This window comes from Vibrio sp. ED002, from assembly GCF_023277445.1.
Lineage (GTDB): Bacteria > Pseudomonadota > Gammaproteobacteria > Enterobacterales > Vibrionaceae > Vibrio > Vibrio jasicida.
Genome location: NZ_CP080238.1, coordinates 1,095,759 through 1,153,429 on the forward strand (window position 1 = coordinate 1,095,759; position 57,671 = coordinate 1,153,429).

Consider the following 57,671-nt stretch of genomic DNA (forward strand, 5'->3'; position numbering starts at 1 on the left):
AAAAAAGCGTCGTATTGATAAAAGTGAAACGCAAAGCGAAAGGGTCTGCTGTTGAATTGGTAACGAGCATATCCGATCTATTTTAATTGTCATACAATATATCTAAAAATATGTGATATTCATCAAATGGTGCTCGTTAAAGCATTCCACTTAACGATTAATAACGCCGAAACATCAGTCACAACAAGGATTACCACAGCGATATAAATCAATAAGTTAGCTAAATTCGCGTGATTTCACTCTCCCTTTTTGCCACAAAAACTACACCCAAACTTAATATTGTATTACTTTATAGAGAGTTTAAGAAAACAACACACTTCATCTGAGGGTGGTAAAGAAATGACTACACAACCGATTTTGTTGACTGAAGCAGAAGTCGAACTACTAAGAAAGGAAGTCGGAAAGCCGAGCTTAATGGGTAAATCCATTGAAGCGAATCGCAAGGAACTTGAAGCCTTTATGCGTCTGCCTCTAGACGTACCAGGTCACGGCGAAGCGGGTGGCTACGAGCACAACCGCCACAAACAAAACTATACCTACATGAATTTAGCGGGTCGTTTGTTCTTGATCACTCAAGAACAAAAGTACGCGCAGTTCGTTAAAGATCTTCTCGCTATTTACGCAGAGAAGTACCTCACTTTTGATTTCCACGTACAGAAAAACACTAACCCAACAGGTCGTCTTTTCCACCAGATCCTTAATGAACACTGTTGGTTAATGTTTACTAGCCTTGCTTACTCTTGCGTGGCATCAGTGATGACAGAAGAAGAGCGCACAGCTGTTGTTGAGCGCATTTTCGAACCAATGCTAGACATGTTCACAGTGAAATACGCGCACGATTTCGACCGTATTCACAACCACGGTATCTGGGCAGTTGCGGCTGTTGGTATCTGTGGTCTAGCCATTGGCAAACCTGAATATCTAGAGATGTCGGTATACGGTCAAGATCGTGATGATACCGGTGGCTTCCTAGCGCAAATCTCACAGTTGTTCGCCCCTTCTGGTTACTACATGGAAGGTCCGTACTACCATCGTTATGCGATTCGTCCAACTTGTGTATTTGCAGAAGTAGTACACCGTCACATGCCTGAAGTAGACATCTACAACTACAAAAACAAAGTGATTGGCAACACAGTACAAGCGATGCTGGCAACGGCTTACCCGAATGGTGAGTTCCCCGCACTAAACGATGCATCTCGTACCATGAGCATTACCGACATGGGTGTTCAAGTTGCAGTGAGTGTTTACAGCAAGCACTACGGCTTGGATGACAACATCCTTGGCATGGCGAAGATTCAAAACGCCGTTTGGATGCACCCTTGTGGTCTTGAGCTTTCTCAAGCTTACGATAAAGCTATCGCAGACCGTGAAATCGGTATGCCTTTCTGGCCAAGCGTGGAACTTAACGAAGGCCCAACTGGTAATAACGGAGCACAAGGCTTTATCCGTATGCAGGATAAAACCGGTGATGTGTCACAGCTTGTGATGAACTACGGTCAACACGGCATGGGACATGGTAACTTCGATACGCTTGGCATTACTTTCTTTAACCGTGGTCAAGAAGTGCTGCGTGAATACGGCTTCTGTCGCTGGGTAAACGTAGAGCCTAAATTCGGCGGTCGTTACCTAGACGAAAACAAATCGTACGCACGTCAAACTATCGCGCACAACGCGGTAACGATTGATGAGCAATGTCAGAATGGTTTCGATGTAGACCGCGCTGATTCGGTGCATGGTTTGCCTCACTTCTTCAAAGTAGTAGGCACTGAAATCAACGGTATGAGTGCGTTTGCGAACGACCATTACCCGAATACAGACATGCAGCGCAGTGTGTTCATGCTTAGCCTAGACGAGCTTGAAGCACCGCTACTGCTAGACCTTTACCGCATTGAAGGTGAAGGCGAGCATCAGTACGACTACTCTCATCAATACGATGGTCAAATCGTACGTACTAACTTCGATTACCAAAGCTTTGGTGAACTGAACACCCTTGGCGATGACTTCGGTTACCAGCACCTTTGGAAAGTAGCAAGCGGCAAAACGCAAGATACGGCGTTGGTTAGCTGGCTACAAAACAACACCTACTACACTTGGTTAGGCACTAGCAGCAGCGCGAAACAAAACGGTGATAATGAAGTGATCTTCACTCGCACTGGCGCCAATGACCCAAGCTTTAACCTACGTAGCGAACCAGCATTCATTCTGCGCAGCAAGGGCGAATCGACGCTATTTGCTTCTGTGCTAGAAACACACGGCTACTTCAACGAAGAGTTTGAGCAGTCGGTGAATGCACGTGGTCAGGTGAAAGATATCCGCGTCGTGGGCTACAACGCCGTTGGCAGCATCGTAGAAATCACGACTGAAAAATCACTGGTTACTGTGATGATCAGCAATGTTCTAGGCGCTGACGACCAAACCCCACACCAAGTAGAATTGAACGGTAAAACCTACAGCTGGAATGGCTTCTACTCTCTAGAAGTGAACGCATTCGGGCAGGAGAAATAATAATGAGCTACCAAACCCAGTCTTACCAACCGCTATTAATGAACTTTGAAGAAGCGGCAGAACTAAGCAAAGCACTTGGCACGGATAGCCTATTAGGAAATGCACTAGCACGTGACATCAAACAAACTGACGCTTACATGGCTGAGGTCGGTATTGAAGTTCCAGGTCACGGCGAAGGCGGCGGTTACGAGCATAACCGTCACAAGCAAAACTACATCCACATTGATCTAGCGGGTCGCCTATTCCTTATCACTGGCGAGCAGAAGTACCGCGATTACATCGTGGACATGCTAACGGCTTACGCGAAGGTTTACCCGACGCTAGAGAGCAACACCAGCCGTGACTCTAACCCTCCGGGTAAGATCTTCCACCAAACTCTGAACGAGAACATGTGGATGCTATACGCGTCTTGTGCGTACAGCTGCATTTACCACACGTTGGAAGAAGAGCAAAAAACACTGATTGAAAACGATCTGTTCAAACAAATGATTGAGCTGTTCGTAGTCACTTACGGTCACGACTTTGACATCGTACACAACCACGGTCTGTGGGCTGTAGCAGCAGTAGGTATCTGTGGTTACGCAATTAACGACCAAGAAGCGGTAGACAAAGCGCTTTACGGCTTGAAACTGGATAAAGTTAGCGGCGGCTTCCTAGCTCAGTTAGACCAACTGTTCTCGCCAGATGGCTACTACATGGAAGGTCCTTACTACCACCGTTTCTCGCTGCGTCCAATCTACCTATTCGCAGAAGCGATTGAACGTCGTCAGCCTGAGCTTGGTATTTACGAGTTCAACGACTCGGTAATCAAGACCACGTCTTACGCAGTATTTAAGACGGCATTCCCAGATGGTACTTTGCCAGCATTGAACGATTCATCGAAGACGATTTCGATCAACGATGAAGGCGTAATCATGGCCACGTCTGTGTGTTACCACCGTTACGAACAAACTGAAACGCTACTCGGCATGGCTGACCACCAGCAAGACGTTTGGGTTCATATCTCAGGCAAGACATTGTCTGACGCAGTTGCAACAACAGACAACATCAAACCGTTCAACTGGGGTAGCCTATTCGTAACAGACGGCCCAGAAGGCGAAAAAGGCGGCGTAAGCATTCTTCGTCACCGTGACGAGCAAGACGACGACACCATGGCGCTTATCTGGTTTGGTCAGCACGGCAGCGATCACCAGTACCACTCTGCACTAGACCACGGTCACTACGATGGTCTGCACCTGAGTGTGTTTAACCGCGGTCATGAAGTGCTGCACGATTACGGCTTTGGTCGCTGGGTAAACGTTGAGCCTAAATTTGGCGGTCGTTACATCCCAGAGAACAAGTCTTACTGTAAGCAGACAGTCGCGCACAACACAGTAACGGTTGACCAAAAGACACAAAACAACTTCGACACAGCACTAGCAGAAACCAAGTTCGGTTCTAAGCACTTCTTCAAAGCTGATGATGAAAAACTGCAAGGCATGAGCGGTCGTATTTCTGGTTACTACAACGGTGTAGACATGCAGCGCAGCATCATTCTTGCTGAATTGCCAGAATTCGAGAAACCACTTGTGATTGATGTTTACCGCATCGAAGCAGATCAAGAGCACCAATACGATCTGCCAGTGCACTACTCCGGTCAAATCATCCGTACGGATTTTGAATACGATGTAGAAAGCACGCTGCGTCCAATGGGCGAGGACAACGGTTACCAACACCTATGGAATGTAGGTTCAGGCCAAGTTCAAAGCAGCTCGCTTGTAAGCTGGTTGCACGACAACAGCTACTATTCGCTAATCACAAGCGCAACGAACGGCGGCAAAGTGTTCTTCACTCGCACGGGCGCAAATGATCCAGACTTCAACTTGAAGAGCGAACCAGCACTGATCCTACGTCAATCTGGTCAGAACCACGTGTTTGCCTCTGTGTTAGAAACGCACGGTTACTTCAACGAGTCTATCGAAGCATCAGTTGGCGCTCGTGGACTAGTAGAGTCAGTAACCGTCGTTGGCAACAACGAAGTGGGTACCGTGATTCGCCTGCAAACTACAACAAGCAACGCTTACCACTTCGCTATCTGCAACCTAGACGAAGACAAACAGAACGCGACACATCGCGTTGAGTTCGACGGTGTGACTTACACTTGGGAAGGCGCATTCGCACAAATTTAATCTTTAGATAGGGTCTGTTTATCTTTCGTGGTTAAATTTTGTTCGAGATAAAAGCGTTTTAATCGCGGCGAGTCGATTGAAGCCTAGTGGTTCTAAGTAAAATTGACTCAACAAAGAGTAAAACGCTTTTAGCCGAACCCTTTGGGTAGCGTTTGTAGGTGCTTTCTACTGCGTTATCGGCTTATCAGGTAGAACAACTACATATCAAAGCCTCTGCTTTGTATAAAACACCTACAAACTGCTGCAAAAATCATCACGAAAGGTCAACAGACCCTGGTCACTAAAAATTAATGTAAAAATCGGGAACTAATTCAAAGCCGGACGTCATGTTCGGCTTTTTTTCGTTTACTTCCATCAACAGCCCCCTCTTCGTTTTATCAATACCAATCAAATCGTTTGTACATGTTTTGTTGGAGGCATAAAAAATCCCTAACCATTGGAATCCAATGATTAGGGACGTTAAAGCGACATCTTACTTGCCGTTTAACTTCAGTACAGAGAAGGTCGCGCTACTGTAATCGCCGTTTTTCTTATCCGTCTCGAAATCTCCCGTTCCTTCACAGCCTGTCGCCCAGAAGTTATCACCTGTTTTCACGCTGCATTGTCCGTAAGCGCCTGCTTTAAAGTAGAACCATTCGCTCGCATAGCCTTTGGCGAAATCTTTCTTATCCACTTTTCCATAAGCGTCGACGTTATTGCTCAAGTCGAGTTCATACTTCACGGTTGGGTGGCCTTCGGCTTCGAATGCAAGCTGCATAATGTTGCCTTCGACTTTAACGCTGTAACTGAACTCTTCGCCAAGTGCGATGCCTTTATCTCCCGGCTCGGCGTTGTTTTCCCATGTATTACCCCATACTGGATAAGCGATGTCTGTGCGATCAGGGTCCGCTTTCGCTAGGTTGCGTTCGTACGTCCAGAACACCGATCCCATCTTATGGTTAGGCCATTTCTTGTAGAAGATTTTTAGTGGTTCATTGCCGTGTCCAAACCCTGTGTTCGCCTCTAACTGAGCCGGATCTTTGCCTGCATGAATCTGCCCTACCACGACGGAATACGCTGGGTATTTTTCTGGATTCTTAGAGCGCGTAGCAACGTGGTTTACTTTTAACGTCGCTTCTAATGTTCCTCCTACTGCGCTGAATGATTCCGCTTGAGGGTGCGCGGCAATCGCCCAGTTGTTTTCTGGTGCTTTCACACTGATATCGACATCAGTGCCTCGCCCCATTTGACGGAGCTCAGAACGCGCGTTTGTAGAACCCTTTGTTGTCACGGCCATGTTCGGCACTTCAAAGACCATATTGTCGTTTTCATCTAAGAAGAAAAATTGGTGATGTGAGTAACTGAGCATCGCCACGCCTTCGATTTCATCCGCTCGACCGTTGTTGTCTTTGTCCATTGGCAAGGTGATCTTCCAGTTCATCATATCGAACTTATCCGCAGGCACTGGATGAGGTGTCTGATTATGGGCCAAAGCGGTCATTGGTAACGTAGTCAGTAAGGCGGCAGCGAGGAGATTCTTGTTCAGTCTTTTGCTATTACACATGGATTTGGATTTCCTTATTTATGTATTATTGTCGTACATATTAATTATTAATCCAGAGATTAAACCGAACGGAAATTCGGGTGTGTAAAATCGCTCACAGTTTGATCACTTCAAGTTCTACTTGGATCAAACTTTAAGAAAAAGTGATAGATAAAAGCAGGTTATTTAAACCAAACACTCAGCAGTAAACTATAGCGGCAAAAAAGCCCTCATCATTGAGGGCTCTTTACTAGACGAAAAATCAAAATAAAAACGACAAATTAATCATACATAAGCTTCTCAGCTTTCTTAAGATCAAACTCGTTGAGTGATTTACGCGCCAAGTGCCTAAATGGCAGTGCTTTCACTATTTCTTCAAATGGCATAACGGCGAACGCCCAAAAGAAAGAGAGATCCCAATGCAGAATGACTAATGCACACAATGGGATGGACACTATCCACTGGCCAGTGAAGTTGATCTTGAAGACTTCTGTGGTCTTGCCCAACGCACGCAACACATGGCCGTGTACCGTATTATAGCCACGAACAATCGGCAGAAAGACGTATAACGGTGCGATGGAAGCAAGGGCAACGTAGGTACTTGGGTCTAGGTCTGGGTATAAATCCGGTAGGACAAAACTTAAGGCTAAGAAGAACGCCGCCGAGACAAATGAGATCATCACAGCCATATCGATGCTGATATCAACATTCTTACGCAGTTCATCCATTTGTCGTGAACCAATCGCTTGGCTGATCGTGATCGCCGACGAGTGTGCCCACGCAGTGATGAACTGAGTCCCTGCTTTGATCCAAGGCATCACGATGGTCATCGCTACGTAGGCGTTCAATGTAAGCTGTGAATACAACAACATGTAGATAGTCGCGCCGGTTTGCAACATCGTCACGTTTGCTGCAACGGGGAAAATCTCTTTAAAGTGATTCAGCGTGTTGGCTTTCAGTGAGGCATCTAGGTTCTTAATTGACAAGACGATGGAATCATCCCATCGAATACACAGGGTCAAGTACAGCAATCGAATGGTGATGGCGATTAAGCTGCCCGCTGCCGCGCCTTGCACACCAATACCCTCAAAACCAGCAAAGCCATGAATCAACACGTACGACATTGCCATGTTGACTGGCAGCTCAATCAAGTAACCTTTGAACGGCACTTTGGTTCGGCCAAGGGCATTAAACAAGGCGATCATGACTTGGGTAATCGCGTTGAAGATGATGATGAACTTGGCGACAGCGAGGTAACGTTCGGTCTCTGCATAAAGAGCAACATTGTCGGTTAACTTACTGATCAACGCTTTGTCGAAGGCGGTAATCAGTGTCCAAAACACAACCGCGACCAAAACGTTGATAATTAAGCCCGCCCAGAAGCCTTTGTTCAAGGATGGGTGTTGCCCAGATCCAACTGCACGACTAAGTACCAACTGTGAGCCGTTCGCCAATGCCATTTGGATACCTAAAACAAAGGAAACAATGGTGGTGGCAATACCCATGGCGGCAAGGGAAACTTCACCGAGTGGTGAGACAAGGAAGGTGTCGATCATTAACATCGACTGCATTAATAATGCGTTCAAGGCCAACGGCCAAGCAAGGGACAGATTTTTTCTTATATAGGGTTGGGAAGACATGGTAGACCTTTCGGGGTTGTCATAAGCGCAACTAGCAAAGACGCAATTGCCGCTAAACGTTGGCCTTGCCCTATCCTTTCACCGTTAGAGCAAAGCCAAATACACGTTGATTCATCAACCGTTGACGACCTGAGCCAGTTTTTGGTTTTCGTCGTTAAGCAATGTATGCGACGAGATACGAGCTTGGTCTCCATTCCCCGCCATAATCGCATCGTAAATCGCGCGATGCTCTTCAATACAGAATCGACCGCCTTCAGCTGAATGATCGATAAACTGCTTGAAGATGGTCGATAAAATATTGCTAAACGGAATGTAGAATTGATTGCCTGTTGCAAGGAATATTGTCTGGTGAAACAGGTGGTCGTTGACCGTCCAGTCGTCATAATCGAAACGATTGGCTGCCATGGTCATACGCTGAAAAATAACCGACAACTCTTTGCGTTGCTCTGCTGTTGCGTTATTCGCCGCTAAGGCACAAGCCTCTGGTTCAATCGCTTTACGCAGCCCCAAAAACTGAGCCAAAAACGGCTCGGTATCTTCTAAATCTTGAATCCATTCCAAGAGTTGAGGGTCGAGAAAATGCCAATAGTTACGCGCACGAATGGTAGTTCCCACCTTCGGCTTTGACTCGATTAACCCTTTTGCCGAGAGCAGTTTGGTTGACTCGCGTAATGCTGTGCGACTCACGCCAAACGCGTCACAGAGATCCATCTCATTGGGTAGCTTTTCATTTTGGTTTAGCTCACCTGACAGTATTTTGCGGGCGATCTGTCTGGCAACTTGCACATGGATCTTGCGGTGTGAATCCTCCACAAGAGAAAACTTTGCCATTTGACGCTCCTTATAATTATGCTTCCAGTGCCGTAGCACTTGATAAATGATCAAAAAAAGCCAGACGAAGCTGGCTTTTTGAGGTCAGTGTATTCGTCTGAAACGAAATAAGTCAGCGCTTATGGCGCCATTTGTCCGCCGTTTACATCCAGCACTTGGCCAGTGATGTAACCAGAACATGCGTGTGAAGCGAAGAAAGCAAACGTTGGTGCTACTTCTTCGATTCGACCGAAGCGACCCATAGGGATACCGCTTGCGATTGCAGCTTTCAACTCGTCAGACTTACCATCGTGGAATGCTGTATCGATAGTGCCTGGAGAAACGATGTTGAAACGGATGTTGTCTTTAGTGAACTCTTTCACCCAGTTACGGTGAATGTCGTGCAACCACGCTTTTGATGCTGCGTAGATACCAGCACCAACACCGCCGCCTTCACGAGCTGCGATAGAGCCAGTGCTGATCACACATGCTGTCTCACCAGATTCCGCTGCGGATGCACGAAGGTGCGGGATGGAATATTTGGTTGTCATCAACGCCGAGCGAGCGTTCAGATCCATAACGCGGTTGTAGAACTCATCATCGATGTTTTCTAGGTTTTCACGACCGCCAAGACCACCAGCGTTGTTGATTAGCACGTCCATGCCACCGAAATGATCGGTAAATTCCTTAACCAGTTTTTCGCAGTCTGCGGTCACCATAAGGTTCGCTTGGAAAAACTTAACATCGCCACCAAGTGCGGTTAGCTCAGTCACTGCTGCATCTGCGTCAGGACCGGTTTGATGACTGTTAATGCCGATTTTAGCGCCGTATTTTGCGAACACGCGTGCCGCCGCTAGGCCCATACCTGACGTAGAACCAGTGATAAGTACGCGCTTACCTTTCAAATCGTTAAACATGACGGTTTACCTATGTTAGTTATTCGTGCCTTCGAAATAAATCATACAATAAGATCTTTCGGTCGCAAGCGTATTTGCGCCCAATTGAGCGAGATCCGGCAAAATTCGTCAGTTTTGCGTTGCATTTGTGGTTTGGGTCACAGCAAGTAGGATTTTACAGCTATTATTTGTATGAATAATTTAACAACTTGATAGCGATAAAAACGATATTGAAGAAGCGCTCAAGTCAACGCAATCATTGATTGTGTCTAGTGAAAACACGCGTTATGTGAACCCTCTTATATTACGTTCACATCTGCTTGGTAGGTAGGGGCAAGAGTGCTATAGTGCGGCTTAAATAATACATATTTAATAAGAAGTGAAGATTATGTCCGGCGAATTTCATTCTATCTCAGGCTCTAAGCGAAGCCTTCATGTGCAAGTAGCACGTGAAATCGCACGTGGTATTTTGTCTGGTAAGCTTCCTCAGGGCTCTATCCTACCTGGCGAAATGGTTCTTTGTGAGCAATTTGGCATCAGCCGTACTGCATTGCGTGAAGCAGTGAAATTGCTAACGTCGAAAGGCCTACTTGAGTCGCGTCCTAAAGTTGGTACTCGCGTCATCAACCGCGCTTACTGGAACTTCTTAGATCCTCAGCTGATTGAATGGATGGACGGTCTTGCAGATACTGACCAGTTCTGTGGTCAATTCCTTGGTTTACGCCGTGCGATCGAGCCAGAAGCATGCGCCTTAGCTGCGATCCATGCTACTGCGGAACAACGCATTGAATTATCTGAAACTTTCCAGAAGATGGTCGACGTTGCAGAAGCGGAAGAGTTTGATCAAGCAAAATGGATGGAAGTTGACACTCGTTTCCATAGCCTGATTTTCAACGCAACGGGTAACGACTTCTACCTACCATTCGGTAATATCCTGACGACAATGTTCGTTAACTTCATTGCGCACTCTTCGGAAGAAGGCAGCACTTGTATCAAAGAACACCGTCAGATTTACGATGCAATCATGGCAGGCAATGCTGACAAAGCGCGCCAAGCATCAGCGAATCACTTGTTAGACTCTAAGCACCGCTTAGCGCCAGTAAAATAAGTTCAGCGACAAACCATTGAAAGCACGCGTCCTTCGCGTGCTTTTTTGTCTCTACTCCCCTCTTGCTTTAGCCAGAATCCTATCAATCCTCACAAAAAACTTCTTATTCAGTGATACTTTGATTAAATTTAGATATATAATAATACAAATTAAATTTATTAAAGTGCTGTGTTATGACTGAATCTTTGCTGCCAAACATCCTGCAATTTATTGGGCAAGTCGACCCATTCGACAAGATCCCAAAACCCGCTTTACGTGAACTCGCATCGCACGTGCAGATTACTTACCTTGGCAAAGGTGAAGTCATTGACCAATGCGTGACAGGCCAAGAGAAGTCGCTCTACATCATACGAACTGGCTCCATGGAGCAAAGAAAGTCCGATGGTGTGCTACGTGCAAAACTAGGGCCAGAAGACATCTTCGGCTTCACTTTTCTTGGCAGTCAAATCGACAGCACGAAAGGCTACCGTGCGATCGCGATTGAGAACTCACTGGTTTATGTGATTCCCAACTCGGCCCTTAAAAAGCTGTTCGAAACCCACCCTGAATGTGCGGAGCACTTTGCTTCTCAGGCACAAGTTCGTTTGAAATCCGCGCTGGATGTGGTGTGGTCAAACAAAGAGAAAGGCTTGTTCATTCGCCGCGTTGGCGAGGTTGCCAGCGGCCGCGTTGCTGTGGTGACTGCCGACCAGTCGATTCAAACCGTTGCAAACGAGATGCTGACCAAATGCTCGCCATGCGCCGTGGTTTACGAGAACGACAAAATCGTCGGTTTGATTACTGACCGCGATATGACCAAGCGCGTTATCGCTCAAGGGGTAAGCACTGACCGCCCTATTTCTGAAGTGATGACACACGATCCGCAAACCATCAAACCGGATGATCTCGTCTTACACGCCGCATCGATGATGATGCAGCACAATATTCGCAACCTGCCATTAGTGGAAAATAACAAGGTCGTCGGCGTGCTTACTACGACACATCTTGTGCAAAACCACCGTGTGCAAGCCATCTTCTTGATCGAGAAAATCAAATACGCAGGCAGCGTAAAATCTCTGTCGAGCTTTACTCCAGAGCGCCAAGCGATCTTTGAAGCGCTAGTTGATGGGCACGTCTCACCAGAAGTCATCGGTAAAGTGATGACAATGATCATGGACGCTTACACGCGCCGTTTGATTCAAATCGCGATTGATAAGCTTGGTCCTCCGCCATGTAAGTTCTCATGGATTGTGGCAGGCTCTCACGCTCGTAACGAAGTCCACATGTTGTCGGATCAAGACAGCGCGATTGTCCTTGCTGACCACGCGACGGAGAACGACAGAATTTACTTCAAGCACCTTGCAATGATCGTCAGTAACGGTCTTGCAAGCTGTGATTACCCTTTGTGTCCTGGCAAATTTATGGCGGCAACGCCAAAGTGGTGCCAAACACTGAGTGTCTGGAAGAAGTACTACAAGAAATGGGTGGCCAACCCAGAGTACGAGCGCTTGCTAAACATCAGCGTGTTCTTGGAAATTCGTACCCTTTACGGCAATAAAGATTACGAGAGCATCTTACGAGATGAACTGCATACCAACATTCGCAGCAATCGTGAGTTTCTCTCCATGCTTGTGAACGATGCGGTGAACACCAACCCACCGTTGGGCATCTTCAACAGTTTGGTTTTGGAGAAGTCGGGTGAGAACAAGAAGACGCTCGATGTGAAGAAATACGCCATCAATCTGATCATTGATTTGGCGCGCATTTACGGTTTGGCGGTTGAGTGTGATTTAACGGCAACCGACGAGCGTTTCAAAGCCGCGAATGAAGCGGGCGTATTAAGTGAAGACGCGTACAAGAACATCCTTAATGCGTACCAGTTCATCTTATCGTTCCGTTTTGGTCATCAGTTAGAAGCACTGAAACGCGGTGAAGAGCCAAATAACCACATCGACCCAAATACGTTCGGTAGCTTTGAACGCCAACACCTGAAAGACGCCTTCCGTATTATTGCCGACTTGCAAGAAGCGGCGAAAGTGCGCTTTGGGAGCCGTTAATGAAACGAATCTTAGAACACTTTCATCCTTGCTCGCGCCTGAATCGAAAGCGCGAGCAATACGTGAAACAGACAACCATGCCAGAGCACATCAAAGCGCTGGTTCAAACGCCACGTCTGGAAGCGGCGCAATTCGCACAAGACGCCAATTACATTGTGCTGGATTTGGAGACAACCGGCTTAGACAGTGAAGAAGATTTGATTTTGTCGATCGGTTGGGTAGACATTGCGAATGGCAAAGTGGATCTGGCCACCAGCCAGCACATGTACATCAATAGTGATTCGCAAATCAAACCAGAAACCGCGGTGATCAACCATATTACGCCGCAAATGCTGTCCGAAGGCGTTTCTATCCATGATGCCATGCGAGCGTTTTTCCACGCCGCTAAAGGCAAGATCTTGGTCGCTCACGCTTGTGTGGTCGAAACCCAGTTCATCAATCAATATCTACAGCGGGTGTTTAAACTCAGCGAACCGCCTTTGGTTTGGCTCGACACCATGTGCATTGAAAAGCATCTACAGAAAGCGATTAATCCTCGTGACGAAATTGATGTCACTCTCTCTGGCACTCGCGCTCGTTATGGCCTGCCAGAATACAATGGGCACAATGCGTTAGCGGATGCGGTTGCGACTGCAGAGCTGTTGTTGGCACAAAAAACTCGCATTACTCCTCAAGGAAAAACCACCATCGGTACCCTTTATCGATTGAGTCTCTAACTCTCTATACATTCCAATATGAAAAAATCTGATGTCTCTAGCGCCATCTTCCTTTTGGTGGCGGCGAACTTGGTTGCGTCTCTTTCTGACGTTTCCCTCAAAATGCTCAATGGCGAAGTGCCCACTTTTCAATACGTCTTTATTCGCCAATTAATCAGTCTGGTGTTGCTTTTACCTCTTTGGGTTCGTTTGGATAAACGAGAGCGTCAAATGGGATGCGATTGGATCACCTTCTGCCGTGCGCAATTGATTCTGATAGGCGGTGCCAGCGCTATGGTAGCAATCACGCATCTGCCATTGGCGACAGCGAATGCGATTTTCTATGTGGGCCCATTATTGGTGCTGCCGCTCTCGGTTATCTTCCTCAAAGAAAAGCCCTCCAAAGGAAAGATTTTCGGCACCTTGATTGGCTTTGGTGGCGTCTTAATTGTGCTTCGCCCTGAACATTTCCATTGGGCGGCGATCATTGCTCTAGGCAGCGCGCTTGCCATCGGTGTGGGCAACATCCTTATTCGCCGTATGCCTCAAGACCAGCCTTTGGTGTGCACCTTGTTTTGGACAACGTTAATGACATTACCGGTCGCTTTATTGCTCGCCTACCCTCAATGGCAAGCCATTACATGGCAACATCTGATGTGGATTATGGCAATTAACTTGTTTGTGCTTGCCTACCATGCCTTGGTGGTCAAAGCGTTTAAGCGTGCTCCTGCAAGCCAGATTGCACTAGCTGAGTACTCCGGACTGGCGTTCGTGACATTGTTTGGTGTGATGTGGTTTGATGAAATACCTGACCTGTTTACCGCGCTCGGTATCGTCCTGATTGTACTGCCGATGATGCCGCTCAATTGGCAGCGTTTACTGGGTAACAAGCGCCGAGTAGAGACTGCACAAGAAGTGTCTTAATCACTTTAAGCAATAAGATAAATACTTAAGAGGAGCACAGCGCTCCTCTTTTCTTTAGTGTGTTATCGCTATCTCGCTAATGTCTATACCGATGACCATTTGCTCGTTAGTAATAGAGCTTCATGGTTTCGAGTTTGTATGGTGGGTGAAGATAAGCCTCAAGTTCACTACGACGATTGTCGAGTCGCTCTAACAGCTTGTAGGCAATAAAATAATGGTTAATGTTGCTCACGTAGCGTATCGGCTCTAGTCCAATGTATTGTCGAGTCACCACTTCCACATTGCCGAACCAAACATTGGGATCATACCCTTTTTCTTTGGCGATTCTTCTCATCTTCCTCATGTTACCCGGCCCCGCATTGTAGGCTGCAAGACAGAAATAAATGATGTCGTTGTCGCTGATGTTGTCATCGTTAAAGAAGTATTTCCTTAGGTAGTTCATGTATTTCACGCCAGCATGAATGTTTGGCTCTTCTTCATAAATGTTCGAGATATTTACCGCTCTATCCCGCGCGGTTGTGGGCAAGATTTGCATAATCCCAACCGCCCCCATATGAGAGATCACATTCTGGTTCAAACCTGACTCTTGAAAGCCTTGGGCCAACATCAACAGATGGTTAAACTGATACTCTTGTGAATAGAGATAGAAGATATCCAACAACTCTCTAGAACGAACTGCGTTGTCTCGGTTAAGGAACTTTCTCAACCATTTGTCGTTTTCTAGATACCTTTCATTGACCACATTGCCGAACAAAGTTCCTATGCGCACTTCCTTGATGAACTTGTTCACCGCCTCTTCTAACTGTGGCGAATCTTGTCGTATTCCCCAGCCAATCTGTGCATTTTCTCTGATGGTGATTTGATTATGGAATGCCACGCCGGGAAAGATATTCCCCCACATCCCCGTCTTGTGTCGGTCGAGTACGGTGATATCGATAATGCCCGCACTGACCATTTCTAAGACCTCATAATCTTGCATGATCTCATCAAGAAACAAGATATTAATCAGCGGTTTGTTTTGTATCGTGAAGTAATTATTTACCTTAGTTAAGCTCTTATGATAACTCGAGCTTTCTCTCACCCAAACATCCAGCCCACTTAAATCATCCACGGTTTTAATGTCCGAGTATCTGCTGTTGGTAACAATGATTTCTGAGACGTTTTCTCGTACCGGATCGCTAAACGCAATCTGCTCTTTGCGCTCATTGGTAATGGTTAGATTCGCAACTATGACGTCACCATAACCTGCGATCAGTTTGGGGATGAGTTCGTTTCTTGCGACCGGAATAACCTGAATGTTGAGCGCCTTTTTGTTCTTCCTTAAATAGCGTTCAAACTCATAAATAAGCTCAGAGATAATGCCTTTCGGCTTACCATTTTGGATGTAGTAAAAACCCAGATCAGCAGACACCAAAATACGAACGGCTTTCTTTTCCTTAAGGGTCTCTAAGTCCCCCACGTAGGGGTCAGACTTTAAAGGAGACAGTTCCAATGCGGCACTGGTATGAGAGAAAGACCAAAGACACAGGACGATGCAAAGTATTTTACCCACCATGAGCTTATCCGTTCGCCAAATCATTAATGATAATTTTAGCAATAAAAACTCAAGGGCATGTCTTAGGTCTGAGCCTGACCTTGTTCGAGAAATAAAAATAGCCCGCTTCGGGGGCGGGCTATTGGAAAGAATCTTAATTTATTTGTGGCTTAGATTAGAAGCTGTACGTCACACCAACACGGCTACGTAGCTGACGAGATGAGCTGTCATCACAAGAGCTGTTACATTGAACGTTACCGAATTCTACGTATGGACGCCAATCCCAACCTTTCTCTTTGTAGCCTAGTTTAAAGTTGTAGTCCCATTCGTACTTACCGTCGCGGTTACCTAGCTTCCACTCATCGCTGAAGAAATCTTCTTTGTAGTTTGCTTCAAAACCAAATTGCCAAGCGTTCCAGTTGTAATCGATGTTACCTGTGATTTTACTCGCGTTTAGAGAGTCGTGTTGTTTGCCGTCTAGACCTGTTGATGTTTTACCAGATGCGTAGTTGCGGAACTCGTGACGGTAGCGAAGCTTGGTTGTGATACCAGAATCGAATTTGTATTGAACACGAACTTGTGGTTTGTACGTTACGGCTTCGTCACCAAAGGTAATTGGCATCGATGTGGTTACACGCCAGTTGTTATCAAATTTGAAGTGGTAACCGTATTCGAATTCGCTATCACCACGTTGAAGCTCGCTTAAGTTACCAGTGTGCTTCATTTCAACGCCGTAGTAATGGTTACCTGTGCTGCCACCAATTTTGATACGGCCTGCCCACTGCTCTGAATCGTGTTTGTATTCTTCACGGAAGTCTAGTGACGCGGCTGAAATGCTACCTGCAAAAAGGGTTGTCGCGATCGCTAAAGCAATTTGTTTTTTAGATGTCATAGTAATGTTCCACTGTAAATAAATTGTATTTCAAAGTGGCGACGCGCATACACGCCGCCCTTTTTAGGGTTTTATTGTTTTGGGTAAAGCAATTCGATATCGCGCTGAGCCCAAACTTCTGCCAAGTTCTTCTTCACTGTGAAGCGGCTAAAGTCAGTTTCGCTTGCCAGTTTCACCCACTCAGGTTTCTCCATCGCCACACCTGCTTTTAGATAAATCGGTGTCATGCGCTCTACGCGGCGTGGATTGTCTTTCGCGGTGTATGGCCAGTCAGACGCAGGATCTTGATAAGTCGCCATTAGCTGAATACCTTGCGCTAATGAGCCACCTTTCTTGTTTTGGTAGTGCCATAGGTCGATGCCCACTTTGTCACCGATTTGAGCGATGCCGACCAATGGATCTAAACTGAAGTAGTGGTAGTGGTAAGCGCGAGTACGTTCGATTTCATGAGGCTGAGAGCCATCTTTTTCGAACTGAGTGTCTACGCGCATCTTGCCTTTTTGAACCATCTGTTTTGCTAAAGGTTCATTACCTAAGAAGTAAGCAATACTCGCGACTTGGAAGTCATACCAAGTGCCATGGTTGTTTGCCGCAGCAGCTTCGCCTTTCGGACCACCTGATAGGTCATCAATGATCAACCAATCTAGGTATTCGCCGTACCATTGTGTAATTTGCTGTTCGTCTTTTTCCGTCCAAGCAGGAGAAAGCGAAAGGATGGCGATTGAGTCCAGCATGCGATCGGCCAGAGTACGCGTATCAATAATGCCGCCACGACGACCTTCTGCACGACCAGGAACACCCTGACCGTAATTCACATTCGGGTTCATCTTAGTTTCATCATTCATGAACCAAGTACGAACGTATTCGATCCCTTGTTTTGCGTATTTCTCGTCTTGGCTGAAGTAATAAGCCAATGCCAATGCGCGAACAGAACGAGTGAAGTGACCAATACGCTTAGAGTCTGTTTCAGCTGTTTTCGATGCTGGGTTGGTTTTGCCATCGTGACGAACCCAAGGAAGGCCATCTTCTTTCGATTCATCTGGCCACCAGTACGGGCTGATGCTCATGTAATCGTTTTTGCTACCGCTTGGTGGCGTCATGCCTTTCGCCGTTACCGTGAACGGGCCATCTTTCATCGCCAATTCTGCTTCTTCAATCAAACGGTCGTACGCGTCTTTCATTGAATCGCTCGCTTTATCTGACTGTAAAACAGCGCGGTTTTGTTCAAGCGTTGCTTCATCAAGGAACACAAAGTCTGCAGCGAGAGTGTTAGCACTGAAAAGAATGGCGCTGAGGCAGGTTGCTAGATGTAGAGGTCGTAGGGGTTTCATTATTATCGGCCTTATATCTTGAGTTAAAATACTACAAATATAGTACCTATCCGATGTTGAGCGTTCTGTGAATTAGATCTAATTGTATGATTTATACGCGTTATCAAACTTTATTAAAACCACTAAAGTTCACATTAACTTATTGATATTAAATATATTACCTCTCTTTCTTGCTTATTAATTGTCTTAATATTTAGGCTAAAAATGTGCTCTACCGCATATTTTTGCACCAAATGAGTTCATTTTTATTTGTCATACAATATAATCATTTCAAGTTTTTGAGACACAGAACATCAAATTGCTATTGACGCGCACTTTTTCGCTCTGTCCTTTTCTATATAGAGTCCAATAACAGGTTAAGCATCGCTTGGTTATAGAGATGAAATGAGGAAGGCCGAGGCTATATAAGCAGAGGTCACTTATGTCAGGCTGAGACATAAGTGGATAGAAGAATTAAGTAAGTACAAGAAATAGCAATAGAAGCAAAGTACAGCGAACAAGATGGATGCGACCAGTGAAACTTTCGACATTGAAGAATACTGTTTTGTCATCCCTACTCGCTGTTGCTCAAGTCTTGATGGTTCTAAGCAGCTTGTTGTTGCTTCCAACGGTTGTAGTTCTCATTGGACTTAAATGGCTGTAGCGGTTTGTCTTTTGTAACAGACACTTATAGAAACAAATCAACAAGCTGGTTTCGCTATCAACAGATAGCAAGGAAAACGCTTAATTGGTTATGAATAGTTTATTTTTAGGAGCCGTTAATTAATTGGGAAGTCTTTAATACCAATCGGCATAGGTAAAACGCCGAGATCGAGCAGACGAGGATGTTTTGTGTCGATTGGTATAGTTGCTCCCATATCATAACAACACTTTACAGAGCCTAGCTTTGTTGAACTTTGCAATGATTGTCGAAGATCTTACAGCGTAACGTGCTTAGCAGCGATGAGAGATATACCCCTCGAGTATCTTTCAGCTACATCCAGAACCTCGTTTCACTGTTCTATTGCAATCCAACAGAGCCCTTGGCTCAGACGGTATCAATACCGTTTTTCGCCCACGCATTACAGGCATGTCGTGGGCGTTTTTTATCTGCAATAGTCATACAAATCTGACAATAGTTCACACCTTCTTACTCCGTTATAGCCCTTATTATCTAAGGCTATAAACGCTATTGAACCGATCGAGTGCACGCCAAAGTCATTGATAATTTGTCGTGATATTGACTTGGTGCACCCTTCCCTTTTTGAGTGCAATGTCAATATCCGATCACGATCACTTGTATGATTATTGAAATGACCCATTCCGGATCATTCGTCACGCTTTTGAGTTATTGTACTACAAATAAGAAGACTGATAGTTAGTATTGCCTCAAGACATTAAATAACGATCAAAAGGTCTAAAGATGGAACTCAATACCCTTATTGTAGGCATCTACTTTCTATTCTTAATTGCAATAGGTTGGATGTTCAGAACGTTTACCAATACGACTAGTGACTATTTCCGAGGCGGCGGCAACATGCTTTGGTGGATGGTTGGTGCAACGGCCTTCATGACGCAGTTCTCTGCATGGACGTTTACTGGTGCTGCTGGTAAAGCTTATAACGATGGTTTCGCGGTTGCGGTTATCTTTCTAGCAAACGCATTCGGTTACTTCATGAACTTTGCGTATTTCGCACCAAAGTTCCGCCAGCTACGTGTAGTAACGGTAATTGAAGCGATTCGTATGCGTTTCGGCACCACGAACGAACAAGTCTTTACTTGGTCTTCAATGCCAAACAGTGTGGTATCTGCTGGTGTTTGGTTGAATGCACTGGCGATCATCGCTTCTGGTATTTTCGGCTTTGATATGACAGCAACCATCTGGATTACCGGTTTGGTGGTACTGATGATGTCAGTGACGGGTGGCTCTTGGGCGGTTATCGCGTCTGACTTCATGCAGATGGTCATCATCATGGCGGTAACGGTAACTTGTGCAGTTGTTGCGATCGTTCAAGGCGGCGGCATTACTGAAGTCATCAATAACTTCCCTGTCGCAGAAGGCGGTTCTTTCGTCTCTGGTAACAACCTGAACTACCTAAGCATCTTTAGCATTTGGGCGTTCTTCATCTTTGTTAAGCAGTTCTCTATTACTAACAACATGTTGAACTCTTACCGCTACCTTGCAGCAAAAGACTCGAAAAACGCGAAGAAAGCAGCATTGCTAGCGTGTGTTCTAATGCTAGGCGGTGTATTCATTTGGTTCATGCCTTCTTGGTACATTGCGGGTCAAGGCGTAGACCTATCAGCCGCTTACCCAGATGCAGGTAGCAAAGCAGGCGACTTCGCTTACCTTTACTTCGTACAAGAATACATGCCAGCAGGTATGGTTGGCCTTCTCGTAGCAGCAATGTTTGCCGCGACCATGTCTTCAATGGACTCAGGTCTAAACCGCAACTCTGGTATCTTCGTTAAGAACTTCTACGAACCAGTAGTTCGCCGTGGCCAAGCATCAGAGAAAGAGCTAGTAACAGTATCGAAAATTACGTCAACGGTATTTGGTATTGCCATCATCCTGGTTGCGCAGTTCATCAACTCACTAAAAGGTCTGAGCCTGTTCGACACCATGATGTACGTAGGTGCCTTGATCGGCTTCCCAATGACAATCCCTGCATTCCTTGGCTTCTTTATTAAGAAGACGCCTGACTGGGCTGGTTGGGGCACGCTAATTGTCGGTGGTCTTGTCTCTTACGTTGTTGGTTTCGTTATCACTGCTGACATGGTTTCTTCAGCATTCGGTCTTGAGCAGCTTACTGGTCGTGAATGGTCAGACGTTAAAGTCGCGATTGGTCTAGTTGGCCACATTACGCTAACGGGTGGCTTCTTTGTTCTATCAACGCTGTTCTACAAGCCTCTAAGTGAGAAACGTCAGGCAGACGTAGATAAGTTCTTCGACAACCTATCAACACCACTTGTTGCTGAATCTGCAGAACAGAAAGTTCTTGATAACAAGCAACGTCAAATGCTTGGCAAACTCATCGCTGTCGCTGGTGTAGGCGTAATGCTGATGGCGCTACTGCCAAACCCAATGTGGGGACGCTTAGTCTTCATCTTGTGTGGTGCCATTGTTGGTGGCGTTGGTCTGCTACTTGTTAAAGCAGTCGACGACAACGGTACTCAAACCCAACAAGCGGTAACCGAAAGCTAAATCTACCTTATGAAGCGGTTGTACTCAGCCGCTTCATTCTTCCCTTATCACTCAGGTCTATTTGTTTACTTTTTTGTTAAGTCCGTTGCGGTTGAGACATTAAATAACCAGCGAATTTAACAAAGAAATAATCATACAAAATAAGCAAAATGTATAACCAAAGTTTCTTGTTGATACGATAAGCGAATGTAATTAACGGGGTTCAATACTGACAAAGCTCATCATAAGTTATTGAATAATCGATTTTAAGTTCACAACAATCAGTTCTTGCAGATAGAAGCAGAAGAATGTACTGGGTCAATCCGATTTACAGTATTAATCACTTCATCACATAATTGAATTATTGTAGTACAAATAAATAATCGAACGGATAATATATCTGGCAGAAATCAATGACTATGAGAAGGTCGAAAAATGGAACTCAATACCCTGATTGTTGGCATCTATTTCCTATTCCTCATTGCGATAGGCTGGATGTTTAGAACCTTTACAAGCACCACCAGTGACTACTTCCGCGGAGGCGGCAACATGCTGTGGTGGATGGTAGGCGCAACGGCGTTTATGACCCAGTTCAGTGCTTGGACATTTACTGGTGCGGCCGGTAAAGCGTACACCGATGGCTTCGCTGTAGCGACTATCTTCTTAGCGAATGCGTTCGGTTACTTGATGAACTACCTGTACTTCGCACCGAAATTCCGCCAGCTGCGCGTTATCACGCCGATTGATGCGATTCGCATGCGCTTTGGTCGCTTTAACGAGCAAGTATTCACTTGGTCTGGCATGCCAAGCAGCGTGATTTCTGCGGGTATCTGGTTGAATGGTTTGGCGATCATCGCATCGGGCATTTTCGGCTTCGATATGACAACCACCATTTGGATCACGGGTTTAGTGGTACTGATGATGTCCGTAACGGGCGGCTCTTGGGCGGTTATCGCATCTGACTTTATGCAGATGGTCATCATCATGGCAGTAACAGTGACGTGTGCGGTGGTTGCGGTAGTAAAAGGCGGCGGTATTACAGAAATCATTGCGAACTTCCCTGTTCAAGAAAATGGGTCTTTCGTAACGGGTAACAACCTGAACTACCTCAGTATTTTTGGTATCTGGGCAGTGTTCATTTTCTTAAAGCAGTTCTCTATCAACAACAACATGTTGAACTGTCACCGTTACCTAGCGGCAAAAGACTCTAAGAACGCGAAGAAAGCGGCACTGCTTGCGTGTGTACTAATGACAGTGGGCGTATTTATTTGGTTTACCCCTTCTTGGTTCATTGCAAGCCAAGGTGTTGACCTATCGGCGCACTACCCAGAAGCAGGCTCAAAAGCGGGTGATTTTGCTTACTTGTACTTTGTTGAGAAATACATGCCAGCGGGCATGGTTGGTCTGCTGATTTCAGCGATGTTTGCAGCGACGATGTCGTCAATGGACTCGGGTTTGAACCGTAATTCAGGCATCTTCGTGATGAACTTCTACTTGCCGATTCTGCGCCCGAACGCGACAGAAAAAGAGCTGATGATCGTATCGAAAATCACCTCTACCTTCTTCGGCATCGCGATCATCTTGATTGCTCTGTTCATCAACTCGCTAAAAGGTCTGAGCCTGTTCGACACCATGATGTACGTTGGCGCGTTGATTGGCTTCCCAATGACGATTCCTGCGTTCTGTGGCTTCTTCATCAAGAGAACACCGGACTGGGCTGGCTGGGGCACATTGGTGGTAGGTGGCATCGTGTCTTACACGGTTGGTTTTGTCATCACACCGGAAATGATTCAAAACTGGTTTGATCTTCAGCCTCTAACAGGCCGTGAATGGTCAGATCTAAAAGTTGCGGTTGGTTTGATTGGTCACTTGGTGTTTACCGCAGGCTTCTTTGCTCTGTCGACACTGTTCTACAAACCGCTTGAAGAGAAACGCCAACAAGACGTTGACCGCTTCTTCAATAACTTAGCAACACCGTTGGTTTCTGACTCAACGGAACAGAAAAAACTGGATAACAAACAACGCCAAATGTTGGGTTCGTTGATTGCCGTATCTGGTGTGGGTGTGATGGCGATGTTCTTACTGCCTAACCCATTCTGGGGACGCATGATTTTCGTGTTCTGTGGTGTGATTGTTCTTGGCGTCGGCGTGGCGCTGATGAGAGCAGTCGATGGCAACGCAGAGCGCGCTTCTGAGGGGGCTCCGATAACGGAGAACTCATAACGAGAAACAAGCGGTTGAGTATTCAACCGCTTTTTGTGCTTCTACAAAGAGATACATTATGAAAAAAACAATGCTTGCTGGCGTGGTTGCCGCGTCCATTTCTGCCCTAACCCTAGTAGGTTGTAACACTTCACCTTCTCAAACGACGGAAGCTGCGGCTCCCGCTGTTGTTGAAACCGCTGTGAATGACATCACTCGCGATTACTTGCTTGCTACGGATCGCTTAAACACAGTGGATGGCAGCGCACTTGAAGCGCAATCAGCAGACGCTGTGCAAGCATTGAAACAACAAATGGAGAATGCCGGAGACGGTACAACAATTACGATTCCTGCGGGTAAATACGCGGATCTTGATATCGTCACGGTAAAAGCCAACGACATTACCATCAAGGCGGAGCAAGCTGGCAGCGTTTGGCTAACGGGTTTGGCTCAGCTTCGCCTTGAAGGTAACAACATCACTGTCGACGGTTTGGTGTTTACCGAAGGCGGCCCAGCTGAACGTTTTGGCGGCGTGCGTATGATGGGTAACAACAACACTTTGCAAAACTCTACGTTCTACTACTTCAACCACGCTTACGAATACCAACCGGACGAACGTCGCTCTGAATACCCGAAATACTTGTGGGTTTCGCTTTGGGGTAAAGATGGAAAAGTGATCAACAACCGTTTTGAAGGTAAGCAAAAGCGCGGCACGTTAATTGGCGTACAAAAAGACGACACACCAGATAACCACCTTATTGCTAACAACATTTTCTTGGACCAAAAACCAAACCAGTTCAATGAATTCGACATCAAAGAAGCGATTCGCTACAACGGCAACAGCTGGGAAGCGATTCGAATTGGTGACTCTAAATCGTCTCAATGGGCATCAAACTCTAAGTTCACCAACAACCTGATGATTGATATGGATGGTGAGCGTGAGCTGATTTCGATTAAGTCAGGCGGCAATGAAATCTCTGGCAACACCATCTTTGAAAGTGCCTCTCTGATTTCTCTTCGTCACGGTAAAGCGAACGTGGTGAAAGACAACGTGATTCTAGGTAACGAAAAACTGCTGACTGGCGGTATGCGTATTTACGATGAAGACCACGTGATTGAGAACAACTACATCACTGGCACGCGCGGTCGTGATGGCAAGATTGAAGGTAATGCGGATCTGCGTGGCGGCATCGTGATCAACACCGGCATCATTGATGTAGCAAACGGCGAGAAGCTAGACCAAGCAGTAAAAGGCAAAGAGCTCAACAAACAATGGACACCAAAGAACATCACCATTCGTAACAACACCCTTGTAGATACGGAATGGGGCATTGTCTACGGCAACCAAACGCACCGTGTTAGCCTGTTCAACAACAGTGAAGTGAAGAACATTTTCGCTGGCGTGGACGTTCATTTCGATAGCAACGTGGTTGATAACCACCAGCAAGAGCAATTCGTCAGCGTACGCGCGACAGAAGAGTTGCCGCTGGTGAATCCTACCTACAACAACGAAGTTTACGTCGGCACGGTGACTAACGCAGAGCAAATCGCTTCTTACTCGGTAGAGTTACCAAAAAGCGAACAAGTGAAAAGCTTTACTCAATACCAAGGCGTTGGTGCAGATACGAGCAAGCTATCTGTAGTAACGGCGGAAACAGCCGGTCCTGATTACCTCCTTTCAAACGCTCAAAAGTAATTCTGCTTTAGAGTTTGCTTCCAGTCTGGTGATACAAGCCAGACTGGTTTTCCTCTCCTTTCACCAGTAACCCCACAATAACTGAAGAAAATTTCACCACCCTACTGTCTCCCAAGATTGAGTTGTGGTTTAATTGTATGACAATTATAAAACTATTTTCTTTTGCTGCGGATACACTCATGGATGCTGTTTTACATCAGTTGCAATTCTCGTTGTCGATCACAGGCCCCATCTGCTTAATGCTGGTATTGGGCGTTATCTTCAAACGTATTGGGCTTATCAACGACAACTTTATCGAAGTCGGTTCTAAACTGGTGTTTCAGGTCACGCTACCTGCGATGTTGTTCTTGAGTATCGTCGTCTCCGAGCATGATTTCTCCGCGGCTAGCGGCTTCGTCAATTACGGCATTGTTGCCAGCATCGCGTTTTTCATCTTCACTTTTATCTCTGTCAAACTGTTCTTCAAATCTTCACCCGACCAAGGCGTTTTAATCCAAGGTGGCTTTCGCGCTAATACGGGGATCATCGGTATTGCGTATGTGGCGAATGCTTACGGTTCACAAGGTGTGGCGCTGGCCGCGCTTTATGTTGCGGTGACCACCTTTATCTATAACGTGCAAGCGGTGATTTGTTTGTCTCCAAAAGGTGCAACGTCTGGGTCTCAAGCCGCCAAAATGATGGTGAGAACCTTAACGCGCAACCCACTGATCATCGCGATCGTCTCTGGCATGGTGTTTTACCTTTTGTCGATTCCGGTTCCGGATGTGGCGATTGATGCCGGTAACTATCTATCGAAGATGACGCTTCCCCTAGCCCTCTTGTGTACCGGAGGCTCTCTCGATTTAAGTTTGATGAAGAAAGAGAAAGGGCCGTCTTGGTTTGCTAGCAGCTACAAACTGATCGTCGCCCCTATCGTGATTACCACAGGTGCGTATTTAGTCGGCTTTAGAGGGATTGAGCTTGGCATTCTGTTCTTTATGAACGCCTCTCCTGTGGCGGCAGCAAGTTATGTGATGGCACGTTCGATGGGAGGAAACTCCGTCTTAGCAGCGAACATCATTGCTTTAACGACCGTGCTCTCTACAATCACTTGCACATTGGGTATCGTCATTCTTAAGAGTTACAACCTAATTTAATCGGGACATAACCCCAAGTAGGGGAGATCGGCATACGCTTCCCAGCAATTAACCGATATAATGCGCTAAAAAATAAGGATTTCTATAATGAAACTCATCGCATTATGTTTGGGCGTGTGTTTAAGTGTGGTCAGCCTAACGGCGAATGCAGCTTCAACGACTTATGTTCGCTATCAACACCTCGGGAAAATCAGTTACGGCAAGTTAGTAGAAGACTCAATCTACCCTCTTAAGGGGGATATTTTCTCCGACTCATCACTCTCACCTCGCCAAGTTTCCGTTAATGATGTCAGTCTTCTGCTTCCGACTAAGCCAGAAAAAGTGTTCATCGTTCAAGCGGAAAAACAAGCAGATAAGGCGAAGAAAAGTGATTATCAGTTTTTCTTTAAACTGCCTTCAGCGTTAATTTCTACCGGCGCTCCAATCCAAGTACCATCTGATGCCGATAACATCGAGTATTCAAGCTCCCTCGTGGTCGTGATAGGAAAGCAAAGTAAGAACATCGATACCAAGCAAGCGTCAGCCGCTATATTTGGACTCACCGTTGGGGGCGATCTTACGGAAACAAACTGGCTGCAGCATGATGCCCATTCGCTAAGAGCAAAAAGCGCAGACGGTTTTGCCCCAATTGCGAATGAGATCGTTCGCGGACTCGATTTCACCCAGATTCATGTTTCTTCGCAAATCAACGGTAAAGCCATTAACAATGACGCCTTTGCTGAAATGACCTATTCTCCAGCAGAAATCGTGAGTGAACTCAGTCAGTATTTCACACTCAAACCGGGCGATTTAATTTACATCGACTTACCAACTCACACAGTTGAAGTGAAAGATAACGATGTCATTTCTGTTTCACTCAATGGCATCATTAAAGTTGAAAACAAAATTATGTTTTAACCAATACAAAAAAGCCGAACAGCAGTCACTGTTCGGCTTTTTATTTTGCGCGACATGAATCCTCTTACTGATTCGGCACGCCATTAAGAAACTCTTGAAAGCTCGGCGCTCGTACGCGGCTCAGTACCGTCCTCATGTCTTCCATCAAGCTGTCATCAGACCAATCGACACGAATATCGATCGGCGCATGAGTATAACTTTCTATACGAAGAGAGGCAGAATAGGTACCGCGCTTATCCCCTCCCGCTTCCAATGCGGCTTCTAGTGCAGAAATAAGCACTTCCGCTAGCGTTGCCTCATAGCTATCACGATATTGCGGTTTGCCCCCAGCTCTCACTTGCTCGGCATTGATCACAGTCTGAGCTAGGAACGAATCTGCAAACGCCTCAATAACCGCATCACTTTCAAGCATGTTTCCGGCAACTGCCAAATCTTGAAGTGCTAGAGAGCCGACGTACGCGATGTTCTCTTCGCCGTTTATAAACGCGGTATGGCCATGTTTGTCCATTACCATACATTGGCGCTTGGCGAATTCCGCATCACCTTCTTTCAAACGGTCAATCACCTCATGACAAGACAGTCCTTGAGATAACCATCGCTTGGCATTGTCTGCATACCAAGGATTGGTAAACAAACCTTGAGTTGCACAGGCGCCAACTCCACGCCAACTGTGGTTCACATAACCACCAACGGCAACACCGCCAGTGGCTGTAATGGAAGCCGATAATCCCGTTTCAGGATTAACATGAATAAGTGAAATCGTCATAGATTCTCGATATAAAAAGACGTTAGTAGCCGACCATTTGTCCAATAAACAGCGCCAACCAACACAAGGCGTAAACAAATACCATGAATGGCATAATTGCCTTTAGCCACTGCTCGTAAGACACGCGACCAAGCGCCAACATCGCTAGCGTACCACCAGAAGTCGGTACGATAAGGTTGGTCAGACCGTCACCCACTTGGAATGCGGTAATCATCAGCTGGCGGCTCATGCCAGTAAGGTCAGCCACAGGAATTAGGATCGGCATGGTCACCATTGCCTGACCAGAACCCGATGGTACGAATAGGTTGATCACACCTTGCACCACACTCGCAACAATCGCAGAGATAGCAATCGGCATATCTTGAATAAGTGAGCTTAGCGCGTTAACGATGGTGTCGATGATTTGTGCTTGGTCGAGAATGATTTGAATCGATGCCGCAACACCAATCACCAATGCACCTGCAGTTACGCCCGATGCACCTTCCATCATCTGCTTCACGATGCCATTCGCACTTAAACCGTTCACCGCACCGATCACAATTGCCATTAATAAGAACAGACCTGCGATCTCGTTGATGTACCAACCGTTAGCAAATACGCCGTAAAGCATCACACCAAGACCAGCTAGGAATACGCCTAGCGTCAGTTTGTCTTTCTTCTCTAGGTGGTATTCCGATAAATCTTTGCTTAAGCCTTCTGCTGAATCTGGCTCTTTAAACTCCATCTTCGCCACACGAGTACAGATGTAGTAAGACAGCAATGCAAGAGAGGAAATTACCATCGCTGCACGCAACCAAGCGCCCGAGAAAGTAGGCAGTTCAGCAATACCTTGAGCCACACCTACGGTATAAGGGTTGATTGGTGACAGTGCAAAGCCTACACCGATACCGCCCACTGCCATTACCGTACCGACAAGGCTGGAGTAACCAACCGCAGCAGAAATCAGAACCGCAACCGGAACGAGTGCGATGTTGTTCTCAAAGCCTACCGCCACGCCAAAGAAACCGTAGATAAAGGTGCCGATTGTGATGATCAGATTACGGTTCTTCACGCCAACTTTGTTTACCGCCACACCAATCGCGTTCTCAAGCGCACCAGTACGTTGCAAGATGTGGAACAAACCACCAGCAATAAATACGATGAACAAGTAAGGTGCCGCGCTGATCAAACCTTTCGGAATCGCGACAAAAATGTCAAAGAAATGCACCGCAGGCACATCACTCAGATAAGCAAATGAATTAGGGACAACGGTAGTACGACCGTCCACCACAACACGTGAGAACTCCCCGGCAGGCACAACAAAAGTCAGTAGATACGTTGCCACCAAAATCATAAAGATCAGGACCATTGGGTCCGGCATACTCTTGTACCAAGCCTTCTTCTCTGTTGTCTCCATCTTTTTTGTCATATCCATAACAAAATCTCTCCTTAGTATAGGAATGAAAACCCATTGGTATGAGCCTTCACGTTCACAAGCTAAAACCAAGTCTTGGTTTTGAAAGTAAAAAAGAGGATGAATCCCCACCCTCTCTTGTGTTATTTCGCTTTTATTGGTGTTTCATCAGCATGCAGAAATGGTTCAGAACCTCGACTGCTGCTACGAGGTCTTGTTGTAAAATCGCTTCATCAGGATGATGGCTAACCCCGCCCGTACAACGCATAAACAACATCGCAATATCCGTCAGCTCACACACAGCCAGACCATCATGACCCGCGCCACTGAATAGATGTTTGGTGTCAATATTGGATAGTGCGATCGCTTGAGTAAGTGCCGAAGAAAGTGAATCAGAACAGGTGACAGCAGCTTGCTCATAAGTTTGTTCGTGGTGATACGCGAGGTTGTATTGCGCCATCAAGGTTTGAATGTTCTCCAGCATTTCTTTTCGTGCGGCAATGCGAGAGGCATCATTTGGAGAGCGCAGTTCGATAGTGATGTCCGTCTGCTGAGGAATCACATTCACACCATTTGGGAAGTTGGCGATTTTACCTACGACGCCCACTAGGTCGTCTTCACGTTTGCACAGTTGGTCAAACATATGAATGACCTGAGCTGCCCCAACTAGCGCATCTTGACGCATGTCCATTGGCACGGTGCCTGCGTGTCCGGCTTTGCCAACAATCGACAAAGTATGACGCTCAATCCCAGTGATGGCAGTAACCACACCGACCGGCAAGTTCGCTTGTTCAAGCTGTGGCCCTTGCTCAATATGCAGTTCCACAAAGCCCAACACCTTTTCTTTGTCGTAAGCGTCTTTTTCGATCTGATCTGGATGACAACCAAACGACGTTAACGCTTCACGCATGGTCACACCGTGGGCATCTCGCGCATCCAGCACACTTGGGTCAAACGTCCCAGATATCGCTTTTGAGCCAAGTAGTGTCGATTGGAATCGAGTTCCCTCTTCATCGCTAAAGGCAATCACATCAATATTGAATGGGAATTCGAATTTCTGTTGATGAAAATAGTGAATCAACGCAACTGGTAGAATCACACCCAAGATGCCATCGTATTTACCACCATTTGGCACCGTGTCTTGGTGAGAGCCAAAAATCAGCGTCTGGGCATTTGGATTTGGGCTGTGATAGCGACCAATAAGATTTGCAGCATTGTCCATGCGCACTTCCATACCAGACAGCAGCATCCACTCACGTAGTTTTTCATTCGCTTTTGCGTGCTCTTCACTGGCACATAAGCGAGTAACACCTTCGCTATCTGGGTCTTGGGTTTGGCTGCATTGAGCAATATCTTCCAACCACTCCCACGCTAGGCTGGCAGTTTCTACAAATTTTTCCATCTTGAATCGCTCTTTTTCTAACCATGTTCATTTTTAATTTATCATGATAAATATCAAATGAAAGACATTTATCATGATAAATAGACTTTTTTGTGAGAGTGATTCGATCGATAATCGGATGGTTTCATAACTAAAACCGTGTTCGTTTTTCAGAAAATGAAAGGCAGAAAACAGGTGACATCCTTTGAATTTCCTTCAGAATTCAATAGGGTCTGTTAACCTTTCGTGCTGATTTTTGCAGCGAATTGTTGGGTGTTTATACAAGGCAAAGACTTTGATGTGTAGTTAGCCTACATGAGAAGTCGATAACGAAGTAGAAATGGCCAACAAACGCTGCCCAAAGGGTTCGGGCTAGGCGCCCCCATCCGAACAAAATTTAACTACGAAAGATAAACAGACCCTAGATACCGCGAGAAAAACCAGCGAGGATAATGTGGCAAGCAGCGCAAAAGGACGTAGAACTCAACAATTAGCCGAATCGATCAAAGCATGGATTGTCGATCAAGCTTTACAACCCGGCGATCGTCTGCCGAGTGAAATCGAAGTCATGGAAACCTTTGATGCGTCAAAAAGCACAGTACGTGAAAGCATGCGTATCTTAGAGGCTCAAGGTATTCTCTCGACCAAGACTGGACCAAAAGGCGGTGTGTTTGTTAGCGAAATGAGTGAGAACAAAGCTCAGGCACTACTGAGTAACTACCTGTTCTTTAAAGACGTTTCAGTTTCTGATCTGTACCAGATCCGCTTATCTCTGGAGCCAGAGATCGCAGCATCATTGGCGGGCACATTGACCGATGAGCAACTTGCTCGTCTCGATCAACAGATCGATAAGTACCAGACGCCACCGGAAGATGTGTATCAAGAGCGCGAACACCACATTGCATCGATTGAGTTTCACAGCCTCTTAGCGAGCTATTCTGGCAACGAGCTGCTGAAGTTTGTGGTTCGCTTTACTGCGCAAATGCTTACCGAGCTGACGATTTATCGCAAACTGTATGAACCGGGCAACCACAAGCTGTGGCAAACGGGTGTGCAAAGCCAACGTGCACTGGTGGAAGCATTGCGTAAAAGTGACGCATCAAAAGCCAAGCAAGTGATGGAACAACACATGCTGACCGCGCATCAATTGATGAAAAAGCAAGAAGCTGAAGTGGCGAACCGTTTTCTCACAGAAAGCTAATTGGTTCACCATCGTTTGAAACGCAGAATTAAGGGTGATTGGCTAAGGTCATTTTACGCACCAAACGGAAGAATTCGTCGGATTCCTCTTCCGTCAAACAAGAGAAGAAATCTTGCTTGAGGTTGGTCATGATGCGGTGCACTTTGCGTACCGCTTCTACGCCTTCTTTGGTGAGTGTCAGAATCTTTAATCTCTGATTGGTTTCGCTCTTTGAAACTTTAACAAAACCTCGTTTCTCTAAGTTATCCACCATGCGTTTTGCGACGCTTCGTTCTGTCAGAACCGCATCCGCCAACTCTTGCTGGCTCATCGGTTGAAACTCTTCTAACGCCGCCAAGGCACTCGCCATTTCCAACGTCATTAAGTCCTGACGCGATAGCTCTGCTTGAGCACGATTGCGGAAGGTTCGGTTCATCACGCTGCACACAAACATCGGGCTTTGATCCAACACGGATATCGGAGAAATCTTCTGATCTTTCATACTTGCCTATTCTACTTTCGGCTTTGTTTTCATTTGGATATTCTGGTGTTTGCCTCAAACCCAAACTATCCAATTGAATCCAAAAATAAAGGACGCCGAAGCGCCCTTTTCTTGTACTTATTAGCAATAGTATAACTTAGTCTTTAGCGCTAAGTCCTACTCTTGGCTTGCCGTTGGCTGTGAAGTAGATTCCACTTGCTCTTTTTGTGCTTCTTTTCTTGCGCGGCGGTCGAACAAACGCTCAACCACAACAAAGAACACAGGCACGAAGAAGATACCAAGCAAAGTCGCACTTACCATACCGCCAAGTACGCCCGTACCTACCGCGTTCTGACCCGCAGAGCCTACGCCCGCACTGATCGCTAGTGGCACTACACCAAGACCAAACGCAAGCGAGGTCATGATGATAGGACGAAGACGAACACGTACCGCGTGCAGCGTTGCTTCAATCAAGCCTGCGCCTTTCTCGTAGTATTCCTTCGCAAATTCCACAATAAGAATCGCGTTCTTCGTTGCCAAACCAACAGTGGTCAATAAGCTTACTTGGAAGAATACGTCGTTATCCATACCGCGAGTCATGACCGCGAGTACCGCACCTAGTACACCTAGAGGTACAACAAGCACAACCGCGAATGGTACTGACCAGCTCTCATAAAGTGCTGCTAGTACAAGGAAGACAACCAGAATCGACAGCGCGTAAAGCATTGGTGCTTGGTTACCAGACAGACGTTCCTCGTAAGAGATGCCGTTCCAGTTCACCGTAAAGCCAGGAGGCAGTTTTTCTACCATGGCTTCGATTTCTGCCATCGCTTCACCAGTACTTACGCCCGGAGCCGCACCGCCTTGGATGTTCATCGCAGGTAGACCGTTAAAGCGTTGCAATAGCGGAGAACCGTAAGTCCACTCACCCGTTGCAAATGCCGAGAATGGCACCATCTCGCCTTGTGAGTTACGCACGTACCATGAGTCGAAGTCTTTCGGTTGCATACGGTGTTCTGCGTCACTCTGCACCATTACCTTCTTCACGCGTCCGCGATCGATGTAATCGTTGATGTATGCACCACCCCATGCCGAAGCTAGGATTTGGTTTACATCATTAATGCTCACATCCAGCGCACGCAATTTCACGTGGTCGACATGAACTTGGTACATCGGCGCATCTGCTTGACCATTTGGACGCACACCCACCAGTTTCGGGTTTTGTGCTGCCATACCTAGGATTTGGTATTGAGCCGCTACAAGCGCATCATGACCGTTACCAGTTGAGTCTTGTAGGTAGAAGTCGAAACCAGTCGCGTTACCCAACTCTTGAATCGCTGGTGGCGCAAACGCAAACACCATTGCTTCTTTAATCGTTGAGAAGTAACCCATCGCACGACCTGTCAGCGAAGCCGCATCCGAACCCGGCGCTTCACGCTCTGACCAATCTTTCAGACCGATAAACGCCATGCCCATGTTCTGACCTTGACCCGCGAAGCTGAAGCCCGCTACCGAGAACACTGACGCGACGTTGTCTTTCTCTTCTTCTAGGAAGTAGTTACGGACTTTTTCTAGCGTCTTTTCTGTCTGCTCTTGAGTCGAGTTCGGTGGCAAGATTGCCATAGAGAACACAGTACCTTGGTCTTCATCCGGTAGGAAAGACGTTGGTAGGTTCATGAACAACCAACCTGCGCCCGCACTCATTGCCGCGAATACCAACAGCATACGACCAGTGCGTTTTAGCATTTTCGCTACGCCCGCTTCGTAACCCGCCGTTGCTGCATCAAACTTACGGTTGAACCAGCCAAAGAAGCCTTTCTTATCCGAAAATTCCGCATCGCCTTTTTTCAGCAAGCTCGCACAAAGTGCCGGAGTAAGAATGATCGCCACCAATACCGAGAGCGTCATTGCCGCTACGATAGTGATAGAGAACTGACGGTAGATAACACCAGTTGAGCCAGACATGAACGCCATCGGTACGAATACCGCAGACAGCGTCAGGCCAACACCAACTAGCGCGCCAGTGATCTGCCCCATTGACTTCTTCGTAGCTTCTTTTGGATCGAGACCGTCTTCGTGCATTACACGTTCCACGTTCTCAACCACAACGATCGCATCGTCCACCAGCAAGCCGATTGCCAGAACCATCGCAAACATGGTTAAGGTGTTGACACTAAAGCCCGTCGCGTACAAGACGGCAAACGTACCTAGCAATACAACAGGTACCGCAATCGTTGGGATGATCGTTGCACGGAAGTTCTGCAAGAACAGGTACATGATCAAAAATACCAACACGATCGCTTCAAGCAGTGTCTTGATTACTTCTTTGATCGACGCATCAACGAATGGCGTTGTTTCAAACGGGTAAGCGATCTTCAATCCATCTGGGAAAGTCGCACTTAGCTGACCAAGACGTTCTTTTACTGCTTCTGCCGTTTCTAGCGCGTTCGCACCAGTACCGAGAGAGATACCTAGACCTGCTGCTGGGAAGCCGTTGTACTGACCTTTGATATCGTAGCTTTCTGCACCGCGCTCAACACGCGCTACGTCTTTCAGGTAAACGTTCGAACCGTTCGCTTCTGATTTCAGAATGATGTTTCTGAATTCAGCCACGCTGGTTAGACGGCTTGCTGAAGAAATCGTCGCGTTAAGCAACTGACCAGACTGAGCAGGTGCTGCACCTAACTGACCAGAAGAAACCTGTGCGTTCTGCTCACGAATCGCGTTCGCAACGTCGATTGCCGTTAGGTTGAACTGAGTCAGTTTGAATGGGTCTAGCCAAACGCGCATTGCGTATTGAGAACCAAACGCTTGCACTTGACCTACACCCGTAACACGGCTGATCGGATCTTGAATATTGGTAACAACAAAATCGCCAATGTCGTTTTCTGTGAATTCAGGGTCTTCAGAGTAAACCGCCACAACCATCAAAAATGAGGTGTTAGATTTGTTTACGATGATACCTTGGCTTTGTACTTCCATCGGAAGCGACGTCATCGCCAATTGCAGTTTGTTCTGCACCTGAACTTGCGCGATATCTGGATCCGCTTCGCTATCAAACGTCAGCGTAATGGTCGCGTTACCAAACGCATCACTGCTTGAGTTTAGGTAGCGTAGGTAGTCCAGACCCGTCATGTTTTGCTCGATAACCTGAGTCACTGAGTCTTCTACGGTTTTCGCAGAAGCACCAGGGTAACGGGCATTGATTGAGATCGTGGTCGGTGAAATCGTCGGGTATTGAGAAACCGGCAAGTTGAACAGGGACATTACGCCCGCCAACATAGTCAGAATCGCAAGTACCCAAGCAAATACCGGACGATCGATAAAGAATCGTGCCATGATTATGCCTGCTCACCTGATTGAATGGTCACTGGGTTACCCGGTTGGATCATCTGTAGGCCTGTTGTGATGACTTTATCACCCACTTTCAGACCGTCAGTGATGCGCCATTGATTACCAATAGACTCAGCCGTTGTTACCGGAGTGATTGTTACTTTGTTGTCTTCACCTACCGTCATTACTGAGGCTTTACCCGTTGCATCACGCGTTACTGTATTTTGGGGGATAAGAATCGCAACAGGGTCGACACCAACCGTTACCGTCGCACGCACGAACATACCCGGTAGCAACAAGCCATCTGGGTTCGCAAATTCTGCACGTAGCGTTACGCTGCCGGTACTTTCGTCTACGTTCACTTCAGTAAACTTCATTGCACCTTTGTGCGCGTATGTCGAACCATCTTCGAGCGTCAGCGTGACTTGAGCTGTCTCATCTTTTTGCAAGTGACCTTGTGACATCGCTGCTTTCAAACGGAGTAGTTGAGCAGAAGATTGCACGATATCAACATTGATTGGGTCTAACTGTTGGATAGTCGTTAGCGTCGCCGCTTGGTTTGCCGTTACCAGCGCACCCGCCGTTACGTTAGACTTGCTGATCACACCGCTAATTGGCGCCTTTACTTGTGCGTAAGACAAATTGATCTTCGCCGTGTTGATCTTCGCTTTCGCGACTAACACTTGCGCTTTCGCTTCTTTATAAGCCGCTTCTGCTTCGTCTAATGCTTGTTGGCTGATCGACTTTTTAGTGATCAATGCACGGTAACGACGCACTGTTGAGTACGTTGATTCTTCCGATGCTTGCGCACGGATCAGTTCCGCCTCTGCACTCAATAAATCAGCTTGGAAAGTAGAATCATCAATCTGGTATAGCGATTGACCCTTCTCTACCACGCCACCCTCAACAAAATTTCGCTCAGAAATAATACCCGTTACCTGTGGGCGAACTTCTGCTTCTTTAAACGCTCGGCTGCGGCCTGGCAGTTCTACTGTTAGCGCTTGGCGAACAGGTTCTACCGTCAATACCGTCACTTCTGGTGTCGGCGCTGGACCACCTTGCGCTTGTCCTTCTTGGCTCTGTTCACACCCGACCAATAATAGGCTCGACGCAATCAAGAGCGATAGCGTGGTTCTACGTGTCATGAAAATTCTCTCTTCCTAACTAAAACAACGTGACTCAATAAAAAGTCAGCAAATATTAGTCGGGATGATAATTATTCAATGTTGTACATACAACAAAATTTAACGTTCTTTACGATAGACAAAAATGTTTATTCGAAAGCTGTCGTTGATCTCTCAATTTGAGTGCTTTTTTATTGGAAAAATAAAATTTCTGTGAGCAATCGAAATCGGATTTTTCTTAATAAAAACAGTAAAAAAGAGTAGACAAAACCAGAGAATTCGTGACAAAGCAAACCAATTAGTAAGTGATCTTGCTATCGCGGATAAAAACAAAGCTTATTAAATATCGTGAGAATAAATGAAAAAACAAGAATTTACACTCGCTTAACATTGCATCATTAATTGAACATTTAAAGCTCGCTTTGATTAAATAAATTGCAAATATAAGCGTTGATTTCCGTATTTATTACCCTATAATTCGCTCCCCCTAAACAACCTGACATACGAAATAAGTTGGTTATGAACAATAATAACTCTTTAGTATTAGGGAATTACCTTTGGGACAGGACGACTCACTATTTACAGCCATCCCCTTTGAATGGCAAAGCAGAAGAACAAGAAGCGGTTAAGCTGACCAATAAACAAAAAGCGTTGTTAAATTGCCTTGTTGATGCGTATCCAAACACGATCAGCAATAAAGAGATTATTCAGCAGGTTTGGGGCTATGAACACATCTCACAAGAGAGTTTGCCTCAACTGATTAATCGCACTCGACGAACGTTGGAAGATAACGAAAAGACCATTCTGGTTAATACCCCTGGAGTTGGCTATTCCCTCAATTTTAAATTTGCTCCAGAAGAGCCAGTTTTAAAGCCAATAACCAAACCAGAAGAGTGTGCTCTCAAGTCAGCCAGCAAGCAAAACGCAAAACTATGGCATGCGCTTTTTATAGTCATGCTGTTAGTGACGCTGTTTAATCTTTATGAAACGACGAAAGCACTGTATTACAAGCACGACTTTGAACAAGTGCTAAAAGCCAAAGCTTACCCAGAATTAAAACGTTCCGATGACGGAAAAACGGTAGTGACAATTAACAACCATGAATGCATTTATCACAAAGATCAGCTTTTACTTCAATGCCCATAAATTCAAAGTATTGATAGCATTGGTTGTGTTCAACGGCATTCTCTTGTTCACGGCACACCAGTCAAAAGTTCAATTGTTTGGCAAAGTAGAAGCGATGCAATACAGGTGGACGACCTATACCAAGCTCTATAAGGGCTACCTTGAGAGCCGTCTTCATTACTCTGCTATTGATGCCGCAGAAACAAAGTTTCAGGCAATGGACTATAAATACGAATATTCAAAGTCTAAGGGAAACGAGTACATTGTATTGGGTTATGAACAGCCAGTGACTGTACGTCACAGTCGCGTTTTCTATCTGGATAATCAATGCAGTCTGGTTTTCTTTGGTAAGGCAGAACGAACCTTAAAAAATATGACATTCCGCTGCTTATACTGATGCTTATCACTTCTAAAGAAACTTATAAAAAGGCACCTTTGATCATCAAAGGTGCCTTTTTCATTTCGGGTAGCGCGAGATTGGCGTAACGTTGTTTTATACGCGGAACTGGCTCACTTGCTTGTCTAACTGTCGTGTCTGTTCAGACAGCATAGACAATGACTGTTGCGCTTGGCTCACTACATCCACAATCGACGTACTGCTGTCTGCGATACCTTGAACGTTGCTGTTCACTTCATCACTCACTGAGCTTTGTTGGCCTGCCGCGGTAGCAATGTGCGTATTCATTTCGTTCATACGTGCGATCGCGTTTAGGATTTCAGCCAAGGATTCTGTCGCCAAGCCTGCCGATTGAATGGTGTCTTCGCTGCTGGTTTTGCTGCCCTGCATCACTTCCACTGCTTGAGATGCACCCGCTTGAAGCTTCTCGATCATGGTTTGGATCTCGCCGGTGCTCTTTTGCGTGCGGCTTGCTAGGGAACGAACTTCATCTGCAACCACAGCGAAACCACGACCTTGTTCACCGGCACGCGCTGCTTCAATCGCCGCGTTCAATGCCAACAAGTTAGTCTGCTCTGCAATACCACGGATAACATCCAATACCGAAGCAATATTGCTCACATCGCTATCCAAGGTGTTGATGACTTGGCTTGCGCTTTCAATCTCACCCGCAAGGTCGCGAATAGCACCCACGGTTTGTTCAAGAATGATATTTGTATTTGCGAGCTCTTCATTGGCCGTTTGACTCGCCAATGCTGCCTCTGTCGCACTGTCGCTAACATTACGACTGGTCACTTGCATCTCGTGTACCGCTGCAGCAACGGCTTCACTGTCACGCTGTTGGCCAACGGTTGAATCTGCGATGGTCGAAGTCAGTGAGTTTAGGTTGTTCATCTCTTGGCGCAATGTATTAGCGCTTTCCACCACTTGTGACACCGTCGCTTGGATCTTAGTCACGAATTGGTTAAAGCCACCAGCCAATTGACCGATTTCATCCTGAGAATGGACGTTAATACGCTGACTTAGATCGCCTTCGCCAGAAGCAATTTGCGCCATCGCATCTTTGATATTGTTGATTGGCTTCACCACGGTTCTAAGCAGCAATACCATCATGGCCAGTGCAGCGATAATCACGATCGCGATGCCCGCCTCTAGGATGAACTCTGCGCGCAAACCTGCTGCATTGATGTCCGATTTCAGTGCCTTTTGTTTGACTTCAATAGCATCTTTAACCACGTTTAACTGCTTGCGAACGGCAACAAACTGAGTATCAAATAACCCTTTGTGCTCGCTGTAGTAACTTGGCCATTGTGTTTGTGGGCTGTTAATCATCTCTTCATAGCTATCGAGCCATTTTTGACCCAATGACACAAGCTTATTAATTTCTATTGTTTGATGGGCAGGCAGAAGACCAGCTTGAGTCAGTTCGAGCGCTTTCTGCATGCGTGGCAAGGCTTTGTAAGCATTGTCTTTATATTCAAAAAGGTGATGGTCGATCTCTTGCGGTGTTTCTGCCAATGCTAGGGCTTGAATAGCAGAAGTCGCTTGATAAAGATCGCGGTAAGCATCTTCTATCGTAAATAGGTTTGGAATGATTTGCTCATTAAGTGTGTCGCTTAGCTCCGTTTGTTTCCACATGGTGAGAACATTTAATACCGAGCTAACGGTCAGTAATGCAATCATCAAAGATAGAGGGAGAACTATCTTTTGCTTGATAGACAGGTTGCTGAACATGAATAGATACCTTTTGTTATTTTGTTCAAATCGCGCCCAATTATAACAAAGAGACAGCACAAGTAATTTCATATACAGTGCAACGTATTATAATAATTTTTATCTTTACGACTAATATTTTAGATTCAACAAATAACTGATTTATTGGACGATTTTTCTAGGAAGCAAGGTCACATAACTTCAATCGGTACAGTTCGATATACCTTGGTTAGATTGGAACATTTCCATCATGGGTTCGATTTGAACGTTACCCCATACAACAAAGCCAAAGCACAATAAGGGGAACAACAGATGAATAAGGGATTTAAGCGTGCCAAGTTTGCCACGTTGAATCTCAGTGGGTCTGAATACCTTGACGCCTTCTGGTGGGAACTGACCTTCGATCAAACCACGTACGCCAAGTGGCAACATCAATACCGCAGCAAGTAAAAACACGGACAGTGGCATCCAAAAGAACAGTATGTGAACCAAAAGTTCTAAGCCTGACATACCGAACATTTGATAACATTCCGGCGCTTCGACGACTGCTTGCAGAAAAGGCTCTCCCTTAAGCTTAAACAGCACACCAGCTAGAAGACCAAATACGCCAGCGATCGCGACTCTGATGATCTTTTCTTTTTTGCTGTACTGCGGCGCGTATTCCTTCATGCCCTTTCCTATCATGATAAAAACCGAGAAAGTCAGCTTAAGAATGGCACGCCAGAGCGCAAATGTGCGCGTGGCTTTTGGGACGCACAATGGCGAATAATGAAACAGAAAGAAAACAGCCTCAATATCGCTATTGAGGCTGTTAGAAAGTTCATGAGTCCGGTTTAATCGTCAAACAACAAGTTGATTGCAATTGCCATCAAAACTAAACCTGAGATTGGCAGCAAGACACCTAATGGTGAGCGCTCGATGTAAGGCAGATTCTCTGCAATCAATAAGCCCCACTCAGGTTCTGGCGGCTTAACGCCAAGTCCGATAAAACTCAGAGAAGTCAGGCTGAGCGTAATGTATGGCAAACGTAGAAACGCGTGACGAATCAATGGCGGCAGTACGTAAGGCAACAAGTAGTAACGGAGTACTTGCCACTGACTGGTTCCCCAAATGGGCGCAAGATGCGTGTAAGGCTGCGCTTTGGCTTCCATCAACAAGCTCGCACAGTGCGCTGCTAATGGTGCCCACGACACCATAACAATCGCAATCAAGGCACTATTTGGATTCATCCCCGTTAGACCAGCAATCAGCAGACCCGCCACAATGTATGGCACACCTTTGGTGATCTCAATTAAGCCTTGGCTATAACGAGTCACGAAGCCGAGCAGCAAACCAATCACCAAACTTAGGAACGTTGCGATGATGCCCATTTTGATTGTCGACATCATACCGCCGCCAACACGAGCAAGCAGATCTCGACCAACGGCGTCGGCACCAAACGGGGCAGCTAAGCTTGGCGATTCAAGGCGGGTAAATTGGATGGAGTAAGGATCGCGCATTAACGCCCATCCCGCACAACCAATCAGCAAGGCAAAGATTGTGGAACTGACGATGCGTTTGGTGGTGCTTTGGGTAAAACGGAACGTGCTGTGACTGCTGATCAGCTTGCCACTTGTGACACTGTGCCCGAGTAACCAGCGTTGCAATAAGATGCTCGCACCGCTGATCAACATCGAGAACACCAGCAACACCAACAAGCCACCTTGCAGCATCGGCAGATCTTGTGACTTCGCTGCGCCTAAGATTAGTCGTCCAATACCCGGAATAGAGAACACCTGTTCCACAGCAACCGCGCCGCCGGTCAAACCAATCACCGTCATTGCGATTTGAGGGATCAAGTTACTAACGGCACGCCACAAGGCAAAGCGTAAGATTTGAAACTTACTGACGTTCGCCGATAGCCAAGTGATCACCCAAGGCTCATCTAATACACGCTTGAGGCTGTCATTGAGCAAGCGCCCGAACAAGCCAGCAGCAGGTAATGCCATTGCCAAACTCGGTAGCCAGAGGTTTTGCACGCCTTGCCAGCCATAAGGCGGGAACCAGCCCAACCAAATGGAAAACACCATGATCAGCAGTGAAGCAATCACGTATTCAGGCAATGAAACCAACACCGAACTGAGCGTGTCATGATATTTGTCTAAACGATTCTGTTGCCAACGACGCACAGTGTAAAGCACGCTCGCCATGCACATTACAAATGCCATGCCTAGCGCTGTAAGCATCAGTAATAGTGACGTTTTTGCAGTTTGTTGAACGCTCTCCATCACGGATGCACCGCTCACCCAAGAGACACCTAAGTCACCTTGCATGACAAGCGTCAACCAATCCCACAATCGCTCAGCAGCACTTCGGTCAAGTTGAAGATCTACTCGAATTGCTTGCAGAGCTTCTGCCGTCAGCAATTGTTGAGCACCCGCACGAGCACGGAGGATTGATTGGCTTGGATCGATACCTGCAATATCCGGCATCAACCCCACCAGCACAACCACTACCCCGAGTGACAGGAAGCGCGACAAAAACCGCGTAAACCATTCAGGCATACAAGCGCTCAAACGAGAGCGCATGTTGGCAACAGACGACATCGAGTTAGTTTACCTCAGTAAACTGGTCGATCAGGCGACGCTCGCGTGGGTCACGTTGTGCATTCTTCACGCGGTCACTCTCACCTTGGATTACTCGCTCGTGCAGCAGTGGAATCACAGCGTATTGCTCAAGGATTTTGCTTTCTGCTTCGATGATCGCTTGTTGGCGTTTCTCACCCAAAGGTTGACGATCAGCGTGTTTCAATGCTGCGTCCACTTCTTCAGAGCAGAACTGACCTAGGTTGTAAGAACCTTTACAGCTAAAGTCACTTTGCATGTACGCCACTGGGTCACCAGAATCCAGCACTGTTGCACGTGACAACAAGAACGCATCGAACTTACCTGCTAGTGCATCGTTTTCGATTTGTGCGTATTCACGAACGTCTAGCTCAACCACAAAGCCTGCCGCTTCAAGTTGTTGCTTTAGTAGCACCGCCACTTCTGGCAGCTCAGCACGGTCGGTAAATGTACCAATGGTGATCTTCTCACCATTCGCGTGGCGCATTTCCATGGTTTCCATACGAGGGTTCGCATCACGAATTGGTCCCGCCCATGCCAATGCAGGACCTAACAGGCCTTTCGCTGAATCGGCGTGGTTCTCGTAAACCGTTTTGATGATTTGCTCATGGTTAACCGCTTGAGCCGCTGCTTTACGCAAACCAAACTGGCTAAACACATCTGATTTATTGTTTAGGTAAAGCGTGTTGGTACGTGGCATGGCGACTTCGTGCAGCTGTGAAGATTCCATCATCGCGATTTGCGAAACAGGAACGGCTTCCACTACATCCGCCTCACCGGTACGTAGTGCAGCAGCACGAGCAAAACCGTTTGGTACGTATTCAGCAAAGATACTGTCTACTTTTGCTTTTTCGCCCCAATAACCGTCAAAACGCTTCAGTTTCGCGCTAGTTGTACCGTTGATTTCTGTCAGAACGAATGGACCGGTACCCGCATTGATTGGCACAACGCGACCGTTGTCTTGATATGCAGCACCAGAAAGGATCGCTAGCTGTGGGCTAGATAGACGGCTTGGCAACAATGGATCGTTAAAGGTCGTTTTGATTTCAACAGTGAAGTCGTCCAATGCGCGAACTTGCCATTCGATACCGTCCAAGATGCGTGGTTTAGGTGCGGCATCTAATGCTTTTTGCAGAGAGTTCACGACCGCGTTGGCATCAAGCTCAGAACCATCGTGGAATTTCACGCCCTTACGTACCGTAAATTGCCACGTCATCGGGTCAACTTGTTCCCATTCCGTTGCCAGCATAGGCTCTGCTACCGACTGATCGTTAAGGTTCACCAGCGTTTCTGCCGTGCTCCAACGTGACAGTTTGAACGCGTCATCTGAAAGTGGCGACAAACCTGTGCGTGGTGGTTGCATCATGGCAACGCGAATTTCCGTTGCTTGCGGTGCAGCTGCTTTTTCTGCTTCTGGCTTGCTTTCGCCAGAGTCAAAACAACCCGTCAGCAGTGCGCTTAAAGCCAGCGACAAAGCTAACTTGGGAGTACTAAGGTGCATAAGAAACCTCTCCAATGGTTTTTGTGAATTCATTACTTTTGTGTTGAGCGCTCATCAAGGCTCTCGTGATCAAGTGTGATGGGTTGTTTGTCACGTTCTGTGCTGTGCCGTGCTCGACAACGCGTCCTTTGTCTAACACTAGGATTTCATCGCATAGGGTTTGTGCCGCATCGAGGTCATGTGTCACCAAAATCAGGCGCATCTGACGACTCTTTTGAATGCCTGCCAACAAGTCGAGAATCTGTTTACGACTGACGGGGTCTAAGCTGCTGGTTGGCTCATCGGCAACCAACACACAAGGCTCGACAATCAAAGCTCTAGCAATAGCCACACGTTGCGCTTGCCCAACCGATAACTGCTGCGGGTTACGATCCAACAATGTGAGATCCAAACCGACATCCGCCAAGACCTTTTCCACCTTCTCGTTAAGCTCTTGCGTTAAGCCAATATTGCTTAGCGGCTCCAGTAAGATCTGGCGAACGGTGTAGTACGGATTCAAGCTCGATTGCGGCTCTTGCGGAATCAATTGAATGTGCTGACACAACTCTTGGCGCTGCTTAGCCGAGCTACGCGATAGCGGATAGCCACAAACATACACTTCACCAGATGTGGGTTTACGAAGACCAAACAGAAGTTCAATCAAGGTCGATTTACCCGCGCCAGAAGGACCAACAATCGCAATGTTCTTTGTGTCGATGGAAAGATCCAATTGTTCGAGCGCTTTAAACGGTTTGCCCCCTAACCAACTTGGTTTGGAGTAATAGTGAACACTGGCTTGCTCAAAGCGAACTTCCGCCGATTTAGGCTGCGTTTGCCCACTCAAGTTGTGCTTAGTCAAAATAGGCTCCAGAGATGAGGTTAAGGCAACAGTTGCGCAAGTTGTTGGCAAAAAGGATGCGAACTTTGCTGAATGGCTTGCCATGGTTCGCCATAAGCCACCATGGTGTTGTCCGCAATCACCAAGACTTTGTCACATGCCAAAGCCGCAGATAGATCGTGCGTGATCAACAAACCACTGATGTTGCGTTGCTGAACACTGCTGCGGAACAACTCAAGGATCTCCGCTTCGGTGATTGGATCGAGCGCACTGGTAGGCTCATCAGCGATGATCAAGTTGGCACTACCAAGCAACGCAATCGCAATACAAATACGCTGACGCTGACCACCAGATAGCTGGCTTGGATGCTGCGCCAATGCTGCTTTTGGATCTGCAAATCCGAGTTGAGACAACAAGGTCGTCACCGTTTCTCGGTTTGCTGAAGACAAGCGTGTTTTGTTGCCCGTCAATGCCAAACACAGTTGTTGTTCGACAGACGCCAATGGATTCAGCGCTTTAAGTGCATCTTGGAAAATGACCGCAGGACGCTGCGATTGACTCCGTTGTAACATGGCAGTTTGTGCGACTTCACTGCTGTTAAGCTGGATGCTTCCTTCTACCCAAATATCAGACGGCAAAAAACCTGCGACGGCTTTCGACAACATGGATTTACCAATGCCGGAAGGTCCCATAATGGCAAGAACTTCACCTTGAAACAGCTCAAAAGAAATGTCTTTGAAGAGTGTGCGTTCTGAGTCTGTAAGGCTGAGATTATTAACGGAGAGTATTGGTTGAGAAATCACGACATCAAACTAAATGTAACAATATAACATAACGATAGTATCACGCAGGTCTGAGCAAGAAAACAACTCAGAGGGGTTATTTCATCACCTTTTTCACGCTTTTATCAGCAAGGGGGGATGGCTCCACCCTTGTGATAAAAAATCGAAATAAAACCGTTTGTAAAATCGTGAGTTACTGACACTTTTGTTTGACTTGATCGAGGTACGGGAACAAGAAGACAAAGCGCCCAACGTAGAACAAAGTGAATGCCAGCCACAAACCGTGATTACCCCAATATTGCACCGCAATAAATTGAGTCACTAAGAACAACACCATGGTTAGAAAGGTAGAGTTACGAACTGGTCGCGTCGTCCCTGTGCCGGTAAAGATGCCGTAAAACGTAAGACCAAAACCAGCAACCAACGGGAATGCCAATAACCAAGGGCTCATGTCCAAATACAGCTCAACAAGGTTTGGCAAAGTGGTAAATAGCGACACCACTTGGTGTTTGAACAGCACCAACAGCAAGGTCAATACAAGAACGAACGCCGCGGTCCATTGCGTGTTTAGCTTAATCACGTTATCAAGCAATGTCGGATTCTTCTGCCCTACGGCTTTACCAGCAAAGACGCTCGACGCGTTCGCCACACCATCAAACATGTAGCTGACGATGAAGGTCACTTGCATCAAGATTGCGTTCGCCGCAAGCACATCAGAACCAAGCTGAGAGCCTACACGCGCCATCATGTTGAAGAACACCAATAGACACACAGTACGAAGCAGCAGATCCATATTGGAAGACGCGATAATTTTGAGATCTTTACGCGTCATTTTCGCGGTCTGAATGTAATCAAACAGCGGGAAGCGACAGGTTTTCAACACCAGCACCGCACCAATAACAAACGTCGAGATTTGCGCGATAAGTGTCGCCACCGCAACACCAGCAATGCCCATATCGAAGTACAATACAAAGACGATATCTAGCACGATGTTCAGCACGTTACCAAACACTTGCGTGAACAAGGTTTCTTTGGCTTTCGCCTGCCCCATCAGCCAACCAATCACGGTGTAGTTCAGCAGTACAAACGGCGCACCAAAGATCATGATATCGAAGTAAATCTTAGCGTTTTCTGCCACGACGGCATCAGGGGAGATAATCAGCTCTGCCCCCATCCAAATCACGGACTGCAACGCAATGAAAATCAAGCCAAGGCAAAGCGAAAGCACGAAAGGACGGAATAAGCTGCTCGCTTGATCTTCTGGGCTATTTTTACCTAATGCGATTGCACTTTGCCCAGTAGTACTGACGCGGAAAAAGCCAAACAGCCAATACAAGGTATTCATGATAACGGTGCCGATCGCCACACCACCAATCATCTCAGCCACACCGAGTTTACCGATCACCGCGGTGTCCACCGCCCCCAATAATGGCTGGGTAACAGTAGAAACGATGAAAGGAAATGCGATTTTAAAATAGTCTTTATGAGTCAGATTCATGATTTGAAAAAGTTGGTTAGAAAAGTGTAGAACGCATGAAGAAGCGGTTTAAGTCATCTTGCCACCGAACTGCATTCTATTTGTTTAATGGGCTCAAGTTAACCACAAAATGGGAAAAAGAATGAGAACGAAAATCAATAAAATAGTTAACTCATCGGCTTTATTGCCACCCTATGCATCTCAAAAGGTAAACGGATAAACTGTCGATAAATAACCACACTAATAGTAATGAACAATGTTCAAATGTCATTATTGTTATGTTATAACAATCGGTAATTTGCATCATTTTAATCATAGGTAATCGGATGTCCATTTTTGGATCGTTTTCTCTTTCTAGATTACGCCTAACTCTTACTGCTTTCTCACTGCTGTTTTCTTGTTTTGTCCACGCCCACCCTCATTCTTGGGTGACAATGGAAACCAAAATCAATATCAAAGAAGATAAGATTCAATCGCTCTCAATGAACTGGGAGTTTGACGCCATGACCACGGCTTACATGCTGGCGGGAGAGAAGCTCACCGACGAAAATCGAGATGAAGTACTTTCGACACTCTCTAGTCAGGTTATTTACAACTTGTTATCAAGCCATTACTTCACCTACTTTTATGCCGACGATGAACCGATTCGCTACAAGATGGTGGAAGAAGGGTCTATCGAGATGAATGGTGCAAAAGCAACATTGAAGTTCAATCTTGAACTCGCTAAACCCACCAGTATCTACACGCCTGATCTGCGCCTGCTTATCTTTGATCCAAGCTACTTCGTAGATATGAGCTGGGAACATAAGCACGCCATCACCATCAATAAGCCTTACTCTGATCGTTGTCATATCGACGTGGTTGAACCAAACCCAACACCTGAGCAAGTGACTTACGCGATGTCACTCTCTGTTGATGCAGACCCAGATAACGAACTTGGCCAGTTATTTACCCAAAAAGCCCTCTTCACCTGTGATCCGGAGGAGAAGTAATGGGAAACTCGTTAGTCTTCAAACGCAGTCTGTTCGGTGTGTTTAGCGTAATGCTATTAGCCATTACTCTGCATATTTGGGATCACTTCCCTGCTTACTGGATGCAGTTGATTCGGCTTCAACGTGATACGGTAAACTCGCTCAGTGAATACCTGATGCTCATAAGCCAAGGGGAACTGTTGTACGGTTGGTACTTGTTAGGGTTTAGCTTTCTGTATGGTTTGCTGCATTCGGTTGCTCCTGGACACGGTAAAACGGCAGTGACGTCAATGAGCCTGATTCATGGCTACCGTCGTCGACAAGCGCTTGTATTGGTCGCGATTATTGCCGCCCTACAAGCAGCGAGTGCGTGCATTCTTTTCGTGATTACCGCCAAGATTGCAGAGCAGTTTGCTTTCAGCCTTTCCGATAATGTTCGTCTGCTGACGCAAGGGTGTGCGGTGTTTATTATCTTATTAGCGCTGAAAGAGTTTGCGTCGGTGGTTAAACGCCGCATCAAGCAAACACCCTCTCAAGAAGATGATGATTCCGCAGATTCTAATGGCAATATTTCATGGAAAGCACTGCTGCTTATCGGCTTTCGCCCTTGTACTGGCGCGGTGTTGGTTCTGTTTCTTTCTAACATGCTAGGCAGCTTAATGTGGGGCATGGTCGCGACATTCGTGATGGCTTTAGGAACGGCAATGACCAACTCGATATTGGTGTTCAACGCTTTAACGATTCAACGCCAAATGAAAAACCACAGCGCCAAACCTAATGCCAACTTGAGCGATACGCTTAACCTCGTTTTGGCAGTCACCATGGTGGCATCGAGTTTTATTCTCTATAACTTTGCCAACGTGGCAGGATTGCAGAACTTCGTCAGATAAGTACCGACAGCAATAAACGCAAAAGCCCCAACACTTGGTTGGGGCCCTCTCATTTTTAAAGGCGTTGAGTAATTACGCCTTTTTCACAAACTGCGCCGTCACCATCATCTCGCCAGCACCATCAACTTTGCAGTCGAGCTGGTGATCTTTGCCGTCTTTAATGCGACGAATCACCGCTTTGGTGCCGATCTTAAGTACCAACGAACTGCCTTTTACTTTTAAGTCTTTCGCTAACGTGACCTTATCACCTTCTTGCAGCAACGTGCCGTTGGCATCCTTCACGTTTACGGCATCTTCGTCTGCCGCCTGAGTCGGGTTCCACTCGTAGGCACATTCTGGGCAAACAAGCTGGTCTTGGTCTGGGTAAACGTATTCTGAGTTACAGTTTGGGCAAGGAGGTAGAGACATAAGTAATTACGAGCTAATGAATTTGCCGTTATGGTAAAGGGTAATGCTCACCTTATCGAGTAGATTTGTCAAAAAACGCCCTCACAGCTTAGCCTTCCCTCTTTGGAAAGGCATTTAAGATAAGGGCGTGCTTCTGTTTGATTAAAGCTCTGTACCGTTAGACGCGATCACTCGCTTATACCAATGGAAAGACTTCTTCGGTGTTCGGTTTAGTGTGCCGTTGCCTAGGTTGTCTCTGTCCACATAGATAAAGCCATAGCGCTTACTCATCTCACCTGTCGACGCCGCGACCAAGTCAATACAACCCCACGGTGTAAAGCCCATCAGCGGAACACCATCGGTAATCGCATCGGCCATGGCTTCTACGTGTTGGCGCAGATAATCAATACGGTAATCGTCTTGTACTTCGCCATTTTCGTCCGGTACATCTTTCGCACCCAGACCATTTTCTACTAAGAACAATGGCTTTTGGTAGCGATCATAAAGTGTGTTCATGGTGATTCGCAGGCCCAGCGGGTCAATCACCCACCCCCAATCGCTGGCAGGCAAATGTGGGTTCCTAATCGACTTCACGACGTTGGCTTCACTAGTATTATTAGCATTCATTTCTGCCGATGCACAACGTGAGGCGTAGTAACTGAATGAGATGAAATCGACCGTGTTTTTCAGCGTCTCGTAATCTTCTTCAAGAATCTCCAGCTTCACGCCTTTTTCATCAAACACTTTCTGTGCGTAAGATGGGTAGTAGCCACGAGATTGAACATCAATAAAGAACAGGTTCTCACGATCTTTTTGCATCGCGGTGAACACATCTTCCGGCTTGCAGCTGTATGGGTAGAAGTTACCCCCCGCGAGCATACAGCCAACTTGGTTCTCTGGATTGATCTCATGAGCAATCTTAGTCACCAGCGCGCTTGCAACAAGCTCATGGTGCGCAGCTTGGTATTTCACTTGATCGCGGTTTTCACCCTCTTGGAACAACAAACCCGCACCTGAGAATGGGCTATGCAGAAGGATGTTGATTTCATTGAACGTCAGCCAGTATTTCACTAGCCCATCAAAGGCTTCAAAACAGGTTCTTGCGTAGCGTTCAAAAAAGCCAATCATCTTTCGGTTTCGCCAAGAGCCATACTCGTTCACTAGATGCATTGGCACATCGAAATGGCACAGCGTGACAAGCGGCTCAATGCCATACTTGTGGCACTCTTCAAATACGCTGCGGTAGAAATCAATGCCTGCTTGGTTTGGCTCTAGTTCATCACCTTTAGGGAAGATTCGGCTCCATGCGATCGACATGCGAAAGGTCTTAAATCCCATCTCGGCTAGAAGTGCGATGTCTTCTTTGTAACGGTGATAAAAGTCGATGGCTTGATGGCTTGGGTAGAACTCTTCTTCACTCAATTCCACCGAATCGACAAGGCCGAGTTTGATTGGCATTCGGTTCTCACCATAAGGGATCATATCCACGGTTGTGAGCCCTTTGCCACCTTCTCGATAACCACCCTCAGATTGGTTTGCTGCGATTGCCCCACCCCATAGGAAGTTTTCTGGAAACACAGATTTAGACATCTTATTTACCTCTTAACATAGAGCCACCAGCAAAGGCGGCTCTATCAATTATTCAAATCTTGGTTATGCGGAAGCTGGTTTTGCAGGCTCTAACACCGTTTCTGGCTCTTCGGCTTTTTCTTTATTTGTGACGTCTTTATTTGCGATAGCTTCGCCCTCTTCGTCTTCATCGTTCGGGATATCTTCAAAACCAAGGATTAAAGTCAGAGCGAAAGAAAGCACAATCGACAGAGCAATCAGACCAAATACCCAAGCGATACTCATCGGGTCGTTCACATCAAAGAACTGCACACTAGTGAACAAGCTCGGCGCAGCCATTGAGTGGCTCGCCAGCCCTGCCATGCCAGCAAGTGCACCCACGATGAAACCAGTAATCATGGTCGCGATAAGTGGTCGTTTCAGACGAACAAGCACGCCGTAAAGCGCAGGCTCAGAGATACCCGCAAAAATTGCAGACGCACCCGCCGCACTCGCGGTTTGTTTCAGTTCGCGGTTTTTAGTTTTCCATGCAACCGCAAGACAAGCGCCACCCATACCGATGTTGGCACCGATTTCCGATGGCATAACCATGCCTTCACGGCCAGTTTCAGCAATAGTTTGGATAATAGTCGGTGTAAATACGCGGTGCATACCAGTCAGAACCAACAATGGCCAAAGTGCCCCCATGATCGCAACCGACAACCAACCTAGTGTGCTGTGAATGGTGTAAACCAATGCTGAAAGCGCAGTACCAATCCAAATACCTAGTGGACCAACCAAAACAATCGCCAGCGGTGCTGCAATCAATACGATCAGCATCGGTTTTAGGAAGTTCTTCGTCACTGCAGGTGTAATGCTATCAACCCAACGTTCGATGTAAGACAGCGCCCAAGTCATCACCAACACAGGAATAACGGTATAAGTGTATTTCACCGAAGTAATTGGAATGCTGAAGAAGTCAACGTGCTTACCATCAGCCGCTTGCGCCATCAACTCCATGAAGTTCGGGTGAATCAACACGCCCGCAATCGCAATGGACAGTGACATGTTGGTTTTGAATTTGATTGAAGCAGACGCGGCAACCATAACGGGTAGGAAAAAGAACGCACCGTCGCCAATCGCATTAAGGATGATCAGTGTTGAAGAATCATCATCAAGCAAGCCTGTCATCTTAAGAACCATAGCCAGCAGCTTCACCATTGAGCCGCCGATGATCGCTGGAATCAGTGGCGACATGGTGCCGACTAATGCATCAAGGATCTTAGCGCCAATCACTTTTGGAGTAAGCTTGACCTTTTTCTCTTGTTCACTCGATTCTGATGAAGAAAGGTTACACAACGCCATCACTTCTTTGTACGCATAAGAGACGTTATTGCCAATGATGACCTGACATTTATCACCATTGTGAACCACGCCCATCACACCTTTGATGCCCTTCAGTGCTTCTGCATCTATCTTACTTTCATCGCTTAATACAAAACGCAATCGCGTCATACAGTGTGTTAGTGCCACTACGTTTTCTGCACCGCCCAGTTTCTCTAGTACTGAACGAGCAATGATGCCGTAATCTTTCGCCATCTTTCTCACTCCAATTATTATTCATCAACCTGTAGGGAGGTTGTTTTCTTGCTGCGAACCTTCAAATGAGAGTCAACGAAATCGAACACAACAACAAAGTTACCGGTAACATGTTACTGGTAACTATCGGTAAATAAACCGCGTATTCGGAGAACAAGTTCAAAGTGGGATAATGGCTGGAATCCACTGCAAGGTGAATGAAACAGCGAAATCTAAACATGATTCACATTCTCAAAGACGTAAATCTGATCCGCTATTTCATTGACGAAGCTAATGATGTTGCATGTGAGCAAGTAACATTTATAAAACGTTAATTTCGAAACAAAAAAAGCCAGAGTCATTCTCTGGCTTTACTTTAGTTGAGGTGAAGTAATTGCTAGCTTTTCGCTTCTTCCAACTTACGTAAGTTAGTCATTTGCTCCATGACTTTGTCGACTGAGAAACTTGGGATCTCTTGTCGTGGAGGGAACTCTTTAAATGACTTCAACATCTCTGCCACTTTCTGTTGGGCAGGAACCAATAAGAACACATGCTCAAACTGCCATTTCTTATAGCCAAAGCCTTGATCGCCTTTCTCAAGTGGATCGACTTGAAGGTCGAAGATCATTGGTAAACGCAAGTTAGTCAGCTCTTTGGTCCAAACGTCCCAGCCTTCATGTTCTTGGATCTTGAAGTGCATCTTGAATCGTTTATCACGCATAGCAAGCAGCTCACCATCGTCAGACCAATAGAAAAACTCATCACGCGCTGATTTGTCTGTTTTACCCGTAATGAAATCAACTTGGTTGTAGCCATCAAGGTGGTTTTTGTAAGCCTGGTCTGCCGAAGAAGACTTATATCCTTTCAGCAAATCTTGCTTGATGGTGTCATTACCTGCAATGGATAGTAGCGTTGGGAACCAGTCTTCACTCGCGAACATGTCGTTCAACTTGGTGTTTGGCTGAATATGACCAGGCCAACGAATCATTGCTGGTACTCTGAAGCCCCCTTCCCAACCGGTGTTCTTCTCGCCACGGAATGGGCTAAATGCCGCATCTGGCCACGTCGCATTCATTGGGCCATTATCCGTGGTGTAAATCACAATGGTGTTATCCGCAATCTTCAAGTCATCGAGCTTATCAAGCAAATCCCCAACCATGTTGTCGTGCTCAACCATGCCGTCTGCGTATTCGCCAAGTCCTGTTGTGCGGTGCTCTGCTTTCACGTGAGTGCTGATGTGCATGCGCGTTGCGTTATACCATAAGAAGAACGGTTTATCGGCTTTGACCTGACGCTCCATGAAGTTCATCGCGGCATCAAGGGTCTCTTCATCGACCGTTTCCATACGTTTTCGCGTCAGCGGCCCTGTATCTTCGATCTTGCCATCCGCATAAGAGTGAATCACACCACGCGGGCCAAAGTTCTTACGAAACTCAGGATCTTTCGGGTAGTCTGGGTTTTCTGGTTCTTCCTCTGCATTTAGGTGGTACAGGTTCCCCATGAACTCATCAAAACCATGATTGGTTGGCAACATGTCGTCTTTGTCGCCTAAGTGGTTTTTACCGAATTGCCCCGTGGCGTAGCCCATGTCTTTTAGCGCTGTTGCCATGGTGATGTCTTGCATTTGCATGCCTTGCGCGGCACCAGGTAGACCAACTTTAGTCAAACCAGTACGAGCTGGCATCTGACCTGTGATAAATGTACTGCGTCCTGCGGTACAAGATTGTTGTGCATAGTAAGTGGTAAATAAAGCGCCCTCTTGAGCAATACGGTCAATATTTGGCGTCTCGTAACCCAACATACCTTGGTTATATGCAGAAATATTGCCGTAACCGACATCATCCCCAAAAATAACCAGCATGTTTGGTTTAGAAGCCGCATGGGCTGCAACCGATGATGTCGCGGCCACCATCGCAAGCGTTAGTGTAGATTTATTTATCTTCATAATATTATTTCTATAATGGTTCTTGGTTGAGTGAATTAATGAGTATTTTAAAATGAGGAAAAGCAATCCACTCTCACGATTCACGAACAACATTATTTATATTTGGAATTAGACGATGGATATATTCAATACATCCACCGCTTTAAGAATAGATATTTAACGTTTAGCTACGGCCTCGCAACACGATAGGCTGAGATTCATCCACTTGGCTCTTAGTTACTAAGCCACCAGCACGATCTTCATTTCGTCCTTTTAATTTGATACTAGCGTCAACCACTCGTTCATACTTCACTTGATTGCCTTGCGGCATAGTCATATCGATCGTACCCGTGTATGTGCCTTCTCCAGCAACTGCTGCGTTACCAAAGGAAACTGCGAGACCTAGGATTATCAGCCTTTTCATAACTAACCTCTCTTACTCTATTATTGAAATAGTGTCTTGCTAATAACTTGAGCGACAATGATTACTCAAGCTTTATCGATATAATGATATAGAGAAGTTAAAACAAACAAGGAAATATCACCTTTCCAAATTGGACAGGAAATTAACAATGATAATGTTAAAACCAAAAGTTATATTAACTATAACTTAATGTATAAGACTAAAAGCGTATAATTAATAAAGTAAAGTAAGAGTTTACTAATCTAATATATCGTATTATTACATTGATAAAATATTTAGCGAACTAAATACCAATACATAAAGAAATGACGGTGATGAATTTCCCTTTACCCATTATTTAAGTACGCGCCTTCAGATTTTCTACCGATTTACCTACCTCTCGATAGTACTTTAGATATAAGTCCTTACCTGACTTACTCAAAAAGAAAATGTAAAACTGACTTATCATAAGCCACAAGAGCAAACCTTTTTGTTCCAAAAATAAAAACTCAAAAGTAGGCGGGAAGAAAATGGCTATTCCAAGATACATGAGGCTATAAATAGTGGCTGTATATCGAGCCCACCCAGTGCTATACAGATGAGAGGCAATGTCTCGATTCCAATAAACCCAAACTGGAAAGTATATAAGAGCTAACCAACCAAGGATGCCTTTTTCTCCTTGGGCAACCCACACAAAGAGCATTGGAGCCGATAAAAGTCCTTGAATACGTCCCCTGTAATGCGTCAATACTCGCTGGCGATAATATTTTTTGGGATCTTTAACTCTTTCAATTTCCTCAGCACTAGCAGTTGCGACACACCCACACTCACTGCAATGAGCCGCCTCTGCCGCATTTCCGAAGCCACATGCATTACATGTCCATCGATACTTTACCATCTACCTATTAAACCAAATTTGACCTTTACTGATTTCAGTTAAACACGGAACCAATAATATCCCGAAAACAGATAAGTATTATTCGAGCTACGTAACTAGAATCCTTGTTAACCGGTAGACGGATTTACAAATCATTAGACGTAAAGTTAGCTTTAAAGGTAAATGCATATGGCGTATCGCCGTTTTCACGAAGGTACTGTAGACGGGCTAAAGCCTCCTCTGCTGTTGGGGTATGATTATCCTCAATCCACCAAAGCACATAAGTATCTTCTACTAAACGATGGAACCATTCACTCTTACGGCACATGAAATCACGATGATGGGTCCGGAACATAAAATTCTTCAGCGCATCCACGTTATCCCACACCGACATATTGACGATCATATTTGGGTCATCGAATAGCTTAATATTGGTGGCATCGCCGGATTCATCTTTTAGGCGCCAAACGAACCCATCACTTTGTTCTGCAATGCCATTCACCAAATCGAGATTATCAACAAAGTCCTTTATCTCAGGTGCATCGAGTGGGTACTTCGCTAAAGCAATATTCAATTGAGCAAGTTTCATTTCGTCCTCCTGAGCGTCTTTATGAAAACAACCTTTGGCTTTCTTTTCGCTCCCTTCTTCCAATTAGAGTTATTTCTATCTTTCTTGTAATTCCGAATTTATAGGATTGTGTGGTCGTTAGTCTCACTTCGGTGTACCACCTCTTCCAATTCAACTAGCTTTTCAATACCTTTTAACACATTGAGATAAGCAATACGTTTCTGAGCAAATTGAATCATTCAAAAGCGTGACATACGGCAAAGATGGAACTGTTTTCGAGCGAATTCGAGAACAAGTTGATATCTGGTTAAGGACTTAATATTTATGGATGAACTGATTGCTCAATATACTGGAGCAGATGAAGACTCTCGACTTACCCGTCAGAACATTACGAAGATAGAGTTTGATACCACAATGCACCTACTCGCCCCCTATTTAAAGTCAGGTGCCAATGTATGTGAGCTTGGAGCTGCAACAGGTCGCTATTCTCTTAGCTTCGCAAAGATGGGTTGTAACGTGACCTCGGTAGAACTGGTTCCAGACCAAGTAGAGATCTTGAAAAAGAATGCGGAAAGAAAGGACTTACCCATTGATATCCATCTAGGCAGTGCTTGTCACGTCCCTTTCATTGAATCCGGTTCACAAGACCTTTGCGTAATACTTGGTCCTCTGTACCACTTGAAAACCAAGAATGAACGCGATCAAGCAATCAGTGAAGCAAAGCGCATCCTAAAACCAAATGGAATCTTAGCGGTAGCGTATATTTCTAGATTCTTCGTCGCAGGACTATTCGCACAAAAGTTTCCTCAACTCGTAACTCCATCGACTTTATCTGAGCTTTATACAAATGGCACAGTCACAACCTCTGAGGCAGATCGTTTTTTCAAAGTTGGCTACTTTGCCTCTCCTGAAGAAATTGAGCATTTGTTGCGCTCACATACTTTCAACATTCTCGACCATGCCGCTACCGATGGGTTTGGTCGCTATATCTCGGAAGGCATTAATAGCTTTACGCCTTCGCAATATCAAACATGGTTGGAATACCACTTAAATACATGCCGACAAAATAGCTTATTAGGCTCAAGCAATCATGGACTCGTCATTGCTAAGAAAACAATATAAACCACTTAGAAAGATTCAAAACGTATGGCACGAAAGATGTCGTATTTTGATTTGTCGTCAAAGAGAGCTGGGAGTACTAGGCTCACTTCTCTTTAGAAAATAAAAAGGAAAAACAAAATGCAATGCCCAAAATGCAATTCTGACTTTGAACAACTGCAAACTCCGCTAGGCGATG

45 protein-coding genes (1 of these 45 only partly in view) are annotated in these 57,671 nt (G+C 46.1%); 18 read left to right on the top strand and 27 right to left on the bottom strand.

The genetic code is table 11. The features are described 5' to 3' along the window. The first annotated feature begins 339 nt into the window (after positions 1–339). Complete coding sequence (locus ITG12_RS05140; RefSeq protein WP_038875655.1) at positions 340–2,505, top strand: heparinase II/III family protein; 2,166 nt, start codon at positions 340–342, stop codon at positions 2,503–2,505. Between the two features lie 2 nt (positions 2,506–2,507). Then, positions 2,508–4,673, top strand: coding sequence for a heparinase II/III family protein (locus ITG12_RS05145; protein ID WP_038875657.1), 2,166 nt, complete (start codon positions 2,508–2,510; stop codon positions 4,671–4,673). Between the two features lie 472 nt (positions 4,674–5,145). On the opposite strand, the gene ITG12_RS05150 is transcribed toward ITG12_RS05145, so the two are convergent. The 4 genes from ITG12_RS05150 to ITG12_RS05165 form a co-directional block, all read right to left on the bottom strand. Further along, a complete protein-coding gene (locus tag ITG12_RS05150) occupies positions 5,146–6,216 on the bottom strand; it encodes a polysaccharide lyase family 7 protein (protein WP_038875659.1) in 1,071 nt (356 codons plus the stop codon). A 260-nt stretch (positions 6,217–6,476) separates the two neighbouring features. Continuing rightward, positions 6,477–7,835: an MATE family efflux transporter gene (locus ITG12_RS05155; RefSeq protein ID WP_081634753.1), complete on the bottom strand. Its 1,359-nt coding sequence runs from the start codon at positions 7,833–7,835 to the stop codon at positions 6,477–6,479. Between the two features lie 114 nt (positions 7,836–7,949). Then, positions 7,950–8,666 carry a FadR/GntR family transcriptional regulator gene (locus tag ITG12_RS05160; protein ID WP_038875661.1) on the bottom strand — a complete coding sequence of 239 codons (717 nt, stop codon included), beginning with the start codon at positions 8,664–8,666 and terminating at the stop codon, positions 7,950–7,952. Between the two features lie 119 nt (positions 8,667–8,785). Beyond that, positions 8,786–9,562 carry an SDR family NAD(P)-dependent oxidoreductase gene (locus ITG12_RS05165; protein WP_005437107.1) on the bottom strand — a complete coding sequence of 259 codons (777 nt, stop codon included), beginning with the start codon at positions 9,560–9,562 and terminating at the stop codon, positions 8,786–8,788. 367 nt (positions 9,563–9,929) lie between these two features. On the opposite strand from ITG12_RS05165, the gene ITG12_RS05170 reads away from it, so the two are divergent. From ITG12_RS05170 to ITG12_RS05185, 4 genes are all read left to right on the top strand, one after another. Beyond that, a complete protein-coding gene (locus ITG12_RS05170; RefSeq protein WP_038875663.1) occupies positions 9,930–10,649 on the top strand; it encodes a FadR/GntR family transcriptional regulator in 720 nt (239 codons plus the stop codon). Positions 10,650–10,822: 173 nt separating this feature from the next. Beyond that, positions 10,823–12,685 (top strand): putative nucleotidyltransferase substrate binding domain-containing protein, encoded by a 1,863-nt coding sequence (locus tag ITG12_RS05175; RefSeq protein ID WP_042600861.1) that lies wholly within the window; start codon positions 10,823–10,825, stop codon positions 12,683–12,685. Then, a complete protein-coding gene (locus ITG12_RS05180) occupies positions 12,685–13,401 on the top strand; it encodes a 3'-5' exonuclease (RefSeq protein ID WP_041055069.1) in 717 nt (238 codons plus the stop codon). The genes ITG12_RS05175 and ITG12_RS05180 overlap by 1 nt, the downstream gene beginning before the upstream one ends. A gap of 18 nt (positions 13,402–13,419) precedes the next feature. Further along, positions 13,420–14,304 (top strand): DMT family transporter, encoded by an 885-nt coding sequence (locus tag ITG12_RS05185; protein WP_248873794.1) that lies wholly within the window; start codon positions 13,420–13,422, stop codon positions 14,302–14,304. 106 nt (positions 14,305–14,410) lie between these two features. Here ITG12_RS05185 and ITG12_RS05190 read toward each other — a convergent pair whose 3' ends face one another. The 3 genes from ITG12_RS05190 to ITG12_RS05200 all read right to left on the bottom strand — a co-directional run bounded on the left by ITG12_RS05190 (position 14,411) and on the right by ITG12_RS05200 (position 18,061). After that, positions 14,411–15,859, bottom strand: a complete 1,449-nt coding sequence (locus ITG12_RS05190) for a lytic transglycosylase F (protein WP_248873795.1) — start codon at positions 15,857–15,859, stop codon at positions 14,411–14,413. A gap of 154 nt (positions 15,860–16,013) precedes the next feature. Then, positions 16,014–16,730, bottom strand: a complete 717-nt coding sequence (locus ITG12_RS05195) for an oligogalacturonate-specific porin KdgM family protein (protein ID WP_020195684.1) — start codon at positions 16,728–16,730, stop codon at positions 16,014–16,016. Positions 16,731–16,801: 71 nt separating this feature from the next. Further along, positions 16,802–18,061 carry an alginate lyase family protein gene (locus ITG12_RS05200; RefSeq protein ID WP_038866974.1) on the bottom strand — a complete coding sequence of 420 codons (1,260 nt, stop codon included), beginning with the start codon at positions 18,059–18,061 and terminating at the stop codon, positions 16,802–16,804. Positions 18,062–19,463: 1,402 nt separating this feature from the next. Between ITG12_RS05200 and ITG12_RS05205 the strand changes: the two genes are divergently transcribed. The 5 genes from ITG12_RS05205 (at position 19,464) to ITG12_RS05225 (ending at position 27,155) form a co-directional block, all read left to right on the top strand. After that, positions 19,464–21,245 carry a transporter gene (locus ITG12_RS05205; protein WP_038866972.1) on the top strand — a complete coding sequence of 594 codons (1,782 nt, stop codon included), beginning with the start codon at positions 19,464–19,466 and terminating at the stop codon, positions 21,243–21,245. Positions 21,246–21,659: 414 nt separating this feature from the next. Continuing rightward, positions 21,660–23,447, top strand: coding sequence for a transporter (locus ITG12_RS05210; protein WP_038875673.1), 1,788 nt, complete (start codon positions 21,660–21,662; stop codon positions 23,445–23,447). Positions 23,448–23,505: 58 nt separating this feature from the next. After that, positions 23,506–25,122 carry a polysaccharide lyase 6 family protein gene (locus ITG12_RS05215; RefSeq protein WP_038875675.1) on the top strand — a complete coding sequence of 539 codons (1,617 nt, stop codon included), beginning with the start codon at positions 23,506–23,508 and terminating at the stop codon, positions 25,120–25,122. Positions 25,123–25,301: 179 nt separating this feature from the next. Then, complete coding sequence (locus ITG12_RS05220) at positions 25,302–26,258, top strand: AEC family transporter (RefSeq protein WP_038875678.1); 957 nt, start codon at positions 25,302–25,304, stop codon at positions 26,256–26,258. Between the two features lie 87 nt (positions 26,259–26,345). Next, on the top strand, positions 26,346–27,155 hold the full coding sequence (locus tag ITG12_RS05225) for a fumarylacetoacetate hydrolase family protein (RefSeq protein WP_038875681.1): 810 nt from the start codon (positions 26,346–26,348) through the stop codon (positions 27,153–27,155). A gap of 64 nt (positions 27,156–27,219) precedes the next feature. On the opposite strand, the gene ITG12_RS05230 is transcribed toward ITG12_RS05225, so the two are convergent. The 3 genes from ITG12_RS05230 to ITG12_RS05240 all read right to left on the bottom strand — a co-directional run bounded on the left by ITG12_RS05230 (position 27,220) and on the right by ITG12_RS05240 (position 30,716). Continuing rightward, positions 27,220–27,921 carry a DUF1028 domain-containing protein gene (locus ITG12_RS05230; RefSeq protein WP_038875683.1) on the bottom strand — a complete coding sequence of 234 codons (702 nt, stop codon included), beginning with the start codon at positions 27,919–27,921 and terminating at the stop codon, positions 27,220–27,222. Between the two features lie 22 nt (positions 27,922–27,943). Next, positions 27,944–29,335: a TIGR00366 family protein gene (locus tag ITG12_RS05235; RefSeq protein ID WP_017188230.1), complete on the bottom strand. Its 1,392-nt coding sequence runs from the start codon at positions 29,333–29,335 to the stop codon at positions 27,944–27,946. A 133-nt stretch (positions 29,336–29,468) separates the two neighbouring features. Further along, on the bottom strand, positions 29,469–30,716 hold the full coding sequence (locus tag ITG12_RS05240) for an allantoate amidohydrolase (protein WP_038875687.1): 1,248 nt from the start codon (positions 30,714–30,716) through the stop codon (positions 29,469–29,471). Between the two features lie 433 nt (positions 30,717–31,149). Here ITG12_RS05240 and ITG12_RS05245 point away from each other — a divergent pair, with 433 nt between their 5' ends. Continuing rightward, on the top strand, positions 31,150–31,896 hold the full coding sequence (locus ITG12_RS05245; protein ID WP_248873796.1) for an FCD domain-containing protein: 747 nt from the start codon (positions 31,150–31,152) through the stop codon (positions 31,894–31,896). 28 nt (positions 31,897–31,924) lie between these two features. Here the strand turns inward: ITG12_RS05245 and ITG12_RS05250 are convergent, their stop codons facing one another. From ITG12_RS05250 to ITG12_RS05260, 3 genes are all read right to left on the bottom strand, one after another. Further along, on the bottom strand, positions 31,925–32,377 hold the full coding sequence (locus ITG12_RS05250; RefSeq protein WP_054755829.1) for a MarR family transcriptional regulator: 453 nt from the start codon (positions 32,375–32,377) through the stop codon (positions 31,925–31,927). Between the two features lie 156 nt (positions 32,378–32,533). Continuing rightward, positions 32,534–35,695, bottom strand: a complete 3,162-nt coding sequence (locus tag ITG12_RS05255; RefSeq protein ID WP_248873797.1) for an efflux RND transporter permease subunit — start codon at positions 35,693–35,695, stop codon at positions 32,534–32,536. Between the two features lie 2 nt (positions 35,696–35,697). After that, the gene (locus ITG12_RS05260; protein WP_248873798.1) at positions 35,698–36,834 is read right to left on the bottom strand and encodes an efflux RND transporter periplasmic adaptor subunit; all 1,137 of its coding nucleotides are present in this window, start codon (positions 36,832–36,834) and stop codon (positions 35,698–35,700) included. A 498-nt stretch (positions 36,835–37,332) separates the two neighbouring features. On the opposite strand from ITG12_RS05260, the gene ITG12_RS05265 reads away from it, so the two are divergent. Both ITG12_RS05265 and ITG12_RS05270 read left to right on the top strand, forming a co-directional pair. After that, a complete protein-coding gene (locus tag ITG12_RS05265) occupies positions 37,333–37,959 on the top strand; it encodes a winged helix-turn-helix domain-containing protein (RefSeq protein ID WP_248873799.1) in 627 nt (208 codons plus the stop codon). Positions 37,960–38,053: 94 nt separating this feature from the next. After that, a complete protein-coding gene (locus ITG12_RS05270) occupies positions 38,054–38,335 on the top strand; it encodes a hypothetical protein (RefSeq protein WP_248873800.1) in 282 nt (93 codons plus the stop codon). Positions 38,336–38,431: 96 nt separating this feature from the next. On the opposite strand, the gene ITG12_RS05275 is transcribed toward ITG12_RS05270, so the two are convergent. The 7 genes from ITG12_RS05275 to ITG12_RS05305 form a co-directional block, all read right to left on the bottom strand. Further along, on the bottom strand, positions 38,432–40,069 hold the full coding sequence (locus ITG12_RS05275; RefSeq protein ID WP_248873801.1) for a methyl-accepting chemotaxis protein: 1,638 nt from the start codon (positions 40,067–40,069) through the stop codon (positions 38,432–38,434). A gap of 180 nt (positions 40,070–40,249) precedes the next feature. After that, positions 40,250–40,717, bottom strand: a complete 468-nt coding sequence (locus ITG12_RS05280; protein ID WP_248873802.1) for a hypothetical protein — start codon at positions 40,715–40,717, stop codon at positions 40,250–40,252. Between the two features lie 164 nt (positions 40,718–40,881). Then, positions 40,882–42,591 carry an ABC transporter permease subunit gene (locus ITG12_RS05285; protein WP_248873947.1) on the bottom strand — a complete coding sequence of 570 codons (1,710 nt, stop codon included), beginning with the start codon at positions 42,589–42,591 and terminating at the stop codon, positions 40,882–40,884. A 46-nt stretch (positions 42,592–42,637) separates the two neighbouring features. Beyond that, the gene (locus ITG12_RS05290) at positions 42,638–44,152 is read right to left on the bottom strand and encodes an ABC transporter substrate-binding protein (protein ID WP_248873803.1); all 1,515 of its coding nucleotides are present in this window, start codon (positions 44,150–44,152) and stop codon (positions 42,638–42,640) included. Further along, positions 44,142–44,990: a dipeptide/oligopeptide/nickel ABC transporter ATP-binding protein gene (locus ITG12_RS05295; RefSeq protein WP_248873804.1), complete on the bottom strand. Its 849-nt coding sequence runs from the start codon at positions 44,988–44,990 to the stop codon at positions 44,142–44,144. Before ITG12_RS05295 ends, ITG12_RS05290 begins: the two co-directional genes overlap by 11 nt. Positions 44,991–45,010: 20 nt before the next feature. Next, the gene (locus ITG12_RS05300; protein WP_248873805.1) at positions 45,011–45,772 is read right to left on the bottom strand and encodes an ATP-binding cassette domain-containing protein; all 762 of its coding nucleotides are present in this window, start codon (positions 45,770–45,772) and stop codon (positions 45,011–45,013) included. A 172-nt stretch (positions 45,773–45,944) separates the two neighbouring features. After that, positions 45,945–47,249 carry an MATE family efflux transporter gene (locus tag ITG12_RS05305; protein WP_248873806.1) on the bottom strand — a complete coding sequence of 435 codons (1,305 nt, stop codon included), beginning with the start codon at positions 47,247–47,249 and terminating at the stop codon, positions 45,945–45,947. A gap of 305 nt (positions 47,250–47,554) precedes the next feature. Between ITG12_RS05305 and ITG12_RS05310 the strand changes: the two genes are divergently transcribed. Together ITG12_RS05310 and ITG12_RS05315 are read left to right on the top strand one after the other, a co-directional pair. Further along, positions 47,555–48,220: a DUF1007 family protein gene (locus ITG12_RS05310; protein ID WP_080628694.1), complete on the top strand. Its 666-nt coding sequence runs from the start codon at positions 47,555–47,557 to the stop codon at positions 48,218–48,220. Beyond that, positions 48,220–49,089: a nickel transporter gene (locus tag ITG12_RS05315; protein ID WP_038875723.1), complete on the top strand. Its 870-nt coding sequence runs from the start codon at positions 48,220–48,222 to the stop codon at positions 49,087–49,089. The genes ITG12_RS05310 and ITG12_RS05315 overlap by 1 nt, the downstream gene beginning before the upstream one ends. 72 nt (positions 49,090–49,161) lie before the next feature. On the opposite strand, the gene ITG12_RS05320 is transcribed toward ITG12_RS05315, so the two are convergent. The 7 genes from ITG12_RS05320 to ITG12_RS05350 form a co-directional block, all read right to left on the bottom strand. Next, a complete protein-coding gene (locus ITG12_RS05320; protein ID WP_020195649.1) occupies positions 49,162–49,497 on the bottom strand; it encodes a zinc ribbon domain-containing protein YjdM in 336 nt (111 codons plus the stop codon). Positions 49,498–49,638: 141 nt separating this feature from the next. Then, entirely contained in the window at positions 49,639–51,066 is a 1,428-nt protein-coding gene (locus tag ITG12_RS05325) for a 6-phospho-beta-glucosidase (protein ID WP_038875727.1), read from the bottom strand. A 63-nt stretch (positions 51,067–51,129) separates the two neighbouring features. Next, positions 51,130–52,623, bottom strand: a complete 1,494-nt coding sequence (gene ascF / locus ITG12_RS05330) for a PTS cellobiose/arbutin/salicin transporter subunit IIBC (RefSeq protein ID WP_038875730.1) — start codon at positions 52,621–52,623, stop codon at positions 51,130–51,132. A gap of 376 nt (positions 52,624–52,999) precedes the next feature. Further along, positions 53,000–54,547: an arylsulfatase gene (locus tag ITG12_RS05335; RefSeq protein ID WP_038875732.1), complete on the bottom strand. Its 1,548-nt coding sequence runs from the start codon at positions 54,545–54,547 to the stop codon at positions 53,000–53,002. A 163-nt stretch (positions 54,548–54,710) separates the two neighbouring features. After that, positions 54,711–54,950 carry a hypothetical protein gene (locus ITG12_RS05340; protein WP_038875735.1) on the bottom strand — a complete coding sequence of 80 codons (240 nt, stop codon included), beginning with the start codon at positions 54,948–54,950 and terminating at the stop codon, positions 54,711–54,713. Between the two features lie 337 nt (positions 54,951–55,287). Further along, the gene (locus tag ITG12_RS05345; protein ID WP_038875739.1) at positions 55,288–55,827 is read right to left on the bottom strand and encodes a hypothetical protein; all 540 of its coding nucleotides are present in this window, start codon (positions 55,825–55,827) and stop codon (positions 55,288–55,290) included. Positions 55,828–55,951: 124 nt separating this feature from the next. Continuing rightward, positions 55,952–56,395, bottom strand: a complete 444-nt coding sequence (locus ITG12_RS05350) for a DUF3291 domain-containing protein (protein ID WP_038875796.1) — start codon at positions 56,393–56,395, stop codon at positions 55,952–55,954. A gap of 303 nt (positions 56,396–56,698) precedes the next feature. Here ITG12_RS05350 and ITG12_RS05355 point away from each other — a divergent pair, with 303 nt between their 5' ends. Together ITG12_RS05355 and ITG12_RS05360 are read left to right on the top strand one after the other, a co-directional pair. Then, entirely contained in the window at positions 56,699–57,496 is a 798-nt protein-coding gene (locus tag ITG12_RS05355; protein WP_038875742.1) for a class I SAM-dependent methyltransferase, read from the top strand. 117 nt (positions 57,497–57,613) lie between these two features. Continuing rightward, a protein-coding gene (locus ITG12_RS05360; protein ID WP_005528920.1) for a zf-TFIIB domain-containing protein crosses the window boundary here: on the top strand, positions 57,614–57,671 show its start. It continues 314 nt past the right edge of the window; the window shows 58 of its 372 coding nt (coding positions 1–58); its start codon is at positions 57,614–57,616; its stop codon lies off the right edge, out of view.

Coding starts and splice junctions, on each gene's coding strand:
- ITG12_RS05230 (WP_038875683.1), bottom strand. CDS start 27,921: ATGACGATTTCACTTATTCATGTTAATCCTGAAACGGGATTATCGGCT.
- ITG12_RS05205 (WP_038866972.1), top strand. CDS start 19,464: ATGGAACTCAATACCCTTATTGTAGGCATCTACTTTCTATTCTTAATT.
- ITG12_RS05225 (WP_038875681.1), top strand. CDS start 26,346: ATGAAACTCATCGCATTATGTTTGGGCGTGTGTTTAAGTGTGGTCAGC.
- ITG12_RS05170 (WP_038875663.1), top strand. CDS start 9,930: ATGTCCGGCGAATTTCATTCTATCTCAGGCTCTAAGCGAAGCCTTCAT.
- ITG12_RS05315 (WP_038875723.1), top strand. CDS start 48,220: ATGGGAAACTCGTTAGTCTTCAAACGCAGTCTGTTCGGTGTGTTTAGC.
- ITG12_RS05185 (WP_248873794.1), top strand. CDS start 13,420: ATGAAAAAATCTGATGTCTCTAGCGCCATCTTCCTTTTGGTGGCGGCG.
- ITG12_RS05320 (WP_020195649.1), bottom strand. CDS start 49,497: ATGTCTCTACCTCCTTGCCCAAACTGTAACTCAGAATACGTTTACCCA.
- ITG12_RS05350 (WP_038875796.1), bottom strand. CDS start 56,395: ATGAAACTTGCTCAATTGAATATTGCTTTAGCGAAGTACCCACTCGAT.
- ITG12_RS05270 (WP_248873800.1), top strand. CDS start 38,054: ATGCAATACAGGTGGACGACCTATACCAAGCTCTATAAGGGCTACCTT.
- ITG12_RS05340 (WP_038875735.1), bottom strand. CDS start 54,950: ATGAAAAGGCTGATAATCCTAGGTCTCGCAGTTTCCTTTGGTAACGCA.
- ITG12_RS05325 (WP_038875727.1), bottom strand. CDS start 51,066: ATGTCTAAATCTGTGTTTCCAGAAAACTTCCTATGGGGTGGGGCAATC.
- ITG12_RS05305 (WP_248873806.1), bottom strand. CDS start 47,249: ATGAATCTGACTCATAAAGACTATTTTAAAATCGCATTTCCTTTCATC.
- ITG12_RS05195 (WP_020195684.1), bottom strand. CDS start 16,730: ATGACATCTAAAAAACAAATTGCTTTAGCGATCGCGACAACCCTTTTT.
- ITG12_RS05260 (WP_248873798.1), bottom strand. CDS start 36,834: ATGACACGTAGAACCACGCTATCGCTCTTGATTGCGTCGAGCCTATTA.
- ITG12_RS05220 (WP_038875678.1), top strand. CDS start 25,302: ATGGATGCTGTTTTACATCAGTTGCAATTCTCGTTGTCGATCACAGGC.
- ITG12_RS05310 (WP_080628694.1), top strand. CDS start 47,555: ATGTCCATTTTTGGATCGTTTTCTCTTTCTAGATTACGCCTAACTCTT.
- ITG12_RS05150 (WP_038875659.1), bottom strand. CDS start 6,216: ATGTGTAATAGCAAAAGACTGAACAAGAATCTCCTCGCTGCCGCCTTA.
- ITG12_RS05215 (WP_038875675.1), top strand. CDS start 23,506: ATGAAAAAAACAATGCTTGCTGGCGTGGTTGCCGCGTCCATTTCTGCC.
- ITG12_RS05250 (WP_054755829.1), bottom strand. CDS start 32,377: ATGAAAGATCAGAAGATTTCTCCGATATCCGTGTTGGATCAAAGCCCG.
- ITG12_RS05275 (WP_248873801.1), bottom strand. CDS start 40,069: ATGTTCAGCAACCTGTCTATCAAGCAAAAGATAGTTCTCCCTCTATCT.
- ITG12_RS05335 (WP_038875732.1), bottom strand. CDS start 54,547: ATGAAGATAAATAAATCTACACTAACGCTTGCGATGGTGGCCGCGACA.
- ITG12_RS05290 (WP_248873803.1), bottom strand. CDS start 44,152: ATGCACCTTAGTACTCCCAAGTTAGCTTTGTCGCTGGCTTTAAGCGCA.
- ITG12_RS05140 (WP_038875655.1), top strand. CDS start 340: ATGACTACACAACCGATTTTGTTGACTGAAGCAGAAGTCGAACTACTA.
- ITG12_RS05285 (WP_248873947.1), bottom strand. CDS start 42,591: ATGCCTGAATGGTTTACGCGGTTTTTGTCGCGCTTCCTGTCACTCGGG.
- ITG12_RS05235 (WP_017188230.1), bottom strand. CDS start 29,335: ATGGATATGACAAAAAAGATGGAGACAACAGAGAAGAAGGCTTGGTAC.
- ascF (WP_038875730.1), bottom strand. CDS start 52,623: ATGGCGAAAGATTACGGCATCATTGCTCGTTCAGTACTAGAGAAACTG.
- ITG12_RS05200 (WP_038866974.1), bottom strand. CDS start 18,061: ATGAAACCCCTACGACCTCTACATCTAGCAACCTGCCTCAGCGCCATT.
- ITG12_RS05255 (WP_248873797.1), bottom strand. CDS start 35,695: ATGGCACGATTCTTTATCGATCGTCCGGTATTTGCTTGGGTACTTGCG.
- ITG12_RS05175 (WP_042600861.1), top strand. CDS start 10,823: ATGACTGAATCTTTGCTGCCAAACATCCTGCAATTTATTGGGCAAGTC.
- ITG12_RS05265 (WP_248873799.1), top strand. CDS start 37,333: ATGAACAATAATAACTCTTTAGTATTAGGGAATTACCTTTGGGACAGG.
- ITG12_RS05160 (WP_038875661.1), bottom strand. CDS start 8,666: ATGGCAAAGTTTTCTCTTGTGGAGGATTCACACCGCAAGATCCATGTG.
- ITG12_RS05145 (WP_038875657.1), top strand. CDS start 2,508: ATGAGCTACCAAACCCAGTCTTACCAACCGCTATTAATGAACTTTGAA.
- ITG12_RS05240 (WP_038875687.1), bottom strand. CDS start 30,716: ATGGAAAAATTTGTAGAAACTGCCAGCCTAGCGTGGGAGTGGTTGGAA.
- ITG12_RS05280 (WP_248873802.1), bottom strand. CDS start 40,717: ATGAAGGAATACGCGCCGCAGTACAGCAAAAAAGAAAAGATCATCAGA.
- ITG12_RS05190 (WP_248873795.1), bottom strand. CDS start 15,859: ATGGTGGGTAAAATACTTTGCATCGTCCTGTGTCTTTGGTCTTTCTCT.
- ITG12_RS05355 (WP_038875742.1), top strand. CDS start 56,699: ATGGATGAACTGATTGCTCAATATACTGGAGCAGATGAAGACTCTCGA.
- ITG12_RS05345 (WP_038875739.1), bottom strand. CDS start 55,827: ATGGTAAAGTATCGATGGACATGTAATGCATGTGGCTTCGGAAATGCG.
- ITG12_RS05165 (WP_005437107.1), bottom strand. CDS start 9,562: ATGTTTAACGATTTGAAAGGTAAGCGCGTACTTATCACTGGTTCTACG.
- ITG12_RS05210 (WP_038875673.1), top strand. CDS start 21,660: ATGGAACTCAATACCCTGATTGTTGGCATCTATTTCCTATTCCTCATT.
- ITG12_RS05180 (WP_041055069.1), top strand. CDS start 12,685: ATGAAACGAATCTTAGAACACTTTCATCCTTGCTCGCGCCTGAATCGA.
- ITG12_RS05155 (WP_081634753.1), bottom strand. CDS start 7,835: ATGTCTTCCCAACCCTATATAAGAAAAAATCTGTCCCTTGCTTGGCCG.